At 55.8% G+C, this 49,304-nt stretch carries 53 protein-coding genes, 3 tRNA genes and 1 pseudogene; 26 read left to right on the top strand and 31 right to left on the bottom strand.

The window, feature by feature from the left end; translation table 11 throughout:
- Nucleotides 1-439: 439 nt before the first annotated feature.
- The 17 genes and pseudogenes from ACOTXT_RS15990 to ACOTXT_RS15910 all read left to right on the top strand — a co-directional run bounded on the left by ACOTXT_RS15990 (nt 440) and on the right by ACOTXT_RS15910 (nt 10,150).
- Complete coding sequence (locus tag ACOTXT_RS15990; RefSeq protein ID WP_016246237.1) at nt 440-1,315, top strand: GTPase family protein; 876 nt, start codon at nt 440-442, stop codon at nt 1,313-1,315.
- Nucleotides 1,316-1,575: 260 nt separating this feature from the next.
- Complete coding sequence (locus ACOTXT_RS15985) at nt 1,576-2,289, top strand: helix-turn-helix transcriptional regulator (RefSeq protein ID WP_044060652.1); 714 nt, start codon at nt 1,576-1,578, stop codon at nt 2,287-2,289.
- Nucleotides 2,286-2,921: a hypothetical protein gene (locus tag ACOTXT_RS15980; RefSeq protein WP_000772020.1), complete on the top strand. Its 636-nt coding sequence runs from the start codon at nt 2,286-2,288 to the stop codon at nt 2,919-2,921. The genes ACOTXT_RS15985 and ACOTXT_RS15980 overlap by 4 nt, the downstream gene beginning before the upstream one ends.
- Nucleotides 2,922-2,956: 35 nt before the next feature.
- Entirely contained in the window at nt 2,957-3,409 is a 453-nt protein-coding gene (locus ACOTXT_RS15975) for a YfjS/YafY family lipoprotein (RefSeq protein ID WP_001020418.1), read from the top strand.
- Complete coding sequence (locus tag ACOTXT_RS15970; protein ID WP_016245672.1) at nt 3,406-3,858, top strand: hypothetical protein; 453 nt, start codon at nt 3,406-3,408, stop codon at nt 3,856-3,858. Before ACOTXT_RS15975 ends, ACOTXT_RS15970 begins: the two co-directional genes overlap by 4 nt.
- Before the next feature lie 62 nt (nt 3,859-3,920).
- On the top strand, nt 3,921-4,463 hold the full coding sequence (locus ACOTXT_RS15965) for a DUF4339 domain-containing protein (protein ID WP_421625349.1): 543 nt from the start codon (nt 3,921-3,923) through the stop codon (nt 4,461-4,463).
- 59 nt (nt 4,464-4,522) lie between these two features.
- A complete protein-coding gene (locus tag ACOTXT_RS15960; RefSeq protein ID WP_020837115.1) occupies nt 4,523-4,975 on the top strand; it encodes an IrmA family protein in 453 nt (150 codons plus the stop codon).
- Nucleotides 4,976-5,051: 76 nt separating this feature from the next.
- Nucleotides 5,052-5,285, top strand: a complete 234-nt coding sequence (locus ACOTXT_RS15955; RefSeq protein ID WP_001114682.1) for a DUF905 domain-containing protein — start codon at nt 5,052-5,054, stop codon at nt 5,283-5,285.
- 119 nt (nt 5,286-5,404) lie between these two features.
- On the top strand, nt 5,405-6,223 hold the full coding sequence (locus tag ACOTXT_RS15950; protein WP_001234406.1) for a DUF932 domain-containing protein: 819 nt from the start codon (nt 5,405-5,407) through the stop codon (nt 6,221-6,223).
- Between the two features lie 267 nt (nt 6,224-6,490).
- Nucleotides 6,491-6,961, top strand: a complete 471-nt coding sequence (locus tag ACOTXT_RS15945; protein ID WP_000131762.1) for an antirestriction protein — start codon at nt 6,491-6,493, stop codon at nt 6,959-6,961.
- 11 nt (nt 6,962-6,972) lie between these two features.
- The gene (gene radC / locus ACOTXT_RS15940) at nt 6,973-7,452 is read left to right on the top strand and encodes a RadC family protein (protein WP_000437750.1); all 480 of its coding nucleotides are present in this window, start codon (nt 6,973-6,975) and stop codon (nt 7,450-7,452) included.
- A 20-nt stretch (nt 7,453-7,472) separates the two neighbouring features.
- Nucleotides 7,473-7,694 (top strand): DUF987 domain-containing protein, encoded by a 222-nt coding sequence (locus ACOTXT_RS15935; protein WP_000691981.1) that lies wholly within the window; start codon nt 7,473-7,475, stop codon nt 7,692-7,694.
- Nucleotides 7,695-7,717: 23 nt separating this feature from the next.
- Complete coding sequence (locus tag ACOTXT_RS15930; protein WP_016246243.1) at nt 7,718-8,077, top strand: type IV toxin-antitoxin system YeeU family antitoxin; 360 nt, start codon at nt 7,718-7,720, stop codon at nt 8,075-8,077.
- A 50-nt stretch (nt 8,078-8,127) separates the two neighbouring features.
- Nucleotides 8,128-8,505: a TA system toxin CbtA family protein gene (locus ACOTXT_RS15925; protein ID WP_016246244.1), complete on the top strand. Its 378-nt coding sequence runs from the start codon at nt 8,128-8,130 to the stop codon at nt 8,503-8,505.
- Nucleotides 8,502-8,993 (top strand): DUF5983 family protein, encoded by a 492-nt coding sequence (locus ACOTXT_RS15920; RefSeq protein ID WP_333165742.1) that lies wholly within the window; start codon nt 8,502-8,504, stop codon nt 8,991-8,993. The genes ACOTXT_RS15925 and ACOTXT_RS15920 overlap by 4 nt, the downstream gene beginning before the upstream one ends.
- Nucleotides 8,994-9,019: 26 nt before the next feature.
- Nucleotides 9,020-9,223 carry a DUF957 domain-containing protein gene (locus ACOTXT_RS15915; protein WP_023568001.1) on the top strand — a complete coding sequence of 68 codons (204 nt, stop codon included), beginning with the start codon at nt 9,020-9,022 and terminating at the stop codon, nt 9,221-9,223.
- Nucleotides 9,224-9,304: 81 nt separating this feature from the next.
- Nucleotides 9,305-10,150 (top strand): annotated as a pseudogene (locus ACOTXT_RS15910) (DUF4942 domain-containing protein).
- 104 nt (nt 10,151-10,254) lie between these two features.
- On the opposite strand, the gene ACOTXT_RS15905 reads toward ACOTXT_RS15910, so the two are convergent.
- The 3 genes from ACOTXT_RS15905 to proB form a co-directional block, all read right to left on the bottom strand.
- Nucleotides 10,255-10,327, bottom strand: a tRNA-Thr gene (locus ACOTXT_RS15905).
- Nucleotides 10,328-10,438: 111 nt separating this feature from the next.
- Nucleotides 10,439-11,692, bottom strand: coding sequence for a glutamate-5-semialdehyde dehydrogenase (gene proA, locus ACOTXT_RS15900; protein ID WP_333165746.1), 1,254 nt, complete (start codon nt 11,690-11,692; stop codon nt 10,439-10,441).
- Between the two features lie 11 nt (nt 11,693-11,703).
- Entirely contained in the window at nt 11,704-12,807 is a 1,104-nt protein-coding gene (gene proB / locus ACOTXT_RS15895; protein ID WP_021242883.1) for a glutamate 5-kinase, read from the bottom strand.
- Nucleotides 12,808-13,111: 304 nt separating this feature from the next.
- On the opposite strand from proB, the gene phoE reads away from it, so the two are divergent.
- On the top strand, nt 13,112-14,164 hold the full coding sequence (gene phoE / locus ACOTXT_RS15890) for a phosphoporin PhoE (RefSeq protein ID WP_008501878.1): 1,053 nt from the start codon (nt 13,112-13,114) through the stop codon (nt 14,162-14,164).
- Between the two features lie 136 nt (nt 14,165-14,300).
- Here the strand turns inward: phoE and crl are convergent, their stop codons facing one another.
- From crl to gpt, 3 genes are all read right to left on the bottom strand, one after another.
- The gene (gene crl / locus ACOTXT_RS15885) at nt 14,301-14,702 is read right to left on the bottom strand and encodes a sigma factor-binding protein Crl (RefSeq protein WP_008500249.1); all 402 of its coding nucleotides are present in this window, start codon (nt 14,700-14,702) and stop codon (nt 14,301-14,303) included.
- A gap of 57 nt (nt 14,703-14,759) precedes the next feature.
- Nucleotides 14,760-16,004: an esterase FrsA gene (gene frsA / locus ACOTXT_RS15880; RefSeq protein ID WP_008500250.1), complete on the bottom strand. Its 1,245-nt coding sequence runs from the start codon at nt 16,002-16,004 to the stop codon at nt 14,760-14,762.
- Nucleotides 16,005-16,110: 106 nt separating this feature from the next.
- Entirely contained in the window at nt 16,111-16,569 is a 459-nt protein-coding gene (gene gpt, locus ACOTXT_RS15875; RefSeq protein WP_003863205.1) for a xanthine phosphoribosyltransferase, read from the bottom strand.
- 260 nt (nt 16,570-16,829) lie between these two features.
- Here gpt and pepD point away from each other — a divergent pair, with 260 nt between their 5' ends.
- Nucleotides 16,830-18,287, top strand: a complete 1,458-nt coding sequence (gene pepD, locus ACOTXT_RS15870; RefSeq protein WP_032646976.1) for a cytosol nonspecific dipeptidase — start codon at nt 16,830-16,832, stop codon at nt 18,285-18,287.
- 76 nt (nt 18,288-18,363) lie between these two features.
- Here the strand turns inward: pepD and dinB are convergent, their stop codons facing one another.
- The 8 genes from dinB to ACOTXT_RS15830 all read right to left on the bottom strand — a co-directional run bounded on the left by dinB (nt 18,364) and on the right by ACOTXT_RS15830 (nt 25,571).
- Nucleotides 18,364-19,422 carry a DNA polymerase IV gene (gene dinB, locus ACOTXT_RS15865; RefSeq protein WP_008500252.1) on the bottom strand — a complete coding sequence of 353 codons (1,059 nt, stop codon included), beginning with the start codon at nt 19,420-19,422 and terminating at the stop codon, nt 18,364-18,366.
- Nucleotides 19,423-19,530: 108 nt separating this feature from the next.
- Nucleotides 19,531-19,734 carry a (Na+)-NQR maturation NqrM gene (gene nqrM / locus ACOTXT_RS15860; RefSeq protein ID WP_023615899.1) on the bottom strand — a complete coding sequence of 68 codons (204 nt, stop codon included), beginning with the start codon at nt 19,732-19,734 and terminating at the stop codon, nt 19,531-19,533.
- The gene (gene nqrF / locus ACOTXT_RS15855) at nt 19,734-20,957 is read right to left on the bottom strand and encodes an NADH:ubiquinone reductase (Na(+)-transporting) subunit F (RefSeq protein ID WP_063930203.1); all 1,224 of its coding nucleotides are present in this window, start codon (nt 20,955-20,957) and stop codon (nt 19,734-19,736) included. Before nqrF ends, nqrM begins: the two co-directional genes overlap by 1 nt.
- Before the next feature lie 10 nt (nt 20,958-20,967).
- The gene (gene nqrE, locus ACOTXT_RS15850; protein ID WP_008500255.1) at nt 20,968-21,564 is read right to left on the bottom strand and encodes an NADH:ubiquinone reductase (Na(+)-transporting) subunit E; all 597 of its coding nucleotides are present in this window, start codon (nt 21,562-21,564) and stop codon (nt 20,968-20,970) included.
- A gap of 6 nt (nt 21,565-21,570) precedes the next feature.
- Nucleotides 21,571-22,209 carry an NADH:ubiquinone reductase (Na(+)-transporting) subunit D gene (locus tag ACOTXT_RS15845; RefSeq protein WP_008500256.1) on the bottom strand — a complete coding sequence of 213 codons (639 nt, stop codon included), beginning with the start codon at nt 22,207-22,209 and terminating at the stop codon, nt 21,571-21,573.
- Complete coding sequence (locus ACOTXT_RS15840; RefSeq protein ID WP_023293210.1) at nt 22,202-22,996, bottom strand: Na(+)-translocating NADH-quinone reductase subunit C; 795 nt, start codon at nt 22,994-22,996, stop codon at nt 22,202-22,204. Before ACOTXT_RS15840 ends, ACOTXT_RS15845 begins: the two co-directional genes overlap by 8 nt.
- The gene (locus tag ACOTXT_RS15835) at nt 22,989-24,224 is read right to left on the bottom strand and encodes an NADH:ubiquinone reductase (Na(+)-transporting) subunit B (protein ID WP_055321979.1); all 1,236 of its coding nucleotides are present in this window, start codon (nt 24,222-24,224) and stop codon (nt 22,989-22,991) included. Before ACOTXT_RS15835 ends, ACOTXT_RS15840 begins: the two co-directional genes overlap by 8 nt.
- 3 nt (nt 24,225-24,227) lie before the next feature.
- Entirely contained in the window at nt 24,228-25,571 is a 1,344-nt protein-coding gene (locus tag ACOTXT_RS15830) for a Na(+)-translocating NADH-quinone reductase subunit A (protein WP_055321980.1), read from the bottom strand.
- A gap of 298 nt (nt 25,572-25,869) precedes the next feature.
- On the opposite strand from ACOTXT_RS15830, the gene dpaA reads away from it, so the two are divergent.
- Nucleotides 25,870-26,610 (top strand): peptidoglycan meso-diaminopimelic acid protein amidase, encoded by a 741-nt coding sequence (dpaA, locus tag ACOTXT_RS15825; RefSeq protein ID WP_421625348.1) that lies wholly within the window; start codon nt 25,870-25,872, stop codon nt 26,608-26,610.
- Here dpaA and ACOTXT_RS15820 read toward each other — a convergent pair.
- Together ACOTXT_RS15820 and lpcA are read right to left on the bottom strand one after the other, a co-directional pair.
- Complete coding sequence (locus tag ACOTXT_RS15820; protein ID WP_008500262.1) at nt 26,581-27,348, bottom strand: class II glutamine amidotransferase; 768 nt, start codon at nt 27,346-27,348, stop codon at nt 26,581-26,583. The two genes, dpaA and ACOTXT_RS15820, sit on opposite strands and share 30 nt — an antisense overlap.
- A gap of 46 nt (nt 27,349-27,394) precedes the next feature.
- Nucleotides 27,395-27,973, bottom strand: coding sequence for a D-sedoheptulose 7-phosphate isomerase (lpcA, locus tag ACOTXT_RS15815; protein ID WP_021242877.1), 579 nt, complete (start codon nt 27,971-27,973; stop codon nt 27,395-27,397).
- 239 nt (nt 27,974-28,212) lie between these two features.
- Here lpcA and fadE point away from each other — a divergent pair, with 239 nt between their 5' ends.
- Nucleotides 28,213-30,657 (top strand): acyl-CoA dehydrogenase FadE, encoded by a 2,445-nt coding sequence (fadE, locus tag ACOTXT_RS15810; protein ID WP_055321981.1) that lies wholly within the window; start codon nt 28,213-28,215, stop codon nt 30,655-30,657.
- A 108-nt stretch (nt 30,658-30,765) separates the two neighbouring features.
- Nucleotides 30,766-31,536, top strand: a complete 771-nt coding sequence (locus tag ACOTXT_RS15805; RefSeq protein ID WP_008500265.1) for an amidohydrolase — start codon at nt 30,766-30,768, stop codon at nt 31,534-31,536.
- 56 nt (nt 31,537-31,592) lie between these two features.
- Here the strand turns inward: ACOTXT_RS15805 and ACOTXT_RS15800 are convergent, their stop codons facing one another.
- The 9 genes from ACOTXT_RS15800 to dnaQ form a co-directional block, all read right to left on the bottom strand.
- Nucleotides 31,593-33,194 (bottom strand): gamma-glutamyltransferase family protein, encoded by a 1,602-nt coding sequence (locus ACOTXT_RS15800; protein WP_333165759.1) that lies wholly within the window; start codon nt 33,192-33,194, stop codon nt 31,593-31,595.
- Nucleotides 33,195-33,203: 9 nt separating this feature from the next.
- Nucleotides 33,204-34,079, bottom strand: a complete 876-nt coding sequence (locus ACOTXT_RS15795; protein WP_055321982.1) for an ABC transporter permease — start codon at nt 34,077-34,079, stop codon at nt 33,204-33,206.
- A 2-nt stretch (nt 34,080-34,081) separates the two neighbouring features.
- The gene (locus tag ACOTXT_RS15790) at nt 34,082-35,023 is read right to left on the bottom strand and encodes an ABC transporter permease (RefSeq protein WP_008500268.1); all 942 of its coding nucleotides are present in this window, start codon (nt 35,021-35,023) and stop codon (nt 34,082-34,084) included.
- An 18-nt stretch (nt 35,024-35,041) separates the two neighbouring features.
- Entirely contained in the window at nt 35,042-36,556 is a 1,515-nt protein-coding gene (locus ACOTXT_RS15785; RefSeq protein ID WP_023343412.1) for an ABC transporter substrate-binding protein, read from the bottom strand.
- A gap of 2 nt (nt 36,557-36,558) precedes the next feature.
- Nucleotides 36,559-37,641 carry an ABC transporter ATP-binding protein gene (locus tag ACOTXT_RS15780; protein WP_047748032.1) on the bottom strand — a complete coding sequence of 361 codons (1,083 nt, stop codon included), beginning with the start codon at nt 37,639-37,641 and terminating at the stop codon, nt 36,559-36,561.
- Nucleotides 37,638-38,651: an ABC transporter ATP-binding protein gene (locus tag ACOTXT_RS15775; RefSeq protein ID WP_055321984.1), complete on the bottom strand. Its 1,014-nt coding sequence runs from the start codon at nt 38,649-38,651 to the stop codon at nt 37,638-37,640. Before ACOTXT_RS15775 ends, ACOTXT_RS15780 begins: the two co-directional genes overlap by 4 nt.
- Nucleotides 38,648-39,367: a FadR/GntR family transcriptional regulator gene (locus ACOTXT_RS15770; protein ID WP_021242871.1), complete on the bottom strand. Its 720-nt coding sequence runs from the start codon at nt 39,365-39,367 to the stop codon at nt 38,648-38,650. The genes ACOTXT_RS15775 and ACOTXT_RS15770 overlap by 4 nt, the downstream gene beginning before the upstream one ends.
- Before the next feature lie 386 nt (nt 39,368-39,753).
- Nucleotides 39,754-39,830: transfer RNA gene (locus ACOTXT_RS15765), tRNA-Asp, on the bottom strand.
- A gap of 132 nt (nt 39,831-39,962) precedes the next feature.
- Nucleotides 39,963-40,694, bottom strand: a complete 732-nt coding sequence (dnaQ, locus tag ACOTXT_RS15760) for a DNA polymerase III subunit epsilon (RefSeq protein ID WP_025912581.1) — start codon at nt 40,692-40,694, stop codon at nt 39,963-39,965.
- A 64-nt stretch (nt 40,695-40,758) separates the two neighbouring features.
- On the opposite strand from dnaQ, the gene rnhA reads away from it, so the two are divergent.
- The gene (gene rnhA / locus ACOTXT_RS15755) at nt 40,759-41,226 is read left to right on the top strand and encodes a ribonuclease HI (protein ID WP_008500276.1); all 468 of its coding nucleotides are present in this window, start codon (nt 40,759-40,761) and stop codon (nt 41,224-41,226) included.
- Here the strand turns inward: rnhA and ACOTXT_RS15750 are convergent, their stop codons facing one another.
- Nucleotides 41,227-41,943 carry a class I SAM-dependent methyltransferase gene (locus ACOTXT_RS15750; protein WP_055321985.1) on the bottom strand — a complete coding sequence of 239 codons (717 nt, stop codon included), beginning with the start codon at nt 41,941-41,943 and terminating at the stop codon, nt 41,227-41,229.
- 32 nt (nt 41,944-41,975) lie between these two features.
- Here ACOTXT_RS15750 and gloB point away from each other — a divergent pair, with 32 nt between their 5' ends.
- Nucleotides 41,976-42,734 carry a hydroxyacylglutathione hydrolase gene (gloB, locus tag ACOTXT_RS15745; protein ID WP_049122071.1) on the top strand — a complete coding sequence of 253 codons (759 nt, stop codon included), beginning with the start codon at nt 41,976-41,978 and terminating at the stop codon, nt 42,732-42,734.
- Nucleotides 42,735-42,802: 68 nt separating this feature from the next.
- Complete coding sequence (gene mltD / locus ACOTXT_RS15740; RefSeq protein ID WP_023293221.1) at nt 42,803-44,167, top strand: murein transglycosylase D; 1,365 nt, start codon at nt 42,803-42,805, stop codon at nt 44,165-44,167.
- A gap of 52 nt (nt 44,168-44,219) precedes the next feature.
- On the opposite strand, the gene ACOTXT_RS15735 is transcribed toward mltD, so the two are convergent.
- From ACOTXT_RS15735 to ACOTXT_RS15725, 3 genes are all read right to left on the bottom strand, one after another.
- Nucleotides 44,220-44,993: a class I SAM-dependent methyltransferase gene (locus ACOTXT_RS15735; protein WP_055321987.1), complete on the bottom strand. Its 774-nt coding sequence runs from the start codon at nt 44,991-44,993 to the stop codon at nt 44,220-44,222.
- Between the two features lie 76 nt (nt 44,994-45,069).
- Entirely contained in the window at nt 45,070-45,870 is an 801-nt protein-coding gene (locus tag ACOTXT_RS15730) for an endonuclease/exonuclease/phosphatase family protein (RefSeq protein ID WP_025912579.1), read from the bottom strand.
- 136 nt (nt 45,871-46,006) lie between these two features.
- On the bottom strand, nt 46,007-47,182 hold the full coding sequence (locus ACOTXT_RS15725; protein WP_055321988.1) for an MFS transporter: 1,176 nt from the start codon (nt 47,180-47,182) through the stop codon (nt 46,007-46,009).
- 104 nt (nt 47,183-47,286) lie between these two features.
- Between ACOTXT_RS15725 and yafC the strand changes: the two genes are divergently transcribed.
- Nucleotides 47,287-48,192, top strand: coding sequence for a DNA-binding transcriptional regulator YafC (yafC, locus tag ACOTXT_RS15720; protein WP_021242864.1), 906 nt, complete (start codon nt 47,287-47,289; stop codon nt 48,190-48,192).
- 29 nt (nt 48,193-48,221) lie between these two features.
- Here the strand turns inward: yafC and dkgB are convergent, their stop codons facing one another.
- Together dkgB and ACOTXT_RS15710 are read right to left on the bottom strand one after the other, a co-directional pair.
- Nucleotides 48,222-49,025: a 2,5-didehydrogluconate reductase DkgB gene (gene dkgB / locus ACOTXT_RS15715; RefSeq protein ID WP_008500284.1), complete on the bottom strand. Its 804-nt coding sequence runs from the start codon at nt 49,023-49,025 to the stop codon at nt 48,222-48,224.
- Between the two features lie 160 nt (nt 49,026-49,185).
- A tRNA-Asp gene (locus ACOTXT_RS15710) sits at nt 49,186-49,262 on the bottom strand.
- Between the last annotated feature and the right edge of the window lie 42 nt (nt 49,263-49,304).

Here is a 49,304-nt window from a genome sequence, read left to right as displayed (position 1 = left end):
GCCAAAATCAGCCACGAAGAGACGATTTTGGGCTGAAAATTGGAAAATTGAGCCACAGGACGTCGATAAAGGACGGTTTGGGGCGTCATATCGGGAGCTGCGGACCACTTAATCGCAACTTCCTTAAATCAGTCAGCCTGGACATATATTCCTTATCAATTCTGAGCATTGCAGGTTCTGAACGTTTTTCTCTGAGGCGAGCTCAATGTATTGATTTTTTTGTCGGAATCAGAACTCTGAAAAATTGGCGGTAATATTAACACTAATCAACGACTTCAGCGATCCTAAAACCAGCAACCACAGGTTATTACCAGCATATCCATTGCTCAAGAATCATCAGACAATCCCAAATAATTTCAGACAGATATTATCTCCGTGAATCCCCCGCCTCCCTGACCGGTGTGCGGGAATTTTTGTTTTTTCACGCTGAGAACCCTGTATGAATAAAACTGATGGCCTTCAGGCCCTGGAAAAACCGCTGGCGTCGCTTCCCGATACGCTTCGCCAGCTTATTCTTGAACGTATTCAGAATCTGACCCACTACGAGCCGGTGATTGGCATCATGGGCAAGAGTGGTGCCGGTAAGTCGTCGCTCTGTAACGAACTCTTTCGGGGGGAAGTCTCCGCCGTCAGTGATGTGAACGCCTGCACCCGCGACGTACTGCGCTTCCGGCTGCGCAGTGGTCGTCACAGTCTGGTGATTGTTGATTTACCGGGCGTGGGAGAAAACGGGCAACGGGACCAGGAATACCGCGCCCTGTACCGGCGCATGCTGCCGGAACTGGACCTGGTTCTGTGGGTCATCAAAGCTGATGACCGGGCGTTGTCGGTGGACGAACAGTTTTGGTCCGGTGTGATGCAGCCTTACCAGCAGCAGGTGCTGTTCGTGCTTAACCAGTCCGACAAAATCGAACCCAGCCACGAATGGGATACCGTAACCAGCACGCCTTCAGCACAGCAACGGGCAAATCTTCAGGAAAAACAGGCCGCTATTACCGCGATGTTTAAACCGCATCACCCGGTATGTGTCGTCTCCGCCTGTAGCGGCTGGGGCGTTGAGGAGATGGTGGCAACCATGATGCGCTGTCTGCCGGACCGCGCCGCCAGCCCGGTGGCGACACAACTGCACGGGAGGCTCAGCACGGAGCCGGTAAAGTCGCAGGCCCGTGATGGCTTCAGTGAGGCAGTGGGCCGGGTGTTCGATACGGCAGAATCATCGTTGTTTCTGCCTGCGCCGCTGAAGACGGTGATACGTACCGTGCGTGATGCGGTGGTGTCCGTGGCCCGCGCGGTCTGGGACTGGATTTTCTTCTGAATGAGTAAAAGGTCATCAGGACTGTAGTGAATGACTCTGTTTATTCACCGCCTGGTAGATGATTATTTCCAGGCAGACACAAGCTGTCCTGACCAGCAAAAGATATCACCAGTCATAAGCGCGTCACCACTGCCGACGTTGCATCCACGCAGTCTTCTTGCGCCAGGCGTTTCGCTACGTATCACGGACATAACCTGTCAGTCTCATCCTTTACAGTAATACCTTCTTAATTAATCACTTACCAAACACGGAGATAATACATGTCTCAGACTGAGCGTCGTTATGACCGCCTTTCTGTCCGGCTTTCTCTGATTATCAGCCGTCTGCTCGCGGGTGAAACGCTGAATATGCGCAAACTGGCCGCTGAGTTTGGCGTCTCGGAGCGTACCCTACATCGTGATTTCCGCGAGCGTCTGATTTATCTCGACCTCGAATATCAGGATGGCTGCTGCCGTCTGCTGACCGGAGGCCGTCAGGAGATTCGGGAGGAGGCCGCAATGCAGTTTGCCCGTCAGTCAGGCACTGGCGCGTTGTTTCCTGATATGGACCACCATCTGGTCAATTCATTGCTGAGCAGCAAGGACTCCTCGCCATGTCTTATCTGGCATCCGGGGGCATCCGTAACGTCTTCCCGCCCAGGCATCTTCACACGACTGGTCAGGGCGGTATCAGAAAACAGGAAGGTAACCCTGCTGGCTGACGGATGCCGTTGCGACAACCTTGCCCCCTACCGACTGATTTTCAGCGCCGGTGAGTGGTTTCTGGTGGGGGAACACCTTGCCCGGATAACCGTTTTTGCACTGCACACAGTTCACTCCGTGACGTTTCACGCGGAAACCTTCACACCAGACGGACATTTCACCCGCATTCTGTCACACCCGGATTTTTTACAGGCGTTACCTCATTTTCATGTTTTTCATTCACTACTCGCTGACGGCAGTTACGGGCAGCTTACCCATAAGGAACAGGCATGAAATTACTCACCTCGGCGGCGCTGGCCGCCAGCCTCTGCATTACCTCTGTGACCCCGGCCATCGCAGAAAATATCGTGGGTTCAGTTAAGGCCTGGCAGTACATGCAGGCTGATGGCTGGAAATCCGCTGATGGATACGATGATAACCGCATGCATAACGAGTTATACCAGGCGGTCGTTCTTGATAATTATCCCTGGACGAATCACTTTCTGCTTCGTAGCAGAGGCGGTAGTTCGCTTTATCTGGCAGACAAGAAAGCTAAAACTGTCAAATACATCGATATAAAACCTCGCGACGAGTATCCGTTACATCTTCAGGTAGTTTATCGGGGAATTGATGACGGGAGTGGCTGTTATTTCGCCATTGTAGATGACCGAATGGCAAACTACTGGACGATTGTTGAAGATCGTCTTCTCTATCAGGACCCACCTGTTGAAGACGTCGATGCGAAAGCAGCTGAGCTTAGAAAACAACTCACGCCGGAAGTCGTGATGATGGTGAAGGATAATTGTATTGACAAACAGCAGCAGGCTGCACTGGCAGCTAAGCGTTCTGAAAAAGATCGAGAGTTGCAACAGTGGGTGGCGAAACAGAGCCTGGCGGAATTATGTCGTCGTACCGGCAACTGCTGACCCGCTGAAAACAACCATAACAGGGAGTTTTTAACATGAATATATTTACTACGCGTCTGACGACCTCTCTGGTGGTCATCGGCACTCTGCTGCTCTCCGGCTGCGACAGCAAGGAAGATGCAGGCGTGAAGACGATTGCCCGATTTAAGGACCTGACTCCGCCGCCCTTCAGCGACGTGGTGGCGCATAAATCCGATATCGAGCAGGAATGGGTAAAAAAGGATGCCTTCGGCACACCGCTATACACGGTAATGAAAACTCGCCAGTCGCCGGAAGGCTGTGAGTCCGGCAGTTATTACTACATTGCTGATATGCAGCAGAAAACGGTGCAGCCGCTGATAGCCGCCCTGTGTCTCGCGGACAATATTACTCTGAGCTTCCGGATCGAGACCGACAGCTACACGGGTGAGAAATCGGTGGTGTATTCGCACGATGGCAAGGAAATGGGGAAACTCTTGCTGCCGGATAACCAGGAGAACCATCCATGAAGAAGCTGAAAGGTGTTATCTCTGCTGCAGTCCTGAGTCTGTATTTGCTGACACCGGCCCATGCTGATGGCGGTTTTCAGGGTGCCATCAAAGGCGGCATTCCGGCCTACACCCGCGATGTAAAACACAACAAACCCTTCTGGTGTAACCAGTACAAACTGGTGAGAAAGATGTGTGAAGTGGTTTCGCAATCGGAAAATGGGCGCGTTGCCATTGTCAGAATGGTCCCCACCGACTGGAAATGCCCCAACGGTATCTGGGGTGTGGTTGACCGTTCTAATGGTGACGCCATGGAGTTGGTCCCGACGGCGAAAATGTCCCTGGAGCAGTACTGCAGCAAGGCATTCAGTGCAGGTTTTGTCAAATCACAGAACAGGAAATCACTGGCCGACGTCGTGATGTACTACAACGGCAAGCCAGTCGGTTCTTTCGAATACATTGAAGAGTGAACTCCCCGCCTCAGGGAGAAGCTTCCCGTATTCATTTAACACATTAAAAATAAAGGAAAAGAATGAACTGGCATTATGAGAAAAATGGCGTGCGTCACGACAATGTGACCGAAGCCGACATAACCGAACGTATTCAGCGCGGGGAGCTGAATGCCTCAACGCTGGTATGGCAACAGGGCATGACGGAATGGCAGCCGCTGTCAGCCACGCCGCTGGCAGATGTCCTGAAACAATGTGCGGTTCCCCCCGCGCTGCCCGGCAATCGTATCCCCGGAAGCGTGGTCTGGACGCTGGCCTTTGCGCCCCTGATTGGGTATGCCCTGGAGATGTGGACGGCCGGGCTGAGCGGAATGGAATTTGAAGAGGCGTATGCCGCCGTGACGGAGGGGCAATACTGGTTTATCACACTGATACTGAATATTGCGCTGGGGTATCTGGATGAACGACGGCTCCGTAAATCCGGCGTTGATATCGCCGCCTTTGGCTGGCTGGCCTGGCTGGTTCCGTTTTATCTGTGGCGTCGGGCAAAAGCCCTCGGACAGAAACCGGCTTACTTCTGGGTCTGGCTGGTCACGCTGACAGTGACAGTCCTGGGCGCAGGATAACCGGCATCAGCGCTGTCCGGCCCGGATGAGCAGGCAAGTTAAATCAAGGAACAATATCAATGAACAACATGCTGAAAAGTGTTATTTCCGCTGCGACCCTGAGTCTGTGTCTGCTGACACCCGCTCATGCAGAAGAGCAACGTTATATCAGTATCCGCAATACGGACACTGTGTGGGTGCCTGGTAATATCTGTGTTTACCGGTTCCGCCTTGACAACGGCGGCAGCGGGGAAGGCTTCGGGCCACTGACCCTTTCCCTGCGCCTGAAAGACGAACAGGGTAATACACTGGCTGTGGGGGAGATGGGCGTTGAGCCGTTTGGCGACAGCGATGCCTCCCGAACTCAGGATGCCTCACTGGAACATGAATGTGTGGAAAACGTCAGTTCCGTCGAAATCATGAAGGCGACGGAAGCCTCTGAGGGTTACCAGACTGACCTGCCGCTGTCCGTGTTTGACCCGCAGTATTATCGTCCACTACCGGTGTCGGTTGCCGGAGGTAAGGCATCCTGATGCCATCATTACCCGGCTGTTCCAGCCCCTGTCGCTTATGCAACAGGGGCTTTTTGTTATTAAGGAAACAATCTGTATGCCAGAACTTACTGTACTGCCTTATGGTCCGTTTACCCGCCAGCAGTCAGCGGCTGTGGCGTCACAATACACCAACGTTGCTACAGAGGATGACCAGAACACACATTTTCGCCTGGTGGTCCGGGATACCGACGGCAGGATGCACTGGAGGGCCAGGAACTTTGAGCCGGAGGCGGGTTACTGGCTGAACCGCTATCTCACCAGCGATGGCATTCGCAGAGCCACAACGTAATACATACTACCGTTACCTTCAGCATACCACCCGCAACGATGTTATAAACAGAGCTAGGCCACACCTCCTTCGGGAAGTGTGGCCTTTCGTATTTTTATCGAGAGAATAAGGAGTTATCCATGCGACTCGCCAGCCGCTTTGGCCGTATCAATCAGATCCGCCGCGACCGCCCCTTAACCCATGAAGAATTAATGCAGGTTGTTCCCAGCGTCTTCGGGGAAGGTAAGCACGTGTCCCGTTCAGACCATTACAGCTACATACCGACCATTACCCTGCTGGAGAACCTGCAGCGTGAAGGATTCCAGCCGTTCTTTGCCTGCCAGACCCGCGTCAGGGACCAGAGCCGCCGTGAGCATACGAAACATATGCTGCGCCTGCGTCGCTCCGGGCAGATAACCGGTCAGCAGGTGCCGGAAATTATCCTGCTCAATTCGCATGACGGTTCGTCCAGTTACCAGATGTTGCCGGGGTATTTCCGTGCCATCTGTACCAACGGTCTCGTCTGCGGGCAGTCATTTGGCGAGGTGCGAGTGCCACACCGGGGAAATGTCGTGGAGAAAGTGATTGAAGGCGCTTACGAAGTCCTCGGTGTGTTCGACCGGGTGGAAGAGAAGCGTGATGCGATGCAGTCGCTTTTACTCCCGCCACCGGCACAACAGGCTTTTGCCAGAGCCGCGCTGACGTACCGCTTCGGGGAAGAGCACCAGCCGGTGACGGAAGCGCAGATACTGACACCCCGCCGCTATGAAGACCGTCAGGATGACCTGTGGTCAGTTTTTAATCGGTGCCAGGAGAACCTGCTCAAAGGGGGGCTGCCAGGACGTACTGCCAAAGGCAAACGCAGCCATACCCGCGCGGTGAAAGGCATCGACGGCGACGTTAAGCTCAACCGGGCACTCTGGGTGATGGCGGAAAAACTGCAGCAGGCGCTGAGCTGATGCCACCACTGCCTGATAACGCCCACCCGGCCGCCATTAATCCTGCCCCCTGGAGAACAACCCCGGCAGCCGCCCCATCTCCGATGACGACCTGTGCGCCTGTGCTCACACCTTCTTTATCGTCCCGGTGAACTCAGTTTCTGCCGGTTAAGTCTCGCTGACGGCCACTGGCCCTCACACTGTGATGAAGACGGCTATGCGCAGTCCTGTCCGTCACTCCGATTGAACCGGTATCCCCAACACAATGAATGAAAGAGGAAAAACAACATGACCGATAACACTCTGCCACTGTTCACACCCGCAGCAGATGCTCCTGCTGCGGCTCAGCATCAGATTATCGCTATACCGGTAACCGATGAGAACCGCATCAGCTTCTGGCCGCAGCACTTTGGCAGCATTCCGCAGTGGATAATCCTTGAGCCGACCATCTTCGCGTGGATGGACCGCTTCTGCACGGACTACAGCGGCGGCATCTGGAATTTTTACACGCTGAGCAACGGCGGCGCGTTTATGGCCCCGGAAGTGGAGAACGATGAACTCTGGTCGCTGTTTAACACGATGAACGGCAACGGCGGTGACATGAGTGCCGAAGCTGCAGGGATTGCGGTCTGTCTGATGGCTTTCAGCCACCATGCCTGCCGTACCGAATGCGACGCCATGACGGAGCACTACTACCGCCTGCGGGACTACGCGCTCAACCACGCGGAATGCAACGCCATCATGCACATCATCGACTGAGGTCAGCCGCTATGGAGCAACAGTTACCGTTGTTTGCCCGTGAATTAGCCCCTGCCGACCAGCAGACAGTCAGGAAAGCCTTATCTCTGCTGGAGTGCCAGCTACGTGAAACCGGCGCATCATTTACTTCCAGCCATGCCGTCCGCGACTGGCTGCGCCTGCAGCTCGCGTCACTGGAGCGGGAAGAGTTTACCGCGCTCTTTCTCGATAACCAGCATCGCCTGATAGCCCACGAAACGCTATTTACCGGCACCATCAACCATACGCAGGTCCATCCCCGCGAAGTGGTGAAGGCCGGTCTGAAGCATAACTGCGCCGCTGTCATTGTCGCCCATAGCCATCCCTCCGGGGAGGCTGAACCCAGCAAGGCAGACCGTCAGGTCACTACGCGTATTCAGCAGGCGCTGGACCTGGTTGATATCCGCTTGCTGGACCACCTGGTGGTCGGCGGCATGGAGATCACCTCGTTTGCAGATCGTGGCTGGCTGTAGCACAACAGGAGAATAACCGAATGAAAATTATCAGTAAACGTCAGGCTATGGCGATATACCGCCAGCATCCGCAGTCCCGGTTGTTTCCCTTCTGCACGGGTAAATACAAATGGTCTGGCAGCATCTGCCACTACGCTGGGCAGGAGGTTCAGGATATCAGCGGTGTGCTCGCGGTCTTCGCTGAACGCCGTCAGAACCGCAACGGCCCCTATGTCGTATTACGCAGCGTCACGCTGAATTAACACACGTTTAAGGAAGGCTAAAATTGTCGAATAAAATACCGACAGTAAACCACGATATCACTGAACCCTGGTGGGGGCTTAAACGCAGTATCACGCCCTGTTTTGGCGCACGGCTGGTGCAGGCGGGCAACTGTCTGCATTATCTCGCTGACCGGGCCAGCATCACCGGACAGTTCAGCGACGGGGATTTACGGCATCTCGACCAGGCATTTCCACTGCTGCTCAAACAGCTTGAACTGATGCTCACCAGCGGTGAACTCACTCCCCGCCATCAGCACTGTGTCACGCTCTATGCAAAAGGGCTGACCTGCGAGGCCGACTCCCTCGGCTCGCATGGTTACGTATACCTGGCGATTTATCCGACACCAGCGGCAACCGCGTAAAGCTTCTTACTACTTACCCTCGTTTTACCCATCAACAAAGAGATCCCACTATGCAAACCCAACCACTATCCTCAACGCAGGAGGCTACATCACGCCCGTCACCGGTGGAGATCTGGCAACGGCTTCTGAGCCACCTGTTGGATCGTCACTACGGTCTGACACTCAACGACACTCCGTTCGGCAACGATGGCGTGATTCAGGAGCATATCGATGCCGGTATCTCACTGTGCGACGCGGTGAATTTTATCGTGGAGAAATACGATCTGGTACGAACCGACCGTCGCGGTTTTAACGCAGAAACACAGTCGCCTCTTCTCAGCAGTATCGATATTCTCCGCGCCCGCAAAGCCACCGGACTGATGACCCGAAACGATTACAGAACGGTGACCGACATCACCACCGGTAAATACCGGGAGGTGCAGCCATGAAGCTGTCCCTGACGGTAGAAGCCGATACCCTCAACGTACTGGCCCTGAATGCGGGCCGGATCGCCGTGGATATTGATGGCATTGAACTGGCTGCGCTGATCGATGTGGTCTGTGATAACGGTTATTCCCTTCGCGTTGCTGACTCCCCCGGAAAGCTGGTAGTGGAAGATCCACTGCCGCCCGTCGCCCACATAAACTGCATCCAGTGCAGCACCGCGCATATCACGGCGGAAGACAATGCTCTGCTGTATGTCCTGTCGCACCAACATGAAGACTTTGGCGAATCGGAATGGATTAGCTATACCGGCTCTGGCTATCTGCTCCGTCTGAGTGCGTGGTCATTTCCGGTGTTAAGGTTGAAACGCCTCGGTCTGTCGAAAGCCTGCCGCCGGTTAGTGGTGACGCTGATGCGTCGCTACGCCGCTGGAATTATTCACCTGGATGCCTGTGGCGAAGTGCTGCCTGGCTTTGTCACCTTCGACTGGTAACCTAACCTCACCATTAAGGAAAGCTCATGCCGGAATTAACCACCGAAGCGGCACTCAACGTTCTGATTGACTGGCTGCAGAACAACATCGATTGTGGGAACGTGATTATCTTCGACAACGACAATGACGACACTGATTCAGCCGTACTGCTGCCCTGGATTGTGATGGCGATTAGAGACGTTTGCGCTCTCCGATATCTTCAGCTTATGCATCAGGCCAGTACAGTTTAACCTCCAAACCGTACTCCTCACTTACCCATAAGCGCCAGTCCTCACCGACTGGCGTTTTGCTTTATATAAAGGGAATAAATGATATCAGACCTTACTCTCACCGAACCCGAAGTATTAATCAGCCACACCGATGTGATTTGCTCCACCAGCATTGAGCGTATTGTCACGGGACGTAATGTCGCTCTGGCGCAGATTGAAGCGCTGATACAGCAACTTGACGATGTCTCGACGCTGACCCGCAGTATTGGCGGCAAAACCGCGCTGGACTGGGCAATGAAGCAGGATTTTCGTTGCGGCTGCTGGTTGATGGAGAAAAGAGAAGCGGCGATGAAAGCCATTACCCGCAATCTCGATCACGGTATATGGCGGGATTTAATGAAGCGCTCAGGAATGCTGTCGATTATGGACGCTCAGGCTCGTGACCAGTGATACAACAGCCTGGAAAAGGACGACATACCAGCCGTCAGTGAAGAGAATATTCTGAGAACGTTCAAGCAATTACATCTGAATAAAGGCGAGGTGTTTGAACGCGGCGTCATTAACGTCTTCAAGGAGCTAAGCTGGGATTTCAAGACAAACTCGCCCTGCAAATTTGGTGCGAAAATCATCGTCACGGGACTGGTCAAATTCGACAGGTGGGGATTTGGGCTTAACTGGGGCTGGCAGCGTGACCGCTTAGCAGACCTTAAACGTATGCTAATGCTTCTGGATGGCAAGCCTGTCCCCGACCACCGCGCTGACGTTACCCGTCGGCTGGGAGACCATATCCATGAGAATAGGCACAGTAATCGTTATGAGGATGAGATGTTTGCGATCAAATACTTTCAGAAGGGGACGGCGCATATCACTTTCAGGCGACCTGAGCTGGTTGATAAGCTTAACGACATCATTGCCCGGCACTATCCGGGAGCGCTGGCGGCAAAGTAAAGTTGACTGTTATTGATAAAAATCACTTACACCAGCACTTACATGAAAAAAACTTGTTGGTGTAAGAAAAACAGAATCACATCGTAACAATATGAATTTAATGATGCCGATAAGAGGAGTCGAACCTCCGACCTTCGCATTACGAATGCGCTGCTCTACCAACTGAGCTATATCGGCCCTGAGAGGCCGGTTACGAGTGTAACCACGGGGCAAAAGGTTAGATCTATCCGGGTGATGCGTCAATGCCCTTTTGAATCAAACGGCTATTTTTGCATCACCCGTGATTGTTTACGCACGAATCGTATCGTCGCCGAAGCCGATCCACTTGTACGTGGTCAGCGCTTCCAGCCCCATCGGACCGCGGGCGTGCAGTTTCTGCGTGCTGACCGCCACCTCAGCGCCGAGGCCGAACTGGCCGCCGTCGGTGAAGCGGGTGGAGGCATTCACATACACCGCAGAGGAATCCACTTCGTTCACGAAGCGATCGGCATTGCGCAGCGTACGCGTCAGGATGGCGTCAGAATGCTGCGTGCCATGCTCACGGATGTGCGCAATCGCGTCGTCAAGATCGCTCACGATTTTCACGTTCAGATCCAGTGACAGGAACTCGTCGTCGTACTGCTCCGCGTTGACGGGAACGACGTTAGCCGGGCCATCCTGCAGCAGCGCGAGCGCACTGGCGTCAGCATGCAGCGTCACGCCGCTCTCGGCCATCTGCTTGCTCAGGGCTGGCAGGAAGGTGTTTGCGATGCCCTGATGCACCAGCAGCGTTTCCACGGTGTTACAGGTGCTTGGACGCTGGGTCTTCGCGTTCACGATAATCTTCAGCGCCGGTGCAATCTCAGCGCTTTCGTCTACCACGATATGACACACGCCGATACCGCCGGTGATCACCGGAATCGTCGACTGCTCGCGGCACAGCTTGTGCAGCCCCGCGCCGCCGCGTGGGATCAGCATGTCGATGTATTTGTCCATGCGCAGCATTTCGTTGACCAGCGCGCGGTCCGGGCTCTCAATTGCCTGCACGGCACCCACCGGTAAGCCACACTCTTCCAGCGCCTGCTGAATGACTTTCACCGTCGCGGCGTTGGTGCGCCAGGTCTCTTTCCCACCGCGCAGAATGGCGGCGTTGCCGGTTTTCAGGCACAGGGAGGCGACATCTACCGTCACGTTTGGACGGGCTTCATAAATAACGCCGATAACGCCGAGCGGCACGCGACGGCGCTCCAGGCGCAAACCGCTGTCCAGCAGCCCACCGTCAATCACCTGCCCTACCGGATCGGCCAGATTGCAGACCTGACGAACATCGTCGGCGATGCCTTTCAGGCGGGCCGGGGTCAATGCCAGGCGGTCGAGCATCGCTTCGCTCAGACCGTTGCGACGCGCTTCCAGTAAATCCTGCTCGTTGGCGAGCAAAATCTCCTGGGACTGAGATTCCAGATAATCAGCGATTTTTTCCAGCACGCGGTTTTTCTCGCGGCTGGAAAGGAGCGCCAGTTTGTAAGAGGCGGCCTTCGCGGCGGCGCCCATTTGTTCCAGCATGTTCTGGCTCCTTAACGAATAATCATGTCATCGCGATGCACGGCAACCGGGCCATATTCATAGCCCAGAATGGCGTCGATCTGCTGCGAATGGTGACCCGCGATGCGGCGCAGGGCATCGCTGTTATAGCGGCTTACGCCGTGGGCGATGTCGCGGCCTTCGAGGTTACGGATGCGGATCACTTCACCACGGGAGAAGTTGCCTGTCACGCTTTTAATTCCTTTAGGAAGTAATGAACTTCCTCGTTCCAGAATCGCGGCGGTCGCCCCTTCATCAACGACGAGTTCACCCGCAGGCGGCGCGCCAAATATCCAGCGCTTACGGTTTTCCAGCGGAGATTCCTGGGCGTGGAAGCGGGTGCCAACGGAGATGCCTTCCATCACGTCGCCAATCACGCCAGGGCGGCTGCCCGCGGCAATGATGGTGTCGATACCGGCGCGGCACGCCACGTCGGCGGCCTGCAGCTTGGTCCCCATGCCGCCCGTTCCGAGGCCGGACACGCTGTCACCGGCGATGGCGCGCAGCGCATCGTCGATACCGTGAACGTCGGTAATCAGCTCGGCTTCCGGGTTAGCGCGCGGATCGGCGGTGAACAACCCCTGCTGATCGGTCAGAAGCAGTAATTTATCGGCGCCAGCCAGAATGGCGGCCAGCGCAGAGAGGTTATCGTTATCACCCACTTTGATTTCAGCGGTAGCAACGGCATCGTTCTCATTAATGACCGGAACGATATTGTTGTCCAGCAGCGCGCGCAGGGTATCGCGGGCGTTCAGGAAGCGCTCTCTGTCTTCCATATCCGCACGCGTCAGCAGCATCTGTCCGACGTGGATGCCATAGATAGAGAACAGCTGTTCCCAGAGTTGAATGAGTCGGCTTTGTCCCACGGCGGCCAGCAGCTGTTTAGAGGCGATCGTCGCGGGGAGTTCGGGGTAACCCAGGTGTTCACGCCCGGCGGCAATCGCCCCGGAGGTCACAATTACAATACGATGCCCTGCGGCATGTAACTGAGCGCACTGACGTACAAGCTCAACAATGTGGGCGCGATTTAGGCGGCGCGATCCGCCTGTTAACACACTGGTACCGAGTTTTACCACCAGCGTCTGGCTGTCACTCATGATTCTCTGCCGTTCAACGATAAGGGAAAGTAATGTCGAACGAACGTTTTAGCAGGAGTCAGCCCCGTTGCCAACTGCCTTAGCACATCGCGAAACACTTTGTTGCGCGGGATCAGGAAGCGTAGCGGGAGAATTTGACACTTTTATTACCGAAATAATAAATCACAGTTTTTTAAAATTATTCTTAGTTTGTCATAAAAGTTTCATTCCAGAACGATAAAACCCTTCCTGTTTTTTCACGGGACTTAAGCATGAGCTTATCGTCCAGCGAATTTTTTAGCGCGTTTATAAGACAGGATCGAAAATGAAAAAGAGCACTCTGGCATTAATGGTTATGGGCGTAGTGGCTTCTGCATCCGTTCACGCAGCTGAAGTTTATAATAAAGATGGTAATAAGCTGGACGTGTACGGCAAAGTGAAAGCCATGCACTACATCAGCGATGATGCCACCAAAGATGGCGATCAGACTTACGTTCGTTTCGGTTTTAAAGGCGAAACCCAGATTAACGATCAGCTGACGGGCTATGGTCGTTGGGAATCTGAATTTGCGGGTAACAAAGCCGAGAGCGACTCCTCTCAGAAAACCCGTCTGGCGTTCGCGGGCCTGAAGCTGAAAAACTTTGGTTCTCTGGATTACGGTCGTAACCTGGGTGCGCTGTATGACGTCGAAGCATGGACCGACATGTTCCCTGAGTTCGGCGGCGACTCTTCCGCGCAGACCGATAACTTCATGACCAAGCGTGCGACCGGTCTTGCCACCTACCGCAACACCGACTTCTTCGGCGCGGTTGACGGCCTGGACATGACCCTGCAGTACCAGGGCAAAAACGAAAACCGTGACGCCAAGAAGCAGAACGGTGACGGTTTTGGTACCTCTCTGAGCTATGACTTCGGCGGCAGCGATTTTGCCGTCAGCGGTGCTTACACTAACTCTGACCGCACCAACGCGCAGAACCTGCTGGCGCGTGGTCAGGGGCAGAAAGCCGAAGCCTGGGCTACCGGTCTGAAATATGACGCGAACGATATTTATCTGGCAGCGATGTATTCAGAAACCCGTAATATGACGCCAATTTCTGGCGGATTTGCCAATAAGGCACAGAACTTTGAAGTCGTCGCACAATATCAGTTCGACTTCGGTCTGCGTCCGTCCCTGGGTTATGTCCAGTCTAAAGGCAAAGATATCGAAGGTATTGGTGACGAAGATCTGGTGAAATATATTGACGTTGGCGCGACCTATTACTTCAACAAAAATATGTCCGCGTTTGTTGATTATAAAATTAACCAGATTGACGACGATAATAAACTGGGCGTGAGCAGCGATGATATCGTTGCCCTGGGTATGACCTACCAGTTCTAAGATTACCCGAATAAGAAAATCCCGGCAGATAAGCCGGGATTTTTTTTGCCCGGTAGCGCTGCGCCTACCGGGCCTACGGGATAGTGCATTTTGTAGGCCGGGTAAGGCGAAGCCGCCACCCGGCGCTGTGACGCTATCAGGCGGTCAGCTTCACCGCTTCGCTGGAAAAATCATCCGCTGGCTCGAACTTAAGGTCCAGGGTGGCCAGCAGTGCGCTCGCTTTGTCGTGAAACTCTTTCAGGGTATATTCCAGGCGATCGATCACTTCCTGATCTTTAATGGTGGTGGCCTGCCAGTTACCGTCTTTATTAAACAGGCCAAACTGGTAGCTATACGTAAAGCGTTTTTCCTCTGCTTCCATTTCCATCCACCAGCCCCAGAATTCACGTTTTTCGGGTGCAGGCTTCACGTTGACGCATACAGCCAGGCAGTCGAAAAAAAAGCGATTCTCTTCACACTGCTCTTCTCGAATATACGGGCCAAGAGCCATGAACTTCTTAATCAATCTACTTTTCGGGTGTCCACTCGGTAACGTCATTGCGATCTCCTTTTGTGAAGCCACTGTTTTACCAAACCAGCGAAATTTAGCAATCTATTAACACAATCTCTGAGCGATCCAGCGCGTAATCTCCTTCAGAGCTTTATCGAAATTCTGATAGACCGGGCTGAACGGCACCTCAAGCAATTTGCCATCCGCAGATGACGACGTGATTAAGCGCGACTCTTCTTCCGGACTGAACGGATCGTTTTTCCAGAAACCCGACAGCATCGGCGTCGGGCAGCGACGTCCCAGCAACCCTTGCGTTTTTAACGAGTAGCGATTGAGCTCAACGCGCAGCGCTTCGTCTGATGCATCATGCATGCCAAGACGGCTGGCCAGCACATCAAGGTACATTTCGGGCACGCTCCCCTGGCGTGCGGGATCGCTGAGCAGAGCATGAACGACCGGTCCAAGGCAGGCGACAGCTTTCAGGCGGGAGGATTCAAGGTAAGCCAGACGCACCGCGACGTTTGCGCCAAAGCGGAAGCCAAATGCCGCCACGCGGGTGTGGTCAACCCACGGAATGTTTTCCAGCGCTTTTAGCGCATGCTGGTGCAGCAGGCTGGAATCCTGAGTCAGTTTCCATTTGGATGAGAAGCCAATTGAGGGCATATCCAGCGTCAGCATCGCGATCCCTTTTGGTGCGAAGTAGCGCTCATACAGGCTGTAATAGTCAATTTGCAGAGAGTCCAGCCCGCCGCACATCAGCACGGTCGGGAACGGGCCTTCACCTTCGGGCATATGCAGGAACCCGGTAACGGGCGCCCCGCCCGGAACAGCGAACTCAAGCTCGCGCATCTGGCCCGGCAGGCGTTGAGCCGCCTCTTCGTAGGCGCGATTCGCCAGCGCCTGCGCCTGTTCGGCCAGCTCATCGCCTTTTAAATGCGGGTAGGCGGCAATGGCATAGAGGTTGGCCGCATGCAGCCAGTGTTTGCCGCTGCGCGTGGCATCCTCTTCCTGGCTGGCTTTTTGCTGCCAGAGCATCGCCTGTTTAGACCACTCGTAGATCCAGTTTCCGCCACGGTAGCCCACCACCGTATCATAGAGTTCGCTGTCGGTACGCTCGGCTTCACTCATCACGATACGTGCCTGCACATCAAGGATTTCACGGGGGTCGATACCGCGCCAGATCCACATCAGGCGGTTAATCATGCGATACCAGTGAGGCACGTTTTTACCGTCTAACGCAGACTGGACGGCAGGCTGAGTACCCGGATTGAAGCGACGCACCAGCGTCGACGTTTCAGGGTGTTTGAAACGGGGTTTGAAGAGAGTCTCGGTGAGATTCGCCTGCGTCATTGCATTGCCTCCATGAATACGTCGTATAGAGACTATTGTAACGCGCGTCAGACTAAAAAAAACAACGCCCGGCATCACCGGGCGTTAAATTAATTGCGGAACGTGATTAACGACCCGAGATTGGCGGTACGAAGACCACGCCCATATCCCATGGCTGTTCAATCCAGGTATCCTGCGGAATATCAATCACGTAATCGTCAACCAGCGGGCGGCCAGCAGGCTTCGCGAAGATAGTGACGAAATGTGCTTTCGGATACATTTCACGGATAGCCACCGCGGTACCGCCGGTATCCACCAGGTCATCAATAACGATGAAGCCTTCACCGTCGCCTTCCGCGCGTTTCAGCACTTTCAGCTCGCGCTGGTTGTCATGGTCATAGCTGGAGATGCAAACGGTATCGACATGACGAATACCCAGCTCACGTGCCAGCAGCGCCCCCGGTACCAGACCGCCACGGCTGACGGCAATAATGCCTTTCCACTGTTCGGAAGGCATCAGACGCGCAGCCAGTTTGCGTGCGTGAATCTGCAACATGTCCCAGGTGACGACGTATTTTTCGCTCATGTGAAGTGTCCCAGCCTGTTTTTATACGGCTTAAAAAGTGTTCGAGGGGGAAATAGGTTGCGCGAGATTATAGAGATCTGACGCACTAAAAACCAGTGTTTAGCGCCCTCTGCCTGAGTTTTTACATGCTTTATGCTACCAGCCAGCAGAGAAAGTGGTATTCTCAGTTTCATCTCGCAAGCCTGACTTGTGGTAACTATTAACCTGCTAACCCTGTGACCTGCAACCCTGTTTGCAGCGCCTCGACAAGGAGACTTATCGTGTCTGAACTGTCTCAACTATCTCCGCAGCCGCTGTGGGATATTTTTGCCAAAATCTGCTCCATTCCACACCCTTCCTACCATGAAGAACAGCTTGCCGAACATATTATGGGGTGGGCGAAGGAAAAAGGTCTGCATGCGGAACGTGACCAGGTTGGCAACATTCTGATCCGCAAACCCGCCACCGCAGGCATGGAAAACCGTAAACCGGTTGTGCTGCAGGCGCACCTGGACATGGTGCCACAGAAGAACAACGACACCGTTCACGACTTCACCAAAGACCCGATCCAGCCGTACATCGACGGCGACTGGGTGAAAGCGCGCGGCACCACCCTGGGTGCGGATAACGGCATCGGTATGGCCTCTGCGCTGGCCGTGCTGGCCGACGACAGCGTTGAGCACGGTCCACTGGAAGTGCTGCTGACCATGACCGAAGAAGCGGGCATGGACGGGGCGTTCGGTCTGCAGGCGAACTGGCTGCAGGCGGATATCCTGATCAACACCGACTCCGAAGAAGAAGGCGAGATCTACATGGGCTGCGCGGGCGGGATTGATTTCATCTCTACCCTGCCGCTGTCACGCGAAGCGATTCCTGCCGGTTTCCAGACCTTCAAGCTGACGCTGAAAGGGCTGAAAGGCGGCCACTCCGGCGGTGATATTCATCTGGGTCTGGGTAACGCCAACAAGCTGCTGGCACGCTTCCTGGCAGGCCATGCGGCCGAGCTGGATCTGCGTCTGGTAGACTTCAACGGCGGTACCCTGCGCAACGCGATCCCGCGCGAAGCCTTCGCCACCGTGGCAGTGCCAGCGGCAAAAGCCGACGAGCTGAAAAAACTCTCCACCGTGTACCTGGATATCCTGAAAAACGAACTGTCGGCGAAAGAGAAAAACCTGACCGTGGTGCTGGAATCCGTCTCCACGGATAAAGCCGCGCTGACCGCGAAGTCTCGTGACACCTTCGTTCAGCTGCTGAACGCGACGCCAAACGGCGTGATCCGCAACTCTGACGTGGCGAAAGGCGTGGTGGAGACCTCACTGAACGTGGGCGTGGTAACCATGAGCGACGACAGCGCGGAGATCATCTGCCTGATCCGTTCCCTTATCGACAGCGGTAAAGAGTATGTGGTGAGCATGCTGGAATCTCTGGGCACGCTGGCGGGCGCAAAAACCTCCGCCAAAGGCAGCTACCCGGGCTGGCAGCCGGATGCGAGCTCTCCGGTGATGGCACTGGTGCGTGAAACCTACCAGCGTCTGTTCAACAGCACGCCGAACATTCAGGTGATCCACGCGGGTCTGGAATGCGGTCTGTTCAAGAAACCGTATCCGGATATGGATATGGTGTCCATCGGGCCAACCATTACCGGCCCGCACTCGCCGGATGAGCAGGTTCATATCGAAAGCGTCGGTCATTACTGGACGCTGCTGACTGAACTGCTTAAGGCGATCCCAGTTAAGTAATACCCTCATCCCAGCCCTCTCCCACAGCGAGAGGGTGAAAAACCCAGGCCCGGTAAGCGTAGCGCACCGGGCTTTTTTACAATCCTAATACCAGCTGTCGCTCTAACTGCGGATCCAGCAGCGTGACGTGCAATCCCACCAGCCTCACCCCTCGCCCTCCTCGTCGCTCTTCCCATGCCTTTTTTGCCGTCGCGATAAGATCGTCTTTATTCAGACGCGGCCAGACATGTTCCTGCGTGGTCTGCTGAAAATCGTTGAATTTGAGCTTGATGCCCTGACGGGCAATCAGCAGGTCCGGTTTTACCTTGCTTAAGCGTCGTTCCAGCTCAGGATAAAGCTGTTCCGTGATAATGGTTTCGCATTCGGACCAGTCATGAATATCTTCAATGAGGGTTCGCTCGACGCCGACGGATTTCCGCAGCCGTTCGCTGTTCACATCGCGATCGTCAATCCCCTGGCTGCGCTCCCACAGCACGCGGCCAAACTTCCCGAAGCGCTTGAGCAGCATGGCGAGGTCGCTTCGCTGCACGTCTTCGCAGGTGCGTAACCCCATGCTTTCCAGCTTTGCGGCGGAGACTTTCCCGACGCCGGGGATTTTGCCAAGCGGCAGCGTTTTTAAAAATGCAGGCACCTCTTCCGGCGTAATGACGTACTGGCCGTTGGGCTTATTTAAATCCGAAGCGATTTTGGCAAGGAATTTAACGGGCGCAACCCCCGCAGATGCCGTCAGATTCAGCTCGTTGAATATCGTCTGGCGGATCTCCTGCGCCATCAGCGTGGCGGAGCCGTGGCAATGCACGCTGTCGGTTACATCGAGATAGGCTTCGTCCAGCGACAGCGGTTCTATCAAAGAGGTATAGCGGGAGAAGATTTCCCGAATATGAAGGGAAGCCTCTTTATAGGCGTCGAACCGCCCGGGCAGAAGCGTGAGATGAGGGCAAAGCTTTAAGGCCATCGCCGTCGGCATGGCGCTACGCACGCCAAATTTGCGCGCAGGGTAGTTGGCGGTGCTGATAACGCCACGCTGAACGCGGCTGCCGCCAATGGCGATGGGAATATCCCGCAGCGCCGGGTTGTCTCGCATCTCCACTGCGGCAAAAAAGCAGTCCATATCAACATGGATTATTTTGCGCATAGTAAGCCCTCACTCATCACTGGATAAGTATACAGTAAACAAATGAGGATTGAGAAGCAGATGTAAGAATGCCGGGTGGCGGCGTTGCCTTACCCGGCCTACAAAAACTTAAATAATGCGCTGCTGCTCGCGCGCCATGCGTTTTTTGCGGGCGTCGCACGGTTCCGGGCAGTCGCAGACCTTCTCCATGCCAATGGAGGAAATACCGCCGCAGCTGCCCTGAATGCTTTTCCGCTTAACGATCCAGCCTAAAGACATGCCAAAGATGACAAGTACAAAAACCACAAAGGTTGCCAGAAACGTCAGCATCATCAGCCTCCAAAGTCATCGAGCATGATGTTCTCATCTTCGACGCCGAGATCTTTCAGCATCTTAATCACGGCGGCGTTCATCATCGGCGGACCACACATATAGAACTCGCAGTCCTCGGGAGCCGGGTGCTGTTTAAGGTAGTTTTCATACAGCACGTTGTGGATGAACCCCGTATAGCCCGTCCAGTTATCTTCCGGCTGCGGATCGGAGAGCGCCACGTGGAAGGTAAAGTTCGGGTTTTCACGCGCCAGCTGTTCAAACTCATCATCGTAGAACATCTCACGCAGCGAACGCGCCCCGTACCAGAAGCTGATTTTACGCTTGCTGCCGAGCCGCTTGAGCTGGTCAAAGATGTGCGAGCGCATCGGGGCCATGCCGGCACCGCCGCCGATAAAGACCATTTCCGCGTCGGTATCTTTCGCGAAGAACTCCCCGAACGGGCCGGAGATGGTCACCTTATCGCCCGGCTTCAGGGACCAGATGTATGATGACATCACGCCCGGCGGCGCATCCGGCACATTCGGTGGCGGCGTGGCGATACGCACGTTGAGCATAATAATACCCTTCTCTTCCGGGTAGTTGGCCATCGAGTAGGCGCGCAGCGCCGGCTCTTTCACCTCAGATACAAAGCGGAAGAGATTGAATTTGTCCCAGTCGGCGCGGTACGCCTGCGGAACGTCAAAGTCCGCATACGCCACGGTATGCTCAGGACACTCAATCTGAATGTATCCTCCGGCGCGGAACGGGACATCTTCCCCTTCCGGCACCCGCAGCTTCAGCTCTTTGATAAAGGTAGCTTTGTTATCATTAGAGATAACTTCACATTCCCATTTTTTGACGCCGAAAATCTCTTCCGGCAGTTCAATCTTCATGTTCTGACGCACTGCGACCTGACAGGCCAGACGGCAGCCCTCTTTTGCCTCACGCTTTGTGATATGCGACAGCTCGGTGGGCAGAATATCGCCGCCACCCTCTTTTACCGTCACGCGGCACTGTCCGCAGGAGCCGCCGCCGCCGCAGGCCGAGGAGACAAAAATACCGTTACCGGAGAGCGTGTTGAGCAGCTTATCTCCCGCCGGCGTGCGGATCTGATTCTGCGGATCGTCGTTAATATCAATCACCACGTCGCCGGAATTCACCAGCTTCGCGCGCGCCGCCAGAATGAGCCCTGACAGCACCAGTACAATCAGCGTGAACATCACCACGCCAAGAATAATTTCCATCTGTTAGCCCTTATAGCTGCACACCGGAGAAGGACATGAAGCCCAGCGCCATCAGCCCGGTGGTGATAAAGGTGATCCCTAAGCCACGCAGGCCTGCAGGCACGTTGGCATATTTCATTTTTTCGCGGATCCCTGCCATGGTGACAATCGCCAGCATCCACCCGATGCCGGAGCCGAAACCGTACACCACGGATTCACTGAAGTTGTAATCACGCTGAACCATAAACGAGACGCCGCCGAAGATGGCGCAATTCACCGCGATCAGCGGCAGGAAGATCCCCAGCGCGTTGTACAGCGACGGGAAGTACTTATCGAGGATCATCTCCAGGATTTGCACCAGCGCGGCAATCACGCCAATAAAGGTGATGAAGTTCAGGAAGCTGAGGTCAACCCCTTCCACCAGCGCGCCGTCCCGCAGCACAAAGTTGTAGACCAGATTGTTAATCGGTACAGATAAGCCAAGCACCACGGTGACCGCGATACCCAGCCCAAATGCCGTCGACACTTTTTTGGACACCGCAAGGAACGTACACATGCCGAGGAAAAACGCGAGCGCCATGTTTTCAACAAACACCGCGCGCACAAACAAACTCAGGTAATGAGCCATCGTCGGTTACTCCTTTTCCTGCTGTTCTGGTCTCAAGGTACGAATCAGCCATATCAACAAACCGATAATGAAAAATGCGCTGGGAGCCAGCAGGAACAGGCCGTTTGGCAGATACCATCCACCGTTTTGCACCGTGTCCAGCACCGTGATGCCAAACAGCTTACCGCTGCCAATGAGCTCACGCAGGAAGCCAACGGTCAGCAGGATCACACCGTAGCCGAGGCCGTTACCGATACCGTCCATAAAACTCGCCAGCGGCGGCATTTTCATGGCGTAGGCTTCCGCACGCCCCATCACAATACAGTTGGTGATGATCAGCCCGACAAATACCGAGAGCTGTTTGGAGGTTTCATAGGCGAAGGCGCGCAGCAGCTGATCGACCACGATCACCAGCGAGGCGATGATCGCCATCTGCACGATGATCCTCACGCTGTTGGGAATGTGGTGGCGGATCATCGAGATAAACATGCTCGAAAATGCCGTGACCAGCGTGACCGCCAGCGTCATCACCACCGCCGTTTCCAGCTTGGTCGTCACCGCCAGGGCTGAACAGACGCCCAGCACCTGCAGCGTAATCGGGTTATTGGCCAGCAGTGGGCCAATGAGCACCTTTTTGACTTCTTTCAGTTCACCGGTATCAGCCATTGTTCAGCGCTCCTTCACGTACGTTTTTCAGGAAAGGACCAAAACCCAGCTCGCCCATCCAGAAATCAAAACTGTGCTGCACGCCTTTGGAGGTGAGCGTGGCGCCGGACAGCCCGTCGACGGCGTAGTCGTCACCGGGACGTGCCGCCCCTTTCATCACCTTCAGCGCAGGCAGACCGTTATCGTCGAGCACTTTCTTACCGATAAACTGTGCCCGCCAGTTCGGGTTTTCTACTTCGCCACCCAGCCCCGGCGTTTCGCCCTGGTCGTAATACGTAATGCCTTTTACGGTACGGCCATCCGTATCAAGCGCCACAAAGGCATACATCATTGACCACAGGCCGTTGCCGTAGACAGGAAGCACCACTTCCTGAATGCGTTTTTGGGGGTCACGCACCAGATAAATTTCGGCGAGATTGCTGCGGCGCTTAATCCCGGCGGGATCTTGCGATGCCTCGAGCGTCAGGCTCATCTGCGGATCTTTCAGCGCCAGCGCCTGGTTATACTTCGCCGGATCTTTATCCAGCAGCTGGCCGGTTTTCAAATCCACCAGACGCGGTGAAATACGCTCCGCAAATACCGCCGAGACGTCGTCTGCACTCATCCCTTCCTGCATCAACCCGGCCACGGCCAGTATGTTGCGCTGTTTATCCAGCGCACGTTGCGCCTGCTGCAGGGGTTTTAACCCCACGGCAGAGCCGGCCACGACAATCGAACAGACCAGACAGAGCACCAGCACCACCAGCAGCGTTTTGCTGATACTGTCGTTATTTTTAACTTCAGCCACGCGCCTTCCTCCGCTTAATGTTGGCCCGCACCACCAGGTAATCGAAGAGTGGCGCAAACAGGTTGGCAAAAAGAATGGCCAGCATCATTCCTTCCGGGTACGCCGGGTTGACCACGCGGATCAGGACACACATCGCGCCAATGAGCACGCCATAGCTCCATTTACCTTTGTCCGTAAACGAGGCTGATACGGGGTCGGTTGCCATGAACATCATGCCAAACGCGAAGCCACCCAGTACCAGATGCCAGTACCAGGGCATGGAGAACATTGGGTTGGTGGTCGAACCGATAACGTTGAACATCGTTGCGGTCAGCACCATGCCGATCATCACGCCCGCCACAATTCGCCAGGAGGCCACGCGCCCAAACAGGATGATCGCTCCACCAATCAAAATCATCAGCGTTGAAACTTCACCAATGGAACCCGGAATATTGCCAATAAAGGCATCAAACCAGGTTACAGGCTGACCCGTCGCGTTGTTCACCAGCGTTTCGCCGCCGTGTGCCGCCCACTGTGAAAGCGGCGTCGCGCCGGAAAAACCGTCAGCCGCCGTCCAGACCAGGTCGCCGGAGATTTGCGCCGGATAGGCAAAGAAGAGGAACGCACGCCCCGCCAGCGCCGGGTTAAGGAAGTTCCGCCCGGTGCCGCCGAAGATCTCTTTAGCAATGACCACGCCAAAGCTGATGCCCAGCGCTGCCTGCCAGAGCGGTAGCGTCGGGGGAACAATCAGGGCAAACAGAATAGAGGTCACGAAGAAGCCTTCGTTGATCTCATGTTTACGGATGATGGCAAACAGCACTTCCCAGAAGCCGCCCACGATAAAGACCGTGATGTAAATCGGCAGGAAGAACACCGCCCCCAGCGTCATCATGCTCACCCAGCCCGCGTCTGGCGCAAAGCTCACCCCTAACGACTGGGCCAGACGGTAGTGCCAGTCAGACTGAAGCACCTGCGCCATCTGCTGCGCATCGTACATGTGGTGCAGCGCCGGAATGGTCTGCAGACCGACGTTGTACATCCCCCAGAACATCGCCGGGAAGACCGCAAACCACACCAGGATCATCATCCGCTTAAGGTCGATGGCGTCACGGATGTGCGCCGCTCCTTTCGTCACCAGCCCCGGCGTGTAGAAAATGGTCGCCGTGGCTTCATACAGCGGGTAGTACTTTTTGAGCTTCCCTTCGGTAAAGTGCGGCTCAATTTTTTCAAAGAGGTGTTTTAAGCCCATCGGTTATCCTTCCTGCTCAATGCGGGTTAACACCTCGCGCAATACCGGTCCATATTCGTATTTTCCCGGACAGACATAGGTACAGAGCGCCAGATCTTCTTCGTCCAGTTCCAGACAGCCCAGCGCCTGCGCGCTGTCGGTATCGCCGGCGAGCAGATCGCGCAACAGCATGGTCGGCAGAATATCCAGCGGCATGACGCGCTCGTAGTTGCCAATCGGGACCATAGCGCGCTCGCCGCCGTGCGTACTGGTCGAGAAGCTAAACAGCTTATTACGCAGGAAGTGCCCCAGCGTGGTACGGGTGACGGAGTATTTTTCCGCACCGGGCAGCACCCAGCCGAAAAGCTCTTTCTCGCGGCCTTCCTGCACAATGCTGACCTGCAAATGGAAACGTCCCAGATAGGCGTGCGCCTGCACGGCATGGCGGCCACTGAGGACCGAACCGGAAATCAGCCGGTTTTCGCCTGCTTTGGTTTCTTCGTTCAGCAGTTCATTGATATCCGCGCCAATCAGCGTCTTCACCAGACGCGGGTTTGCAGCCTGCGGCCCACCGATGGCGATGATGCGTTCCGCGCGCAGTTCTCCGGAGGTGAAGAGCGTACCGATGGCGATGACGTCCTGATAATTAAGATGCCAGACCTGTTTCGTCAGGCTCACCGGCTCAAGGAAATGGATGTGCGTCCCGACCAGACCCGCCGGATGCGGGCCAGCAAACTCATTAAACGTGACCTGCCCCTGAGGATGACCGCCAAGCTTGCCGCCACCGGCCTGGCAAACGTGGACTTTTCCCGACGTCAGACGGGTTAAAACGGTAAGCCCGGCATCAAAGGCTTTGCGCTGTGCCAGGATAACCGGCTGCGGATCCACGCTGAGCGGGTTGGTATCCATTGCTGTGACGAAAATCGCGGCCGGTTCCGTGCCGGGAACCGGGGATTTACTGAAGGGACGCGTGCGAAGCGCGGTCCATAAGCCGGACGCCAGAAGCTGAGCCTGAACAGCCTCACGGCTCAGCGACGCGAGATCTGCGGCATCGTAACGGGCGAATTCACGCTGTTCATCGCCTTCAATGCGGATCACAACCGACTGCAGAACGCGCCGTTCGCCACGGTTGATCGCCACAACGGTGCCGCTCGCGGGGGCTGTAAACATCACGCCGGGATTTTTTTTGTCCTCAAAGAGCGCCTGGCCTTTGATCACGCGATCGCCTTCCTGTACCAACATCGAAGGACGCATTCCCAGGTAGTCGTCGCCCACAATGGCGACATGACGGACACTTGCGCCTGTCGAAACGTGCTGCGCGGGCACGCCTGCAATCGGCAGATCAAGTCCTTTTTTGATTTTAAACATGTGGTTAGCAGGTTTCCATGAACAACAATCCAGTGGCCGCGAAGTGTAACATTTTCCCCTTCTCGCGGGCAGCGAATCCGCCGTCGCGCGCGCCAAATTGCGAGCTAATGCGCAAAGTTCCTGGAGCCATCGCGATTTTGATGGTTTATAAAGTAAAACTAATTTGTAAACTCACCGCCCGGCTCTTGCGAAAATCTATAGCGGTGCTAATGTGAGCGCTCCTAACAGAATAATCTGATTTCGGGTCTCTTTTGCCGTCCTGGCAAGTTGGTCATGGTTTTATCAAGGAACTAGTAGTATGCGTAAAATCGCATTGTTCATTGCGATGCTTCTGATTCCGTGCATGTCGTTTGCCGGACTGCTCAGCAGTAATAGCTCAACGACGCCGATCAGCAAAGAATATAAACAGCAGTTAATGGGATCGCCGGTTTATATTCAGATCTTCAAGGAAGAACGCACTCTCGATCTGTTTGTAAAAATGGGTGAGACGTATCAGCTGCTTGATAGCTACAAAATCTGTAACTACTCCGGTGGATTAGGGCCAAAACAGCGTCAGGGCGATTTCAAAAGTCCGGAAGGGTTTTACAACGTTCAGCGTAGCCAGCTCAAACCAGACAGCCGTTTCTATAAAGCCATCAATATCGGTTTCCCGAATGCCTATGACCGTGCACACGGTTATGAAGGTAAATACCTGATGATCCACGGTGCCTGCGTGTCTATCGGCTGCTACGCGATGACCGATTCCGGCATTGATGAGATTTTCCAGTTTGTCACCGGCGCGTTGGTCTTTGGTCAGCCAAACGTTCAGGTCAGCATCTATCCGTTCCGCATGACGGATGCCAACATGGCGCGTCACAAGTATTCGTACTACGCGGATTTCTGGAAACAGCTGAAACCCGGCTATGACTACTTCGAGCAGACTCACAAGCCGCCTGTTGTCTCGGTTGTGGATGGCCGTTACGTGGTCAGCAAGCCGCTGAACCACGAAGTTGTCCATCCACAGCTGGCGTCAAATTACACGGTCCCCGAGACAAAATAGCACCCACTCGCCTGGCATAATCTTTTGCCAGGTTTCGTTGCCCGTCAGCGGCTGCGTTGCAATAACAGTGACCACATCGTTCGGTGTGGTCTCCTTCTGAAAGTCTATCTCCACATCCTGATCGAGAAGCGTTGCCACGCCAAACGGCGCACGTCGGGTGATCCAGAACAAATTCGTCGAGCAGAACGCCATCACATAGCGGCCGTCTGAGAGCAGCATGTTGAACACGCCTTTTTCGCGTAGTTCGGTGGCCAGCGTTGCGATGTATTTAAACACGGCAGCCATGTTGCCTGGCGTGCGGGGATAGCGCTCCGTCAGCTTGTGCAGCAGCCAGCAAAAGGCTTTTTCACTGTCGGTTTCGCCTACCGGGCGGAAATTGCCCGTCTCCAGCGACTTATAGCCCGTGAGTTGCCCGTTATGCGCGTAGGTCCAGTTTCGGCCCCACAGTTCCCGGGTAAACGGATGGGTATTTTCCAGCGCCACTTCGCCACGGTTAGCCTGGCGAATATGGGCGATCACCGAGCGGGACTTGATAGGATAGTCCTGCACCAGTTTGGCAATCGGTGAGTTAAAGCTGGGCTGTGGATCTTTGAACGTGCGACACCCTTTGCCTTCGTAGAAGGTGATGCCCCAGCCGTCTTTATGCGGCCCGGTTCCCCCACCGCGCTGAACCAGCCCGGTGAAGCTAAAGCAGATATCGGTTGGCACATTGGCGCTCATCCCGAGCAGTTCGCACATACAACACCTCCACAACAGCGGGGGCAAGAATGCCCCCAGCGAAGTCTTACTTAGCCATCTCTTTTTCGATCAGCTGGATCAGGATGTGGATCACTTTGATGTGAATTTCCTGAATGCGGTCAGCATAACCGAAGTGCGGAACGCGAATTTCAACATCCGCCGTACCGTCCATCTTACCGCCATCTTTGCCCGTCAGGGTGATGACTTTCATCCCTTTTTCACGCGCGGCGGCGATCGCTTTGATCACGTTACCGGAGTTGCCGGAGGTAGAGATCCCCAGCAGCACGTCGCCTTCACGGCCTACCGCTTCAACGTAGCGAGAGAAGATGTGGTCGTAACCGAAGTCGTTGCCTACGCAGGAGATGTGGCTCACGTCGGAAATCGCAATCGCCGGGTAGCCAGGACGGTTTTCGCGATAGCGTCCGGTCAGCTCTTCTGCGAAGTGCATCGCGTCACAGTGAGAGCCGCCGTTACCGCAGGAGAGCACTTTGCCACCCGCTTTGAAGCTGTCGGCCAGCAGGACCGCCGCGCGCTGAATAGCGTGAATATTGGCATCATCTTTCAGAAAGTTCGCCAGCGTTTCCGCCGCTTCGTTCAGTTCGTTACGAATAAGATCCTGGTACATGAGGATAATCCTTCAGTATTGATGAAATAACACAGTGGAGTGTACCGGATAGCGGGAAAAGCGAGAAGCTAAAGCCATGCGAAACGTCCGGCGTTTTGCTTTTTCGTGCCGGGTAAAACGCGAACAATGTGAACCAGGTTGTAATTATTTTGTAAACACATTGCTAAAGGAAATAACATCAACTACAACCATATCATCACAAGTGGTCAGACCTCCTACAAGCAAGGGAGCTTTTCTTTATGATGATTTTGAGCATTCTCGCAACCGTTGTTCTGCTCGGTGTGTTGTTCTATCACCGCGTAAGTTTATTCCTGAGCAGCCTGATTCTTCTGGCCTGGACGGCTGCGCTTAGCGTCGCAGGTCTCTGGACTATCTGGCTTTTAGTCCCTCTTGCCATCATCCTTCTGCCGTTTAACTTTGCCCCGATGCGTAAATCAATGATTTCTGCACCGGTGTTCAAAGGCTTCCGCAAGGTGATGCCGCCCATGTCGCGTACTGAAAAAGAAGCGATTGATGCGGGCACCACCTGGTGGGAAGGCGACCTGTTCCAGGGTAATCCGGACTGGAAAAAGCTGCATAACTACCCGCAGCCGCGTCTGACTGCGGAAGAGCAGGCGTTTATTGACGGCCCGGTAGAAGAAGCCTGCCGTATGGCGAACGACTTTGCTATCACCCATGAAATGGCCGATCTGCCGCCAGAGCTGTGGGCGTACCTGAAAGAGCATCGCTTCTTCGCGATGATCATTAAAAAAGAGTACGGCGGTCTGGAATTCTCCGCCTACGCTCAGGCTCGCGTGCTGCAAAAGCTGGCAGGCGTTTCCGGCATCCTGGCGATTACCGTCGGCGTACCGAACTCCTTAGGCCCGGGCGAACTGCTGCAGCATTACGGTACGGAAGAGCAAAAAGATCACTATCTGCCGCGTCTGGCTCGCGGTCAGGAAATCCCTTGCTTCGCGCTGACCAGCCCGGAAGCAGGCTCCGATGCGGGCGCGATTCCGGATACCGGCGTGGTCTGCATGGGCGAGTGGCAGGGCGAGCAGGTGCTGGGCATGCGCCTGACCTGGAACAAGCGTTATATCACGCTGGCCCCTATCGCCACCGTGCTGGGTCTGGCCTTTAAGCTCTCTGACCCGGAAAGACTGCTGGGCGGCGAAGAAGATCTGGGCATTACCTGTGCGCTGATCCCAACCTCCACCCCGGGCGTTGAGATTGGTCGTCGTCACTTCCCGCTGAACGTGCCGTTCCAGAACGGTCCAACCCGCGGCCAGGATATCTTTGTGCCGATTGATTACATCATCGGTGGTCCAAAAATGGCCGGTCAGGGCTGGCGTATGCTGGTGGAATGTCTGTCGGTGGGCCGCGGCATTACCCTGCCGTCGAACTCAACCGGCGGTCTGAAGTCAGTGGCGATGGGGATTGGTGCCTACGCGCACATCCGCCGTCAGTTCAAAATCTCCATCGGCAAGATGGAAGGTATCGAAGAGCCGCTGGCGCGTATCGCGGGCAACGCCTACGTGATGGACGCCGCCGCCACGCTGATTACCTACGGCATTATGCTGGGCGAAAAACCGGCCGTACTGTCCGCCATAGTGAAGTACCACTGTACCCACCGCGCGCAGCAGTCAATTATTGACGCGATGGATATCGCGGGCGGTAAAGGCATTATGCTCGGCGAAGGTAACTTCCTGGCGCGCGGCTATCAGGGCGCACCGATTGCCATCACCGTGGAAGGGGCAAACATCCTGACCCGCAGCATGATGATCTTCGGTCAGGGCGCAATTCGCTGCCATCCATACGTGCTGGAAGAGATGGCCGCGGCGCAGAACAACGACGTGGATGCCTTCGATAAGCTGCTGTTCAAACATATCGGTCACGTGGGCAGCAACAAGGTGCGCAGCTTCTGGCTGGGCCTGACGCGCGGTCTTACCAGTTCGACGCCAACCGGCGATGCAACCAAACGTTATTATCAGCATCTGAACCGTCTGAGCGCCAACCTGGCCCTGCTGTCCGACGTTTCCATGGCGGTACTGGGCGGCAGCCTGAAGCGTCGCGAACGTATCTCTGCCCGTCTGGGCGATGTGCTGAGCCAGATCTTCCTGGCCTCTGCGGTCCTGAAACGTTACGACGACGAAGGCCGTCAGGAAGCGGATCTGCCCCTGGTGCACTGGGGCGTGCAGGATGCGTTGTATCAGGCTGAACAGGCGATTGACGATCTGCTGGCGAACTTCCCGAACCGCTTCGTGGCAGGCGCCCTGCGCGTGGTGATCTTCCCGACAGGTCGTCACCATCTGGCACCGTCCGACAAGCTGGACCACAAAGTGGCGAAGATCCTGCAGGTTCCGAGCGCAACCCGTTCCCGTATCGGTCGCGGTCAGTACCTGGCACCGACGCCGCATAACCCGGTGGGTCTGCTGGAAGAGGCGCTGCTTGACGTGATGGCCGCCGATCCGATTCACCAGAAGATCTGTAAACAGCTGGGCAAAAACCTGCCGTTTACCCGTCTGGACGAACTGGCAAAACAGGCGCTGGCCGGTGGCATTATCAATAAAGATGAGGCCGCTCTGCTGGTGAAAGCCGAAGAGAGCCGTCTGCGCAGCATTAACGTGGATGATTTCGAGCCGGACGAGCTGGCGACGCAGCCGGTAAAGCTGCCGGAGAAGCACCGTAAACCTGAAGCGGCATAACGCGTTTCGCTTACCTAAACCCCGCCTCGCGCGGGGTTTTTTATTGCCACATTTTCTCGTTATGTCGTGCTACAGTGTCAAAAAGTGGTCGTTTGAGGAGCCTGTATCGTGCCTGGTCTGAAGATTTCTATTTTGCAGCAACCTTTAGTGTGGATGGATGGCCCCGCCAACCTGCGCCACTTCGATCGTCAACTCGAAGACATTACCGGGCGTGATGTGATTGTCCTGCCGGAAATGTTCACCACCGGCTTCGCCATGGAAGCGGCAAAACAGTCAATGCCGCAGGAGGAGGTGGTCGCCTGGATGCATGCCAAAGCGCAGCAGACCAACGCGCTGATTGCCGGTAGCGCCGCGCTGCAAACGGAGCGCGGCCCGGTGAACCGCTTCCTGCTGGTCGAGCCGGAAGGAAAGGTGCACTTCTACGACAAGCGCCACCTGTTCCGTATGGCGGATGAGCACCATCACTATGAAGCCGGTAACGAACGCGTGGTGTTCGAGTGGCGCGGCTGGCGTATTCTGCCGCTGGTCTGCTACGACCTGCGCTTCCCGGTGTGGTCGCGTAACCGCAACGATTACGACCTGGCGCTATATGTGGCCAACTGGCCTGCACCGCGCTCCCTGCACTGGCAGTCGCTGCTCGTGGCGCGCGCGATTGAGAACCAGGCGTACGTGGTGGGCTGCAACCGCGTGGGGACGGACGGCAACGGGCATCACTATCGCGGCGACAGCCGGGTGGTGAATCCGCAGGGCGAGATCATCGCCACCGCCGAGCCGCATCAGGCGACGCGTATTGATGCGGAGCTGTCCTTGACGGCGCTGAAGGAGTACCGGGAGAAGTTTCCGGCGTGGCAGGATGCGGATCCTTTTAGCATTGAGTGAAAAAAAGCCGGGTGGCGGCTACGCCTTACCCGGCCTACCAATGTTGCTCGCTTCTTTTAACTCACCAACGCCTGCCCGTCTTTGCGGCTTTCCGTCGCCGCCACGTAGTGTCCTTCCGGCAAGCGGTAAATCACCTGCGCACCACCGAAGTTGTAATCCTGAAGCGGATCTTCCACCACAATCTGATGTCCGCGCTCGCGCAGCGCGGCAATCGTGTTGCGATCGAACGTTGATTCAACGATCACCTCCCTGCCCTGCACCACGCGCCAGCGCGGCGCATCGATTGCCGCCTGCGGGTTTTGCCCGTGCAGCATGATGCGTAGCGCCATCTGCATGTGCCCCTGCGCCTGCATCGGGCCGCCCATCACGCCGAAGGACATCAGCGGCTGGCCGTTGCCGTCCATCACAAAGCCCGGAATGATGGTGTGGAACGGGCGCTTGCTGCCCGCCAGCGCGTTCGGGTGCTTCGGATCCAGCACAAAGCCGCAGCCCCGGTTTTGCAGGCTGATCCCGGTATCCGGCACCACAATGCCTGAACCGAAGCCCATATAGTTGGACTGAATAAACGAGACCATCATCCCGCTGGCGTCCGCGGTGCTGATGTAGACCGTGCCGCTCTGCGTCGGGGAACCGTAGACAAAATCAGATGCGCTGTCGTGGTTGATCAGCGCCGCGCGCGACTTCAGGTAATGGTCGCTCAGCAGCTCTTTCGCCGCAAACGCCATGTGTGCTTCGTCTGCCACGTAGCGGTCGAGATCCGCCAGCGCCAGCTTCATTGCCTCGATAGAGAGATGCAGAGACTGCACGGAATCCGGATGATGCTTCTCAATGCCGCACTGCTCAAGAATGCCGAGCGCAATCAGCGTGGCGATCCCCTGCCCGTTTGGCGGCAGCTCCTGCACCGAGCCGCCCGCAAAGTCGCGTGACAGCAGTTCTACCCAGTCCACGCGGTGGTTGGCCAGATCCTCGGCCGTCAGGTGCGCGCCATGCTCTCTGGCGAAGGCGGCAATTTTCTGCGCCAGCTCACCGCGGTAAAAGGCTTCGCCGTTGGTGCGGGCAATCAGCTCAAGCGAGTTCGCCTGCGCCGGGTTACGGAAGATCTCCCCCACGCGCGGGGCGCGGCCTTCCGGGGCGAAACAGGCGCTGAAGCCCGGCTGATCTTTCAGCTTGTTATAGCCGCGCTGCCAGAGATGCCCAATCAGCGGGGAGACCGGGAAGCCGTTGCGCGCGTAGTCAATGGCGGGCTGCGCCAGGGTGGTCAGCGGCAGCGAGCCGAAGCGTTCCGCCAGGGCGACCCAGCCGGATACCGCCCCCGGCACGGTCACCGCGTCCCAGCCGATTTCGGGCACCGCGGTTTTTCCGGCAAACAGATCCGCGTGCCAGCTCGCAGGCGAACGACCTGAGGCGTTCAGGCCGTGCAGCTTTTCACCGTCCCAGACGATAGCAAAGGCGTCGCTGCCGATGCCGTTGCCGGTCGGCTCGACCACCGTCAGCGCCATGGCGGCGGCTATGGCCGCATCCACGGCATTCCCGCCCAGCTGCAGCATCTTCATTCCCGCCTGCGCCGCCAGCGGCTGCGAAGTGGCAACAGCGTTATGGCCCAGCATTGGCGGGCGGCGTGAAGCGTAACCGGACGTAAAATCTAGCGCTTTGGTCATCATGACTCCTTAGTCGTGGCGCGGATCGAGCGCATCGCGCAGCCCGTCGCCGAGTAAATTAAAGCCCTGCACGGCAAGGAAAATCGCCACGCCGGGGAAAATGGACATCCACGGGGCCTGCTCAAGAAAACCTTTGGCGGTGTTGAGCATGGAGCCCCAGGATGGATTGGGCGGCTGCTGTCCCAGCCCCAAAAACGACAGGCTGGCTTCAGCGATTATCGCCGAGGCAATCGCCAGCGTGGCCTGCACCAGAATCGGCGACATCACGTTGGGCAGAACGTATTTGATGATGATCCAGCGATCCGGCAGGCCAATTGCCCGCGCGCCGTCGATGTACTCTTCGTTGCGAATGGCGATCACCTGACCGCGCGTCAGGCGGGCGAAGATCGGCATCGCGGAAAGGCCGATGGCGATCATCGCGTTGGTCAGGCTCGGGCCCAAAAACGCCCCCAGCGCGATCGCCATGATCAGGAACGGGCAGGCCAGCAGCGCCTCGATCACGCGCGAGATGACGCCGTCCCAGATTTTCTGGAAGTAACCCGCCACCAGCCCCAGCGGTACGCCGATAACCACGGCAATCACCACAGACATACAGCCCGCCATCAGCGAGGTGCGCGCCCCCCAGATAATGCGGGATAGGATGTCTCGCCCCAGCTCGTCGGTGCCGAACCAGTACATCGCCGACGGCGCTTTGCGCACCGCCAGGAAGTTGGCTTTGACCGGGTCGAACGGGGCGATCCACGGCGCCAGCAGCGCCACCAGCACAAAGAATCCCACCACTGCCGCGCCAATGACCGCGCTTTTATTGGCGAGGAATTTTTTCAATACCCGGTTTTGCGCCCGCGGCAGTGCGGGCACAACGGTTTGTGTCGTCAGTTCCGCCATCGTTAGCCTCGCATTTTCGGGTTGATAAGGACGTAAAGCACGTCGGCCAGCAGGTTGAGCATCAGGAAGCCGATGGCGACGATCAGCACCACGCCCTGCACCACCGCGTAATCACGGTTAAATACCGAATCGACGATCATCTTGCCGAAGCCCGGAATGGTGAACACCTGCTCGGTCAGCACCGCGCCGCCCAGCAGTTCGCCAAACAGCAGCGTGGTGAGGGTAATCACCGGCACCAGCGCGTTGCGAAAGGCGTGCTTTAAGATCACCGCCTTCGGCAGCAGCCCTTTCGCCCGCGCGGTGCGGATGTAGTCCGCCTTCAGTACCGCAATCATCGAGGCGCGGGTGTGGCGCATCAGCGTTGCCGCCAGGCCCGTTCCGAGCACGGACGCGGGCAGCAGCAGCGTGCGCAGGTTCTGGAGCGGATCTTCACTGAACGGCACGTAGCCGGACGCAGGGAGCCACTGCAGGTTTACCGAAAAGACCAGAATCAACAGGATCCCCAGCCAGAAGTGCGGGATCGAGATCCCCGAGATCGCCACGAAGTTCGCCCCGTGATCGACCCAGCTGTTTTTGTTCACCGCCGCGAGTATCCCCATGCTGATGCCAAACACCAGCGCGATAATCATCGCCAGCAGCGACAGCTCAAGCGTCACCGGTAGCTTGCTGGCAATCAGCTGCGTCACCGGCTCGTGCGTGCGTAAGGAGACGCCCAGATCGCCCTGCAGCGCCCGCGTCAGCCAGTGGAAATACTGCACCGGGATCGGGGCATCGAGGTTCAGCTCCGCACGCAGCTGAGCGATGACCGCCGGGTCGCGCTCCTCGCCTGCCATGGCGATCAGCGGGTCGCCGGGCAGCAGCTTTTGCAGCCCAAACACCATCATGCTCACCAGCAACAACGTCGGGACGGCCAGCAGCAGACGTTTGCAAATCAGTTCCAGCATGGGCTCTCCTCAGGACACTTATTTCGCAAGCGTCAAACCGGCCAGACGCACGATGCCGTCCGGGTACGGCTTAAAGCCCTGCACGCTTTTATTCAGGCCAAAAATACGCGGCTCGAAGTAGAGGTAGGCAATCGGCATGTCGGTTTGCAGCTGCTTCACCACCTTGTCGTACAGCGGCTGGCGCGCGGCCTGGTCGGTACTCTGGCGCGCCTGGGTCAGCCACTCATCGACCTGCGCGTTGCTGTAGCGGCCGTCGTTCAGGGTGCCTTTGCTGTTGATAAAGCCGTAGATGCTGCCGTCCGGATCCGGGCGCCCCGACCAGCCGGAGAAGCTCAGCTGATAGTCCCCGCTCTGCTGGCGGTCCAGCAGCGTGGCGAATTCGGTCATCTGCAGGTTCAGGTTAAAGCCCGCCTCGGCGACCATCGCTTGGAGCACCTGCCCTACCTGCTGCGAGGTTGGGTTGTTCGGCACCAGCAGGTTGACGGTCAGCGGCGCGGTGACGCCTGCCGCTTTGAGCAGGGCTTTGGCTTTATCGACGTCACGCGGCGGGACCGGCAGGTTGACGTGATACGGACTCACCGTGGAAAACGCCTGGTTGGCTGGCGTATACAACCCTTCAAAGACCACCTGGTTTAGCGCATCGCGGTCGATGGCCTGAGAAAACGCCTCGCGTACTCGAGCGTCCTTGAACGGATCGTTGGCGGGCACCTTGCCGTTATTGATGTTGAAAGTGATGCCCTGATAGCCCAGACCGGTCACCTTCGCCAGCGCCAGCTTGCTGTCGGCTTCGACGGTTTTAACGTCGCTGGCGGCGATGCCTTCGGTCAGATCAAGATCGCCCGCGCGCAGGTTCGCGAGGCGCACGGAGGCATCCGGGATCGGCAGATAGATAATTTTGTCGAAGTGGTAGGCGTCTTTGTTCCAGTAGTTGTCGAAGCGGGTCAGAACGATGCGGTCCTGGGACACGCGGCTGTCGAATTTATACGGGCCGGAACAGACCGGATGGGCGGCAAAGTCAGGCTTTTTTGCCGCTTCAGGGGCCATCATGGCGCCCGCACGGTCGGTGAGCTGCATCAGCAGTGCCGCATCCGGCGTTTTCAGGTGCAGGGCAATCTGCATCGGACCGGTGACCTCGACCGATTCAACGGAGGAGATCTCGCTTTTACGCAGGGAGCCTTTTAAGGTCAGGGCGCGGTCGAGGTTGTATTTTGCTGCGGCGGCATCGAATTTCTCACCGTCGTGGAAGGTCACGCCTTCGCGCAGGTTGAGCGTCAGGGTTTTACCGTCGTCACTCCACGCCCAGTCTTTGGCCAGACCGGGGACGACCTTCAGGTTTTCATCCACATCCACCAGCCTGTCGCACAGGGAGGCAAAGACGAAGCGGCCATAGTAGGTGCGCGCCAGATGCGGGTCGAGCATGTCCGGGTCAGCCCCCAGGCCAATACGCAGCACGCTTTCAGAATGGGCGGGCAGCGCCGCGCCAAGCAACATAACACTTCCCAGTACGGTCAAAAGAGAATTACGCATTGTCATTATCATGAGTTCCTTGAAGGAAGGGACGAGTGGGTGGCCGCGTGTTCAAACAGCGCGCGGCGGCGCAGAAAAGCAGCGGATGGCGGTGCGATCTGGATAACGCTGCGATCGCGGTTGATCTCCTGCCAGCGATGACAGGCAACCTGACGCCCGCCGTCGAGCACCTGATTAATCGGCTCGACCTGACGGCATTCGTCAGTGACGTACGGGCAGCGGGTGTGGAAACGGCAGCCGGACGGCGGACTGGCCGGGTTCGGTAAATCCCCCTGCAGCAGCGGCGCGTCGCGTTCAGCGCCCGGCTGCATCTGCGGCGCCGAGGCGATCAGCGCCTGGGTATAGGGGTGCAGCGGTGCGTCAAAGATCTCATCGACGCTGGCAAGCTCGACGATTTGCCCGAGGTACATAACCGCCACACGGTCGCTCATATGGCGAATAACAGCCAGACCGTGGGCGACAATCACCATCGTCAGCCCCAACTGGTGCTTCAGGCTTTCCAGTAAATTGACCACCTGCGCCTGCACCGACACATCCAGCGCGGATACCGGCTCATCGCCCAGCAGCAGCTTTGGTCCTGAGGCCAGCGCGCGCGCAATGCCGATACGCTGGCGCTGCCCGCCGGAAAACTCGTGCGGGTAGCGCCCGGCCCAGGCGGCGGGCAGGCCCACGGTCTTAAGCAGTTCGGCAACGCGGTACTGCCGGTCCCCTTTCTTCATGTTCTGGTGCAGCCACAGCGGCTCACCGACGATCTGCTCCACCGTCATGCGCGGGTTCAGGGAGGCGAAGGGATCCTGAAAGATGATCTGCAGCTCGCGGCGGAGCTGATTGAGGCGCGCGCCCGAGGCGTGGGTGATCTCTTCCCCCTGATAAAACACGCGCCCTTCGCTGGCGGCCAGCAGGCGCAGCAGCAGGCGGCCAAGCGTGGATTTTCCGGAACCGGACTCGCCGACAATCGCCAGCGTTTCGCCCGGCATCACGGCAAGCGACACGCGATCGACCGCCGTGACGAACCGGGCCGGGGTAAAGAGTTTTTTCGGGCCGGGGAACAGCTTGCTGAGGTCCCGAGCTTCCAGAATGGGCGTGGTCATGCGGTCTCTCCCAGGGCGATGTGGTGTTCGAGCGGCACGCGGAAGCAGGCAACCCGATGGCCCGCGCCGAGCGTGGTGAGCGGCGGTTTTTCATCATGGCAGCGCGACTGCGCAAACGGGCAGCGCGTTGCGAAACGGCAGCCTTGCGGCATGGATTCCGGCAGCGGGACCGATCCGGGAATAGTGGAAAGCGGGCCCTTGCGTGCGCCAAGGGAGGGGATCGAGCCCATCAGGCCGATGGTGTACGGGTGCTGCGGGTCGGCAAATATCGCCTCGACGCTCCCCTGCTCTACCACCTGTCCGGCATACATCACCGCCACCTGCTGCGCCACTTCAGCCACCACGCCTAAATCGTGGGTGATCATCAGCACCGCCGTGCCGGTTTCCTCTTTCAAGGTGTTGAGCAAGGCGAGGATTTGCGCCTGGATGGTGACGTCGAGCGCGGTGGTGGGTTCGTCGGCAATCAGCAGTTTAGGGTGGTTGATCAGCGCCATGGCAATCATCACGCGCTGGCGCATGCCGCCGGAAAGCTGGTGCGGATACGCCTTGAGGCGCATCTCTGCTGCCGGAATCTGCACTTTCTCGAGGATCTGCAGCGCGATCTTCATCGCCTCTGCGCGCGAGACGTCCTGATGACGCATAACCGCCTCGCTCAGCTGATCGCCCAGCGTAAACGCCGGATTGAGCGAGGTCATCGGCTCCTGGAAAATCATCGCCAGCTCGCTACCGCGCAGATCGGCATATTCCCGCGGCGAGAGCTTGCGCAGATCGTGGCGACGAAACTGCATCTCCCCGCTGACGATCCGTGCGCTGGCGGGCAGTAACCCCATCAGCGCCAGGGAGGTGATACTTTTCCCACAGCCGGATTCTCCCACCAGCGCCAGCGTTTCGCCCGCCCTGACGGTCAACGAGATACCGTCAAGCACGCTTACCGGCGAGCCCGCGAACGTAACGTTGAGGTTTTTTACTTGCAATACGGGCGTGGCGTCCTTAAAGGGGATTGTCGTCATGGCGTGAAGTCGTCCTCGAGGTGGATCGCCTGAATCAGGGCGGTTTGCAGGCTGAGCAGGTGTTCGCGCATCGCGGTCGCGGCCTCGTTAGGCTGGCGATGGATAATGGCAGCCATGATCTTGTGGTGGTGGTCGTTATAGCTATCGACACGCTCGGGGGTGCGTGCCAGCTCGCGCAGATGCTGCCAGCCCGGTTCACGCCGCACGGCATCAATGGCATCAAACAGGCCGAGCATCAGGCGGTTGCCCGCCGCTTCCGCAATGGCGCGGTGAAAGGCGCTATCCCACAGTTCGTTGAGATCGCGGTCATCCGGGCTGACCTTGTCGATGCGTTCCAGCATGCGCTGCATGAGCGCAAGGTTTTCCCTGGTGGCACGCAGTGCCGCAAGCCGGGCTAAGCCGGGTTCGAGCTGCAGACGAGCTTCCATCACTTCCAGAAGGTTGGTTTGCTGAACCAATCCCTGAAGGGCCAGCGGTTCAACGGGTGCAGCCGGGCCGATAAAGGTCCCTTTGCCCTGCTTACGCCAGATGCGCCCCTCTTCTTCCAGCACGTCCAGCGCGCGACGCACTTCACGTCGTCCTACGCCGAGTGTGTCCGACAGCTCACGTTCCGTGGGCAGTGGAGTGCCTGGTGTTGACTCGTGCTGGTTGATTAGCCCGCGCAGCTGTTCAAGCGCGGTGCTGGAATTTGCCAGAAACCGTGACGGTTTTTCCATATTGGTTCGCTCGCTTTCATCATTGCTTTATTTTTATTAACGATAAGTTATTGATATGGAATGACGCTTATCGTGCTAATGATTAAGCAATAACCAAACCAATCTGCAATTGGTTCAGTAATTTTTTGCATAGCGGGTTATAAGCAGATGATTCTGTATGAATTCTTTTTTACAGAGAGACACAATCTGACTCGAGCCTGAATAGCTGACGGTGGAAAAATGCACAACAACAGTGCAAAGAATGCACTAATGATGTGCAATTGTTAATTAATTGCACTATTGATATTAACTTTTTGTTAACTACAAGTCAGAAGAGAGGGAATGGAATCACAGCTGGCTGAAACGACGAAGGCCTGAATCATTTCTGATTCAGGCCTTCTGAATAGTGGCGGAACGGACGGGACTCGAACCCGCGACCCCCTGCGTGACAGGCAGGTATTCTAACCGACTGAACTACCGCTCCACTGTTCCCGTTTGGGGAACGAGGCGCATATTACGGTGCGCCTCCGATCTCGTCAACGCTTTTTCTCGCGTTTTGAATCGTTTGCTGCAAAAATCGCCCAAACGATGATTTTACAGGCGTTCCGGCGTTTTTTCAGGCACGCCAGAGACAGCTGCCGCCCTTCTTCTGCACCAGATCAAGACGGGATTCGTGATTAAGCAGCTCTTCATCACTGGCTAAAACAACCCGCAGCCGACTTGCCTGACGGACGACACGCTGAATACCCGCTTCGCCCTGCGTTTGCTGCGACTCATTTTCCATACTGAACTTCATAGACGTCTGCCCACCGGTCATCGTCAGATAGACATCGGCGAGGATCTGGGCATCGAGCAACGCCCCGTGGAGCGTTCGTTTGGTATTATCTATCTCGTAGCGCGAACATAGTGCATCCAGGCTATTACGCTTGCCGGGGAACATTTTCCTCGCCAGCGCCAGACTGTCTGTCACCTTACAGAAGGTATTCGTCTTCGGGATATCACGGTTAAGCTTGCTGAATTCATAATCCATAAAGCCGATATCGAACGAGGCGTTATGGATAACAAGCTCAGCGCCCCTGATGTATTCCAGGAATTCGTCAGCCACGTCCGCAAAAGTCGGCTTATCCAGCAAGAACTCATCGGCAATACCGTGAACGCCGAACGCTTCGGGATCCACCAGCCGATCGGGCTTGAGATAGACGTGGAAGTTGTTCCCCGTAAGACGACGGTTCACCACTTCAACGGCACCGATCTCAATGATCTTATGCCCTTCGTAGTGCGCGCCGATCTGGTTCATACCGGTGGTTTCGGTATCGAGGACGATCTGGCGAGTAATTGCAGTGCTCATAGCGGTCATTTATGTCAGACTTATCGTTTAACTGAACGTTTCAAATACAGGAAGTCTACCAGAGATGCGTAAACAGGTAGAAATTTTCACCGATGGATCTTGTCTCGGCAACCCGGGTCCCGGCGGCTACGGCGCGATTATGCGTTATCGCCAGCATGAAAAAACTTTTAGCGAAGGCTATTTTCTGACCACCAACAACCGGATGGAGCTCATGGCGGCCATTGTGGCGCTGGAGGCACTAAAAGAACATTGTGACGTGGTGTTAAGTACCGACAGCCAGTACGTTCGTCAAGGAATTACCCAGTGGATCCATAACTGGAAAAAACGCGGCTGGAAGACTGCCGATAAGAAACCGGTCAAGAACGTCGATCTCTGGAAACGGCTTGATGCCGCCCTGGGCCAGCACCAGATTAAGTGGGAGTGGGTTAAAGGGCACGCCGGTCATCCGGAAAACGAACGCTGTGACGAACTGGCGCGTGCGGCAGCCGCTAACCCTGCGCATGAGGACGCGGGCTATCAGCCTGAATCCTGATCAGGGCTTTCTGTACTGCCGCGTGGCGCCAACGGTCTGGCGGATCGGTGTTTTCGATTTGCTCTGCTTCATGGGATTAAGCGTAAGGGGAATGGTTCGCTTACGCGCGACGATAAACTGCATGCAGCCTAAGGCAGGCAAATGCGTGCTCAACAAGACGCCCCCCTGCCGCGCCCAGGGCAGCACCTGAAAACCGCCGTAGCAGAGCACTTCGAAGTTCAGCAGTGACAGCCAGTCGAGCTGGCGCATCATGGTGAACATCCGGCTGTTGTAAGGCGGCGTCCGGCGCAGCACCGGTACCAGCTTTCGCAGGCCCATCAGGCTCAGCGGGTTGAATGCGCTCAGCACCAGCCAGCCGTCATCAATCAGCACGCGATCGGCTTCGCGAAGCAGACGGTGCGGATCGCTGCACCAGGGTAACGTATGTGCGAGCAAACACGCATCAACGGATTTTTCCGCAAACGGCAGATGTAACGGGTCTGCTTTCACCTGAACCGGCGATCCGCCGAGAGAGACGTTCACCTGATGCGAGATAGCGCAGCTTTCGGTATTGATTTCCGCGCTGAGATTGCCAATCTTAAGCAGGTGAAAGCCATACATTTTCGCGAGCCAGGGCTTCAGCTGTTGCTCTAACGCCTCGCGATAGTATTCACCCCAGGGCAGTTCCGCCCAACGTTCCGGTGCTGCGACAGTCTGAGGTATCCTTGCCGGTTTCATCAACACACCCGCCACGCTATAAGAGGTAATGTATGAATCTTATCAGTATTTCTGCTTTTGAGGACAATTACATCTGGGTTTTGGTTGACGATGAACGTCGATGCGTCATTGTCGATCCCGGAGAATCCGCCCCCGTACTGCGCGCAATAGAAGAGAACGGCTGGCAGCCGGAAGCCATTCTGTTGACGCATCACCATAACGATCATACGGGCGGTGTACCTGAACTGCGTACCCATTTTCCGCATGTTGTGGTTTACGGACCGTCAGAGGCACAAGATAAGGGTGTCACGCAAGTAGTCGAAGAAGGCGAAAAAATCCTCATACGTGAGTGGGAGTTTTCCGTATTTGCCACACCGGGTCACACTTTGGGACATCTGTGTTTCTACAGTAAGCCTTATCTTTTTTGCGGTGACACGCTGTTCTCAGGGGGCTGCGGAAGGTTGTTTGAAGGAACACCAGCGCAAATGTATCAGTCTTTACAGAAGATTAACGCATTACCCGATGACACCGTTATTTGTTGCGCACATGAGTATACATTAGGAAATATGAAGTTTTCCGTCAGCCTGTTGCCTGAGGATCGGGCGATTCAGGATTATTATCACAAAGTGAAGGAGTTACGTGCAAAAAACCAAAACACACTCCCCGTAATTCTGAAAAACGAGCGCCAAATTAATTTATTTTTGCGAACAGATGATATTGATTTAATTATCAAAATTAACCAAGAAACAAATTTGCAACAACCAGAACAGCGATTTGCATGGTTAAGGTCAAAGAAAGATAACTTCAGATAATTGCTGGTTGCCTTTTCAAAAATTCGCCGTTATCATCGCTCGTCTTTTAAGCAACTATTGACACACACATGAAGGCAAAAGCGATATTACTCGCCTCTGTCCTGCTTGTAGGTTGCCAGTCGCAGAACGGCAGCAACGTACAACAGCACGCACAGAGCCTTTCTGCAGCTGGTCAAGGGGAAGCAGGGAAGTTTACAAGTTCGGCGCGCTGGATGGACGATGGGACATCTTTCGCGCAGGAGCAAGACTTGTGGACCTCTATTGGCGACGAGCTAAAGATGGGAATTCCGGAAAACAGCCGGATTCGCGAACAGAAACAGAAGTATTTAAGTAATAAGAGCTATCTCCACGATGTAACGTTACGGGCAGAGCCGTATATGTACTGGATAGCCGGGCAAGTTAAGAAACGTAACATGCCTATGGAGCTGGTACTCCTACCCATAGTGGAGAGCGCTTTTGACCCACACGCGACGTCTGGCGCCAATGCCGCAGGCATTTGGCAGATCATTCCGAGCACCGGGCGAAACTATGGTCTGAAACAGACCCGCAACTATGATGCGCGTCGCGATGTTGTCGCTTCAACGACAGCCGCTCTCGACATGATGCAACGTCTGAACAAGATGTTTGACGGCGACTGGCTGTTAACGGTCGCAGCGTACAATAGCGGCGAAGGTCGTGTACTGAAGGCAATGAAAGCGAATAAAGCACGGGGTAAATCCACCGATTTTTGGTCGCTCTCACTGCCACAGGAAACAAAGATTTACGTACCGAAAATGCTGGCTTTGAGCGATATTCTCAAGAACAGCAAGCGTTACGGTGTACAACTGCCAACACCAGACGAAAGTCGTGCACTGGCGCGTGTTCGCCTCAGCAATCCGGTTGATATTCAACAGGTTGCTGATATGACGGGTATGTCGGTAAGTAAATTGAAAACCTTTAATGCTGGCGTTAAAGGCTCAACGCTGGGGGCGAGTGGCCCGCAGTATGTAATGGTTCCGCAGAAACATGCTGAGCAGTTACGTGAGTCTTTAGCTTCGGGTGAAATCGCCGCCGTTCAGTCAACGCTGATCGCGGATGCATCATCAGTTAACAGCCGCAGCTATAAGGTTCGTTCAGGTGATACGCTTTCGGGCATTGCGTCACGTCTTGGCGTGAATGCGAAAGATCTGCAGCAGTGGAATAACCTGCGCAGTTCAGGCCTGAAAGTGGGTCAAACTCTGACGGTGGGTGCAGGTAGCAGCGCACAGCGTCTCGCCAGCAACAGCGATAGCATAACCTATCGCGTGCGCAAGGGTGATTCGCTGTCCAGTATCGCAAAACGTCACGGCGTGAACATCAAAGATGTGATGCGCTGGAACAACGATACTGACAATCTGAAACCGGGCGACCAGCTAACGCTGTTTGTGAAGAACAGCGCGACGCCAGACTCCTGATAACACGACCGAAAGATAAAAAGGCACCGATTCCCCTCGGTGCCTTTTTTGTTTATCCCGCTTTTTGCGCTTCAGCCATGATGGTATCGCTGGTAAATGAACCATCGTCCTGCAGTTCAAAATACGCCTTCACCTCTGCCGACGCACTCTCCTGATACAGCCTGATAGCCTGGCTTAATGCTTCCGGGGTGCGCATACGCGCTATCCACGAGCTAAATTCCAGCGGTAAACGGTCTGTGATTAACGAACGCGCTATCAGCCCCGCTTCAGCGATCAGCGATAACCACTCTCCGCTGGCGTAGTTTTGCACATGGGAGGTGTCGCGCAGCGCTTCCACCGTCTGCAGCCAGATATTACGTACCGGATGCCCAGGTGACATGACATCCATAATAATGAAGATGCCACCCGGCTTCAGAACGCGCTTGACTTCGCGTAATGCCTGGCCAACATCATGCCAGTGGTGCGCGGAATAACGGCTGATCACCACCTCAAACGAGGCATCATCAAAAGGTAAGGATTCGGCATAGCCCTGACGCGTATCAATGTTGCCCAGTCCCTTCGCTTTCGCCGCTTCAGCAACCACCTCCAGCATCTGGCTGGATAAGTCATATGCGGTTACGTGCGCCACCTGCTGCGCAGCCGTGAAGCTGGCATGCCCTGCCCCACAGCCTAAATCCAGCACGTGCGCCTGCGGGAATGCCGACAGGCGCTCACCGAGGCGTACCAGATCGCGACCTGAAGCGTGCACGGCGCTGCTCAGATAGGCATTTGCCTGAGAACCAAACTGTTTTTCTACGTTGTCATGATGGGAGTGTGTTGTTGTCATCGTACTGTCCTTTGTGGGTTAAAAATAGAAGGGCAGCACCCGCGCAGGTCTGCCCCACGGCAGACCTGACACACCATTATTTATCAGGTTTGCCGGGACTGAATTCGACTAGTAGAGGGTTATGATCGGAGGCGCGCGTCACCAGCACAGAGGCGTCGTGCACGCTTAAACCACGGTAGAAGACAAAATCGAGAGGACGACCAAAGGCTTTTTTGCGCTGGTCATCGCTAAAACGGACTTCACGCAGCGACATTTCGCGCGCAAAGCGGTACAGCGCATTCATGCGCGGGCGACTCCAGGCATTGAAATCACCGGCCATAATGATCGGCCCACTGTGATGCGCAATCTGATCGCCGATCGGAAGTAACTGCTTACTATATACATCCACGCCCAGGCTGAAGTTTACCGCGTGGATATTCACGACCATCAGCATACGGGTATCCGGCAGTGGATAGACCGTCACCAGTGCCGATTTCGCCAGACGCAGGATAGGCTCGCGTTCGCGCAGTGGACAACAATAGACCGGATGTGCTGCTGAAAGCGTCATCACCCCCGAGGGGTGCTGAGGCAGAACAAAGGCCGGTACCTGGTCGGCGGCAAGATAGTGAGTGGTGGCAAACCGGACCAGCTCAGGGGTGGTTTGCGCCTCCTGGAGCAGAACCAGATGGGCATCTTTGCCAAAATTCTTGAGTACCGATAACCACTCCGCACGCTGCTGCTTAAAGATATTCCACACCAGTACGCGGATTTTTTCATCGCTGCTTAACGGTGTGCCGGCGGGTAATGCCTGACTGATGCTCGCAAACGACCCCGGAGGCAAGATCCTCTCCGCGGGCATTCCGGCAACATAACGCATGGCATAGGTATTTTTTCGCACTTTTGGAAACAGCCTCTGTAACATGAACCAGTCCGGAAAACGGACTGGTTCTAATGTTATAGGGACTTTAGGTCACACTTTCAACGCAATTTCTGAGAAACCGCTTTCCAGTTTTGTAAGCCAGCGCTTACTGATGTTACCCCAGCGCAACGCGGGCTGGCTTATCCAGACGTCCGCACATGCCAATCAGCAGGAAGGCGATCAGGACAATCACCGCGCCAATCCACGGGGTCTGGGTCAATCCGAAGTGCTCGACGGTTTGTCCGCCAATAATTGAACCCAGCGCAATACCAATATTAAATGCGGCAATGTTCAGCCCCGATGCCACGTCCACCGCATTTGGCGTATAAAGCTCGGCTTTCTGTACAACGTAGACCTGAAGCCCTGGCACATTACCAAAAGCGAAGATCCCCATGACCAGTACCGTAACCAGCGCGGCGTACTGTATCGAGGCGGTGAACTGGAAAATCATCAGCAGAACAACCAGCGCGGCGAAGATGAATTTCAGCGCCGGCACCGCACCATGCTTATCCGCAAGCTTGCCGCCCCAGATATTGCCAATCGCAACGGAAATACCGTACCCCAGCAAGATCCAGCTCACGGCGTTGGGAGAGAAGCCCGCCAGGTCCTGCATCATCGGTGCCAGGAAGGTAAAAGCAGTGAATACGCCACCATAGCCCAGCGCCGTAACCGCGTAGATGATCAGCAAACGCGGATGCGTAAGTACCTTCAGCTGATCGCTCAGGCTAGCGCTGGCCCGGCCTGGAATATTCGACGGCACCAGCAGCAGGCTGGTCACCAGGGCAATGACGCCCAGTAGGGAGACGGCCAGGAACGTTTCACGCCAGCCGAAGTGTTGTCCGATAAACGTGCCCAACGGTACGCCCGTAACGAGTGCAACGGTTAACCCACCGAACATGATCGCAATGGCGGATGCCGCTTTCTCTTTGGGTACCAGGCTGGTTGCAATAGTAGAACCAATCGAGAAGAACACCCCGTGAGCAAGGCCGGTCAACAGCCGAGCGATGACCAGCGTGGTGTAGTCCGGCGCCTGCCAGGCCAGCACGTTGCCGGCGGTGAACAGCACCATCAGTGCAACTAACAGCTGCTTACGCGGAAAGCGTCCGGTCAGGGCCGTCAGGACTGGCGCACCGACGGCAACGCCCAGGGCGTAGATGGACACCAGCAATCCGGCGGAGGGCAGCGAGATCGCAAGCTGGTTAGCAATGGTGGGAACCAGTCCCACGATAACAAATTCGGTCGTGCCAATTGCGAAGGCACTGATCGTCAGGGCAAGTAGCGCCAGTGGCATAAAATACTCCGTATCATCAGGATTAAGATGACAGGCAGTATGCGCCAGTGCTTAAATAACAAAAATGGTCAAAATCTCAATAGAATTTTGCGGGTGGTGCAACAATGAAAGCAACGTCAGAAGAGCTGACAATCTTTGTCGCCGTGGTTGAAAGCGGCAGCTTTAGCCGCGCGGCCGAACAGCTGGGACAGGCTAACTCAGCCATCAGCCGCTCGGTAAAAAAGCTGGAGATGAAGCTTGGGGTGAGTCTGCTCAACCGAACGACGCGGCAGCTGAGCCTGACGGAGGAAGGTGAGCGTTATTTTCGCCGCGTGCAGTCGGTACTGCAGGAGATGGCCGCAGCAGAGACCGAGATTATGGAGACCCGCAGCACGCCGCGTGGGTTACTGCGCATTGATGCAGCCACGCCGGTTGTGCTGCACTTTCTGATGCCGCTAATCAAACCTTTCCGTGAACGCTATCCGGAGATGACGCTCTCTCTGGTCTCGTCCGAGACGTTTATTAACCTCATCGAGCGAAAGGTAGATGTGGCGATCCGGGCGGGAACCCTGACGGATTCCAGCCTGCGGGCCCGCCCGCTGTTTGCCAGCTACCGTAAAATTATCGCGTCGCCACAGTATATTGCTGAACATGGCAAACCGGAGACGGTTGAGGAGTTGAAACAGCATTTGTGTCTGGGCTTTACGGAACCCGTCTCGCTAAATACCTGGCCCGTCGCCTGCCCTGACGGTCAGTTGCATGAGATCACCTGCGGGTTGTCGTCCAACAGCGGGGAGACGCTGAAGCAATTGTGTCTTGAAGGCAACGGTATCGCCTGTTTGTCTGACTATATGATTGATAAGGAGATTGCGCGGGGTGAACTGGTGGAATTGATGGCCGATAAACGCCTGCCAGTCGAAATGCCTTTTAGCGCGGTGTATTACAGCGACAGAGCGGTGAGTACGCGCATTCGTGCCTTTATCGATTTTCTGAGTGAACATATAAAAACAGCTCCCGGAGGAGCTGTGTGAGGGTTCAGGTTACAGAGGGTGGGTCAAACTTAATCCCAGTTTGGCGCTAAGCCTTCCGGGCTGACCAGGCGATCGTTGCACTCCAGGGCTGCGATCGCTTTTTTATCGTCAGCATCCAGATGAAGATCCGTTGCTAACAGGTTGCTCGCCAGGTTTTCACGCTTAGTGGATGATGGGATCACGGCATAACCTTCACCCATTGCCCAAGCCAGTATTACCTGCGCAGCCGTCGCATTATGCTTTTCGGCGATACGGATAATCACCTCATCTTTCAGCGCCTTACCGTAGGCCAGCGTCATGTATGAGGTGATGTGGATCCCATGCTGTTTTGCCCAGTCCACCACTTTGCGGTTTTGCAGATATGGAGAGAGCTCAATCTGGTTGGTCGCAATATTTTCTGCGCCAACAGCAGCAATGGCCTTTTCCATCAGCGGGATCGTGAAGTTGGAGATCCCAATTTCACGCGTTAAGCCCTGTTTTTTCGCTTCCAGCAGCGCCTGCATGAATTCTTCCACGGAGACGGCATCGTTCGGTGATGGCCAGTGGACCAGCGTCAGATCCACGTAGTCAGTACGCAGTTTTTTCAGGCTCTCTTTCAGGCTTGGGATCAGCTTGTCTTTGCTGAGATTCTCAATCCAGATTTTCGTGGTAATAAACAGCTCATTACGCGGTACACCGCTCTCTTCGAGAGCTTGTCCAACGGCAGCTTCGTTTTCATAGATCTGCGCCGTATCAACAGCACGATAACCCAGTTCGAGTGCGGTTTTAACTGATGCGATAACAACGTCGTCTTTCAGGCGGAAAGTGCCCAGACCAAATGCAGGGAGAGTCATACTATTCCTCAATCATTATGTTCGTAAACTGAGGACGATTATCGCTGGCGGTGTTATAGAGAAAAAGATCGCAAAATGCAGAGGATTTTTGCTGATTTCGCAATAATTAAACGTCAGATAAGAAAAAAGCCCTGAGCTAATGCTCAGGGCTTTTAATAAGTGGCGGAACGGACGGGACTCGAACCCGCGACCCCCTGCGTGACAGGCAGGTATTCTAACCGACTGAACTACCGCTCCACCGAAGATTGCTTGTAACCACCGGATTAATGCACCGGCTTA

The organism is Enterobacter cloacae complex sp. IR5422, from assembly GCF_049238165.1.
Taxonomy (GTDB): Bacteria; Pseudomonadota; Gammaproteobacteria; order Enterobacterales; family Enterobacteriaceae; genus Enterobacter; species Enterobacter roggenkampii.
This window is presented reverse-complemented; position numbering and strand designations above follow the sequence as displayed.

What these genes read in the sequence shown, in the direction of transcription:
- ACOTXT_RS15990 (WP_016246237.1), top strand. Translation starts at nt 440, where the DNA reads ATGAATAAAACTGATGGCCTTCAGGCCCTGGAAAAACCGCTGGCGTCG.
- ACOTXT_RS15985 (WP_044060652.1), top strand. Translation starts at nt 1,576, where the DNA reads ATGTCTCAGACTGAGCGTCGTTATGACCGCCTTTCTGTCCGGCTTTCT.
- ACOTXT_RS15980 (WP_000772020.1), top strand. Translation starts at nt 2,286, where the DNA reads ATGAAATTACTCACCTCGGCGGCGCTGGCCGCCAGCCTCTGCATTACC.
- ACOTXT_RS15975 (WP_001020418.1), top strand. Translation starts at nt 2,957, where the DNA reads ATGAATATATTTACTACGCGTCTGACGACCTCTCTGGTGGTCATCGGC.
- ACOTXT_RS15970 (WP_016245672.1), top strand. Translation starts at nt 3,406, where the DNA reads ATGAAGAAGCTGAAAGGTGTTATCTCTGCTGCAGTCCTGAGTCTGTAT.
- ACOTXT_RS15965 (WP_421625349.1), top strand. Translation starts at nt 3,921, where the DNA reads ATGAACTGGCATTATGAGAAAAATGGCGTGCGTCACGACAATGTGACC.
- ACOTXT_RS15960 (WP_020837115.1), top strand. Translation starts at nt 4,523, where the DNA reads ATGAACAACATGCTGAAAAGTGTTATTTCCGCTGCGACCCTGAGTCTG.
- ACOTXT_RS15955 (WP_001114682.1), top strand. Translation starts at nt 5,052, where the DNA reads ATGCCAGAACTTACTGTACTGCCTTATGGTCCGTTTACCCGCCAGCAG.
- ACOTXT_RS15950 (WP_001234406.1), top strand. Translation starts at nt 5,405, where the DNA reads ATGCGACTCGCCAGCCGCTTTGGCCGTATCAATCAGATCCGCCGCGAC.
- ACOTXT_RS15945 (WP_000131762.1), top strand. Translation starts at nt 6,491, where the DNA reads ATGACCGATAACACTCTGCCACTGTTCACACCCGCAGCAGATGCTCCT.
- radC (WP_000437750.1), top strand. Translation starts at nt 6,973, where the DNA reads ATGGAGCAACAGTTACCGTTGTTTGCCCGTGAATTAGCCCCTGCCGAC.
- ACOTXT_RS15935 (WP_000691981.1), top strand. Translation starts at nt 7,473, where the DNA reads ATGAAAATTATCAGTAAACGTCAGGCTATGGCGATATACCGCCAGCAT.
- ACOTXT_RS15925 (WP_016246244.1), top strand. Translation starts at nt 8,128, where the DNA reads ATGCAAACCCAACCACTATCCTCAACGCAGGAGGCTACATCACGCCCG.
- ACOTXT_RS15920 (WP_333165742.1), top strand. Translation starts at nt 8,502, where the DNA reads ATGAAGCTGTCCCTGACGGTAGAAGCCGATACCCTCAACGTACTGGCC.
- ACOTXT_RS15915 (WP_023568001.1), top strand. Translation starts at nt 9,020, where the DNA reads ATGCCGGAATTAACCACCGAAGCGGCACTCAACGTTCTGATTGACTGG.
- proA (WP_333165746.1), bottom strand. Translation starts at nt 11,692, where the DNA reads ATGCTGGAACAAATGGGCGCCGCCGCGAAGGCCGCCTCTTACAAACTG.
- proB (WP_021242883.1), bottom strand. Translation starts at nt 12,807, where the DNA reads ATGAGTGACAGCCAGACGCTGGTGGTAAAACTCGGTACCAGTGTGTTA.
- phoE (WP_008501878.1), top strand. Translation starts at nt 13,112, where the DNA reads ATGAAAAAGAGCACTCTGGCATTAATGGTTATGGGCGTAGTGGCTTCT.
- crl (WP_008500249.1), bottom strand. Translation starts at nt 14,702, where the DNA reads ATGACGTTACCGAGTGGACACCCGAAAAGTAGATTGATTAAGAAGTTC.
- frsA (WP_008500250.1), bottom strand. Translation starts at nt 16,004, where the DNA reads ATGACGCAGGCGAATCTCACCGAGACTCTCTTCAAACCCCGTTTCAAA.
- gpt (WP_003863205.1), bottom strand. Translation starts at nt 16,569, where the DNA reads ATGAGCGAAAAATACGTCGTCACCTGGGACATGTTGCAGATTCACGCA.
- dinB (WP_008500252.1), bottom strand. Translation starts at nt 19,422, where the DNA reads ATGCGCAAAATAATCCATGTTGATATGGACTGCTTTTTTGCCGCAGTG.
- nqrM (WP_023615899.1), bottom strand. Translation starts at nt 19,734, where the DNA reads ATGATGCTGACGTTTCTGGCAACCTTTGTGGTTTTTGTACTTGTCATC.
- nqrF (WP_063930203.1), bottom strand. Translation starts at nt 20,957, where the DNA reads ATGGAAATTATTCTTGGCGTGGTGATGTTCACGCTGATTGTACTGGTG.
- nqrE (WP_008500255.1), bottom strand. Translation starts at nt 21,564, where the DNA reads ATGGCTCATTACCTGAGTTTGTTTGTGCGCGCGGTGTTTGTTGAAAAC.
- ACOTXT_RS15845 (WP_008500256.1), bottom strand. Translation starts at nt 22,209, where the DNA reads ATGGCTGATACCGGTGAACTGAAAGAAGTCAAAAAGGTGCTCATTGGC.
- ACOTXT_RS15835 (WP_055321979.1), bottom strand. Translation starts at nt 24,224, where the DNA reads ATGGGCTTAAAACACCTCTTTGAAAAAATTGAGCCGCACTTTACCGAA.
- ACOTXT_RS15830 (WP_055321980.1), bottom strand. Translation starts at nt 25,571, where the DNA reads ATGTTTAAAATCAAAAAAGGACTTGATCTGCCGATTGCAGGCGTGCCC.
- dpaA (WP_421625348.1), top strand. Translation starts at nt 25,870, where the DNA reads ATGCGTAAAATCGCATTGTTCATTGCGATGCTTCTGATTCCGTGCATG.
- ACOTXT_RS15820 (WP_008500262.1), bottom strand. Translation starts at nt 27,348, where the DNA reads ATGTGCGAACTGCTCGGGATGAGCGCCAATGTGCCAACCGATATCTGC.
- lpcA (WP_021242877.1), bottom strand. Translation starts at nt 27,973, where the DNA reads ATGTACCAGGATCTTATTCGTAACGAACTGAACGAAGCGGCGGAAACG.
- fadE (WP_055321981.1), top strand. Translation starts at nt 28,213, where the DNA reads ATGATGATTTTGAGCATTCTCGCAACCGTTGTTCTGCTCGGTGTGTTG.
- ACOTXT_RS15800 (WP_333165759.1), bottom strand. Translation starts at nt 33,194, where the DNA reads ATGACCAAAGCGCTAGATTTTACGTCCGGTTACGCTTCACGCCGCCCG.
- ACOTXT_RS15795 (WP_055321982.1), bottom strand. Translation starts at nt 34,079, where the DNA reads ATGGCGGAACTGACGACACAAACCGTTGTGCCCGCACTGCCGCGGGCG.
- ACOTXT_RS15790 (WP_008500268.1), bottom strand. Translation starts at nt 35,023, where the DNA reads ATGCTGGAACTGATTTGCAAACGTCTGCTGCTGGCCGTCCCGACGTTG.
- ACOTXT_RS15785 (WP_023343412.1), bottom strand. Translation starts at nt 36,556, where the DNA reads ATGACAATGCGTAATTCTCTTTTGACCGTACTGGGAAGTGTTATGTTG.
- ACOTXT_RS15780 (WP_047748032.1), bottom strand. Translation starts at nt 37,641, where the DNA reads ATGACCACGCCCATTCTGGAAGCTCGGGACCTCAGCAAGCTGTTCCCC.
- ACOTXT_RS15775 (WP_055321984.1), bottom strand. Translation starts at nt 38,651, where the DNA reads ATGACGACAATCCCCTTTAAGGACGCCACGCCCGTATTGCAAGTAAAA.
- ACOTXT_RS15770 (WP_021242871.1), bottom strand. Translation starts at nt 39,367, where the DNA reads ATGGAAAAACCGTCACGGTTTCTGGCAAATTCCAGCACCGCGCTTGAA.
- dnaQ (WP_025912581.1), bottom strand. Translation starts at nt 40,694, where the DNA reads ATGAGCACTGCAATTACTCGCCAGATCGTCCTCGATACCGAAACCACC.
- rnhA (WP_008500276.1), top strand. Translation starts at nt 40,759, where the DNA reads ATGCGTAAACAGGTAGAAATTTTCACCGATGGATCTTGTCTCGGCAAC.
- ACOTXT_RS15750 (WP_055321985.1), bottom strand. Translation starts at nt 41,943, where the DNA reads ATGAAACCGGCAAGGATACCTCAGACTGTCGCAGCACCGGAACGTTGG.
- gloB (WP_049122071.1), top strand. Translation starts at nt 41,976, where the DNA reads ATGAATCTTATCAGTATTTCTGCTTTTGAGGACAATTACATCTGGGTT.
- mltD (WP_023293221.1), top strand. Translation starts at nt 42,803, where the DNA reads ATGAAGGCAAAAGCGATATTACTCGCCTCTGTCCTGCTTGTAGGTTGC.
- ACOTXT_RS15735 (WP_055321987.1), bottom strand. Translation starts at nt 44,993, where the DNA reads ATGACAACAACACACTCCCATCATGACAACGTAGAAAAACAGTTTGGT.
- ACOTXT_RS15725 (WP_055321988.1), bottom strand. Translation starts at nt 47,182, where the DNA reads ATGCCACTGGCGCTACTTGCCCTGACGATCAGTGCCTTCGCAATTGGC.
- yafC (WP_021242864.1), top strand. Translation starts at nt 47,287, where the DNA reads ATGAAAGCAACGTCAGAAGAGCTGACAATCTTTGTCGCCGTGGTTGAA.
- dkgB (WP_008500284.1), bottom strand. Translation starts at nt 49,025, where the DNA reads ATGACTCTCCCTGCATTTGGTCTGGGCACTTTCCGCCTGAAAGACGAC.